The following is a 57,671-nucleotide window of genomic DNA, read 5'->3' as shown; positions in this document are numbered from 1 at the left end:
CGTGAGGCGGCGTCTTTGCGTCTGCGTCCGATTTTGATGACCAGTGTAGCGATGGTGGTTGGTATGATTCCAATGGCTTCGGGCTTGGGCGAAGGAGGAGACCAAACCTCACCTTTAGCGCGTGCTGTAATTGGGGGACTATTGGCTTCGACATTTGCGGCTTTGGTATTTTTACCATTAGTTTTTGCCTGGTTCCAAGAAACAACCACGACTGAATCGGTTTCACTCGATCCAGAAGACGAAGAAAGCAAGCATTTTATCCCGACTATCTATCAATCAAAATAAGATTCCAACATGCAACTGACAAAAGTTATGAATTATCCAACTGTTTTTAGATATACCCTTTTTGCCACGGGATTAGTATTAAGTTCTGTGATATTTACAAGTTGTGGCGAGTCTGAAGCTAAATCTGAGCATAAAGAAAAAACAGCCTCAGCACCAACGATTCCTAGCGTAGAAGGTTTTTCTTTAGCAAAAGAAAAAATGACGGCTTCACTACAATTACCAGGTGAACTAACAGCCAAGCAAGATGTAGAACTTTACGCAAAAGTCAACAGTTTTGTACGCCAAATGACTGTCGATGTAGGTTCTGAAGTACGTGCAGGACAATTATTGGCAAGCTTGGACGCACCAGAAATCACAGCGCAGTTGACAGCATCTTCTTCTCGTTTAAAATCACAAGAAGCTATTTATATTGCTAGCAAAGCCAATTATGATCGTTTGTATCATACCTCCCAAACACCTGGGACTATCTCACCAAACGAATTAGATCAAGCTTTGGCGCGTAAAAATGCTGATTTTGCTTTGTTAGAAGCAGCAAAAGCTAATTATAAGGAAATTGCAGATACCAAAAACTACTTAGAAGTTCGTGCACCATTTGATGGTACGATTTCGGTACGTAATATTAGTTTGGGCGCTTATGTAGGACCATCGGGAAAAGGGTCGGATAAACCGATGTTTTTCTTACAAAATCAAAAAGTACTTCGTTTGGCGGTAGCAATTCCAGAAATGTACACCGCCTATTTATCACCACAGAGTACGATTAGTTTCCGAGTAAGGTCTCGACCAAATGAACTATTCAAAGCGCAAATCAAACGTGTGGCAGGAGCATTGGACACCAAACTCCGAGCAGAGCGAATTGAGATGGATATTGATAATTCGAGTAAGAAACTACTCCCAGGCATGATTGCAGAAGTCAAATTGAATATGCCTTCGCAAGTTCCTACTTTTGTGGTGCCAAAATCTGCGGTAGTAAGTGCGCCAGAGAGAATTTTTGTTATCAAGATTGTCAATGGCAATGCCGAGTGGATAGACGTAGAAAAAGGTCGTGAAGCAGATGGTAAAATTGAAATTTTTGGCGACTTAAAAGAAGGTGATAAGCTTGTAAAAACCGCCAGCGAAGAAGTCAGAAATGGTTTTCCTGTTAAATTAAAATAATTGAGTGATTTGTGGTTGAGTGAATGAGTGATTAATTTTACTTGTAGAGACGCAAAGCATTGCGTCTCTACAAGTAAAATCTAGATTAAAAATAATCATTCATGCGCCCAATCACTAAATTTGAAATGACTCATGCTTGTGTTAAGAAGAACTCTTACCTAATATCATCAATGACATATCGATTATATCCTCTGTCAACTAACTCTTTAAATGCAGACCAAACATCCTCAGGAACTTGCTCTGGAATCTGAAACCCAATTTCTCCGTAAATCTTTATACGTTGCAAATCGCCTACAATCAAGTGAATAAAGGTTTCTTTATCGTCTACCAAATCTAAATATTCATGATAAGTCAGTGGTTCGGCTGCGGTCGACCATTTTACCTCAGTCCACTGTTGAGAGGCGGTATTATAAGCTCGGCGAGTCATATAAGGTTTGGCAATCAACAAACCTTCATGATGTGGTAAGTTGTATTGTTCAATAATTTTTTTAGAAAAAAGAATATTTTCACCTGTGTTAGAGGCCTCTTCTTCTAAATAAATCTTCTCGGGTGGTACGCCCAAATCTATCATGACTTTGGAAAACATTTGTGCTTCTGCCTCCGTCCAGATTTCATCGGTAATTTTTCCCAAACCACCTGAAACGATGACATAACTTACAGGATTTTGCAAAAAATACTCAGCCGCAAACTTCGGTACACGCAAATCACTGCTTCCCAATACCAATATAAAATCAGGATGTTGAGGGGCACAACGTTTATTTAGATAGTTATAAATTTTCTCTTCGGGCAACATATAAATGAGCTATTATTAATTTCTACTTGAGATACTTTTCAATCACTTTTTTCCATGCTAAATATCCCTCTCCTAACAAATGAAGTCCATCATTGGTAAATCGTGGATTCATGCGACCTGTTTCGTCTACCAAACTTGTATATACATCAACGTAAACAAATGGCATTGATTCGCTCAAACTTTTCAAAGACTGATTTACTTGAATGATTTCAGCCTTTTTGCTAGTATGCCCTCCGAATTTCTTGAAAGACTCATTCACAGGAAAAATACTTTGTACAAAAATCTGCGTTTTAGGCGATGTTTCATGCAAAATTGCCACAATCTGACGAATATTTTTGACCACGCTATCAGGTGAAATACCTCTTGCCAAATCATTTGTGCCTATTAATAAAAATACTTTTGTTGGCATTCTTTCAGCAACTTCATCGATTCTGTTCAAAACTCCTGCGCTAATATCGCCACTGATACCTCTGTTTTTAATATGAGAATTTTGAAACATTTCAGCCCATTCTCCACCGTCGGTAATACTATTGCCCAACATAATGATATCTTTTGAGGTTTTGGGCAAAACTTTAAAAAGAGCTACTCTTTGGTGGTAATAGGTTGAAAATAAGGAATCTGGAAAACGATACTTTACTTGTTGAGCCTGTGCCATAAAGGCAAAAAATAGGCCGAATACACAGCCTATTGCAAATCTGATTTTCATAGATGATATGTTAAATATGTTTTTTATCGTAAAATCCGTTTTAAAAATTTCCTTTTAATTCTATTTTAAATGGCATCAATGGTAAATTAGCCTCGTTGACGATATTACATTTTGGATTGGGTAACCATGCGTAATTGATTTGCGTAACCTGTTTATCCAAAGGCAAAGTAAGGATTATTTTATTAGAAAAAAGCGCTATTTTTTCTGGATAAAAAAAAGATGCTTCTGTTCCTCCTAGATTAAATCCTTGCAAGATAAAGCCTCTGGGATTTAATCCATCACTGGTTTGCAGTTGTCTGGCAAAGTCAAAGCTAAGTTCGATAATATTTCCTTTTTGTTGATATTCTTTAACAATAGGTCCTGAATAATCAAGGGATAACTGATAGGTTTTGGCCAAAGCTAATAAACTCAGTCGCTCGCCAATAGGCTTTTTATCAGTCGGGTGAACATCCAATGAATCCCCAGTGTCGATACTCACAACCATTCCAACGTTGTTAATTTTTTGACTCAACTCAAACTGACTTGCACGAAAAGCAGGCCAACCAGAACGATTAGCAATAGCAGGAAGCTGGACTGTATAAATAGGAAAATCACCTTGATTCCATGTTTCTCGCCAGCTTTTTACCAAAGCCTCAAACAAAGGCTTGTGAATTTCGGGATGTGTGGCATTGGATTCGCCCTGATACCAAATCACACCTTTGATGGCAAAGGGCGCTAGAGGTTTTATGCCATTATTAAACAAGAAAGAACCCGCAAAAGGATGTAATAATTTACGATTGGGCGTAGCATCCTGTAGCACAAGAGCCAAATTTTCATTACTTCGTTCCAATACCCAAGGATGAATATCTTGGGCTTTTTGTAACCAATCTTTATCCACAAACTGCTGTAACTGAGGATGCGAAGCCAAACTTGCCGAATCGATATAAGCTTGGGTAGTAGTTCCACCAACGGCATTACAAATTAACCCAATTGGGACATTGAGCTTTTGCTGTATTTGTTTACCAAAATAATAACCCACCGCCGAAAATTTAGCGGCCGTTTCGGGCGTACATAGTTGCCAGCTTGTAGGCTCATAAAACTTTCCTCCTTGTAAAGCAGACAAAAGACTATCACTAAATACCACCTTAGACAGGGGACGAGCCACAGCACGGGGTGTCATGCGAAACAATCGAATTTGAGCATTATCCGCTTGCGATATTTCTTGTTTGGCATTTTTGGTTTGTTCCAAACGAAATTCCATATTGGACTGACCAGCACAAAGCCACACTTCGCCCACTAGAATATTTTGAAAAACTAGTCGCTGTTTTTGAGAGGTAACCAGTAATTGAAAAGGTCCTCCTGCGGCATGAGCAGGCATATTGATCTTCCAATTACCATTCTTATCTGTTTTAGTTTTTAGTAAAAAACCATCAAACGAAACGTTCACCTCACAACCTCGACACGATTTTCCCCAAACAGGAATAGCCATTTTCTGCTGCAATACCATGTTATCGCTAAAAATAGCGGGTAATTCAAGCTGTGCTTGCGCCAATTGGCTCAAGCACAGCAATTTGCCTAGAAGTGTAAAAAGATATTTTTTCATAATTGCTTATTCAAAAAATGGCAAAACTGTAAACATCCATTTCACGGGGTTTTGCCAATCGCTTCCTTTGAAAGTACCTACAGGAGCTTTAACTTTTATTTCGTTCCAGCCTTTATGTAGTTGAATCCTAATCGGTTGGCGATACTCATATCCTTCGTCTGTTAGGGGCTGTTCCAATGTAGGTTTTTGCCCTGCATTCGTCCATAAAGGAGCTTGTATGAGTTGATCATTGACCCAAACTTTACTTGCACGAGTATCCCATTGAGACAAAGGCGGAACATTGGTAGCCATCGACCTAGAAATATTATTGAATCCTATCCAGCAATAGGCAGTGGTATCGGTAGGCATCCAGATTTTTTGGATAGCATACCAAGTGGTGTTTTCTTGTGGATTAGATAATACGCCTTTTACAACGGGCGACCACCAATGCCGTAAAACGACCGTACCGCCTAGTGCTTCTTGATTAGGTATTGGGTTATGATTTAGAAAATTAGTCTGTTCTGGAACAAAAGTGCTATCAAGTTTTCCTTGATTAAAAAATGGACCAAATAATTGCCAACGAATATGCCCTTGTGGGTGATAGGTGAAAGGTTTATCTCGAAAATTTTGTGCTTTTTGTGTAAGTAATCTTTTTTCAAAATTGTCAAATTTAGCAATAGCATCTACCTCTTTCACATCGATGTTAGTCACCCATTGTGTTTGTCCCCCTCCTACCCACGTTCGTTCCGAAAAAGCTAACATACTAGGATATACGGCATTCATGGTCAATAAATCTTTTTCTTGGCGAATATTTCTATCATGCCACAGACACAAAGTGGCGCCTATTACCTGCTGGTCTGATTGTAAACGATCGCCAATATTTCGTTGAAAAAGTGCTGTTACAACCTCCAGCGGGTCTATGTGATTGATATACAAATGTCGAGAATCGATATAAACTTCTCCCTCAGGAATAGACTCGTGTCCCATCCATAATTGTCTGATAGTATTTTGGGGTAAATTCCCCCCAGGCGACCAGCCAATTACTTTTTTTCCAAAACTTTTGACATATTGAGTCATTTCTGGCAAAAAGTCTTGATTGGTGATTTTTACCTCGTCGCCCCCAATATGCAAATACTTAATCGGATAAGTTTGACAAACCTCTTTGATAATTTCTTTGACGATTTGTACCCCTTCTTTGCTTTGCATCGATACTCCCATCGCTCGTTCAAATGCCTGACTATGACCTGGCATATCTATTTCAGGAACAAATTCTATATGTCGTTCTTTACAATAATCTATCAATTGAATCATGTCAGAAATACGATAAAATTTCCCTTTTTGACGCAACATCGTATTGGCATCGGTAAGTTGGGGATACTTTTTTATCTCTAATCTCCAAGCCACATCTTCGGTTAGATGAAAATGAAAAACGTTGAGCTTATAACTGGCCATCACGTCGATTTGCTCTTTCAGCTGTGACATAGATTGATAGTTACGACCAACATCTACCAAATAGCCTCGCCATGCAAAAGCTGGGCTGTCCTTGATAGAACAACCCTGAATCTCCTTGTTTTTTTGTAGCTGTAAAAAGGTTTGTATACCATTAAAAATCCCGTGCGAGGTATTAGCTTTTAGCATCACTTTTTGAGAAAATACGTCAAGTTGATAAGCTTCTTCAGGTAAATGTTCAGAAACTACTCGAATAATATTCAGACTAATACCATGCTGAGGAGCATTTTTTTGAAAAAGAACTTTTAGCTTATATCCCTTTTTTGAAAGCTGTTTTTGTAAAAAAATTGCTTCGGATTTTAAACGTCTATCATTGTAATAAATAGCCTTTGCCTGAGTCAAGTCAAATGCTTGTGATGTCCAAGTCAATTGTTTGGGCAAAGGAAGCAAACTTGGATACTGTGGTGTTTGACTCAAAGCAAAAAAATGGCTCAAAAACGTCAACAAACCTACCATTAACACTTTTACTTCCATGACACGGTATGAAAAATGATTTGTTTGTAATTGTCTTTTTCGTACAAAATTCCAATCTGGTCTTTTCCTACTTGTACAATATCCGAATAGGCGGCATTGTCACGTGTATGTCCTTCTTCTGCTTTGTCTATGACCCAACTTTTCACCCACGTTTTTCCTTCGTCATAACTAATTCTTAAAGTGAGGTTATCTCTATTTTTGGTATCTGCGGCATTACAAAAAGCAAGAATCGTCTTTTTACCTTCTGTAAAACTCAGAATACTTCCTTGACATACAGGATCTGGAAGGTTGGGGTCAAAATAGGTATCGTGCCAATGTTGTCCGCCATCGTTACTAATCGCTACAATTCGCTGACGAATATCTCCTTTTTGATTACGAGCATTAAACATCAATTTATTGCCTGACAATGGCGCTGCTGTAGCTTCATTACCTCCTGCGATGTTGATGGTTTCGCTCAAATGAAAGGTTTTTCCGTGATCATCGCTATAAAATCCGTGTGCAAAATAATCTACAAAATGAGCCTGTGGTTCGCCCTGCGAGTGATTGGCAGCCACATAGATACGCCCTTTGTATTTGCCTTTCAAAAACTGCGTAGCATGCCCAGGCGTATTGGCATACGAACGCCAATCTTCCTGAAACTGATAGGCTGGATTAATCTTCGGTTGGTTAGGTCTATGTACTTGCGTGGTGATATTCTGGGGCTTCGACCACGTATGCCCTGCGTCTACAGATGTCACATACCAAACTTCTCTAATTCCATGTCCTTTTCGAATTTCTCCTTCGTGGTTATTTCCAGTATTGTAAAACAAGAAAATACGCCCTTGCGGATACTTTGGGTCGGTAAGGTCAACGACTGGCGCTGGATTGCCCGCCTGAAGAGAATCATAATTGATAGCAACTTCGATATTGCCCCATGTTTTTCCTTGGTCTTTGCTACGTTTCAGGACAATATTAATATCGCCAAAATCGCCACTTCCGTTGACTCTTCCCTCGGCAAAAGCCAATAATTCGCCCGAAGGTAAACCGATTATGGCAGGTATTCTAAAAGACTTATGTCCCTCTTGTCCTGAGGTAAAAACAGGCACTTGTGCCCACAACTGGCTTGTCAACAAGACACTTAGAATGATTACTAGTATTTTTTTCATAGTTATATTTAAAAATCTAACGCTGATTTTCTATCCTCTTTTTTCTAAAAAGTCATTCAAAATTTTATAACAATACCATTCTTGGCGAGGTAAATGAAAAGGCCCTTTAAACAAATTACCCTTGGCAGTTTGCGCAAGACTTCCATCACGGTGTAAATACCCATACCATTCACCATTAACAGGGTCATAAAAGTGCTTATAGGCATAATCATGTACCATTTGGTGCCACTGGGCGTATTTTTCATTTCCTGTCATCAAGTAAGCCAATAAAGTAGCAATAATGGTTTCGTTATGTGGCCACCAAAACTTCATATCTTGCCAATATTCTTGTACAGGTTTGTCGTAAACATCTCTAAAATACAAAATACCACCATGTTCTTTATCCCAACCTCTTTCCCACATATAATCGAGCATTTTACAACCTAATTCAATCAGATGTGGGTCGTTGTTACGATATTGAGCTTCGTGCAAAATAAACCAAGCGCCTTCAATTGCATGTCCAGGGTTGAGAGTACGCCCGTCGATATGGTCGATAATACTGCCATCGAGCGCCACACTTTCCATCACACAGCGAATATCGTCTTTGACAAAATACTGTTCTATTTGCTGAATCCAAGTTTCAATCCAAACATCACAGCGTTCATCACCAATGGTTTCACGAAGTTGCTGGGCGGTATTCATCATAATCATCGGTACACCTATACCTCGTGTTGGACGCGTATTCGTAAACTTTGCTGGTAGTAAGGTTGGATTGGTGGCGTACTCCAAACATTTACCAAATAACTCACGAGCTTTTTGAGCCGCAGCCTCATCACCCGATGCTTTGGCATAGGCAGCGTGAGCAATTACAGCAAAAGTTTCAGAGAAATAGTAACGACGTTTTCTAATACCTTCACCTTGCCGAGTTACATGAAAAAACATCTGTCCGTCGGTATCAAAGCAATGTTTGTTCAGAAAATCTATCCCATTTTTGGCACCATTGAGCCACATTTCATTTTCGCCAAAAGTATTTACCAAAGTCGAAAGTGTCCAAGCCGCTCTTCCCTGAATCCAAACGGCTTTATCGTCATCAATGAGCGAACCATCTTGGTCTCTCATGAGCAGATAACCGCCATATTCCCAATCTATACTTCGAGGAAACCAAAAGGGTATGGTATCTTCTAGTAATTGTTTTTTATAAAAATCTCTTAATGATGTAAGTTGTTGGATGTTCATTTTGGATTGTATATTTTTTAGAAATTGAAAGAAAAGGGAGAGCCCTTACCTTGATGAAGCATGTACACATCAGGTAATCAATCGCTCTTCCCTTTGTCCATAACTATCCAATTTTCACTTTGCTATTTTGGGCTTTATTAATGCTAGAAAAATCCCTAAAGCGATAAAAACTAAGCCTCCCAAACTCGCTAAATCATATCCTAGATTTCCTTGGTCGGTAGATTTTCCTAGAATATTGGTAATCAATGCCCCTGCGAATACCCCACACATATTCATAAGTCCGTAGGCAGTACCGCGTTGTTTTTCGGAAACGATTTGACAAAGAATAGGCATATTGTTGGCATCGAACATGCCATATCCTAATCCAAAACAGATAGCAGCTCCTACCAAATGCCAAACTTCTGTACCAAAACCGAGTAAAAATAAGGCAGGAATCGTGAGCCCCAAACCAATGGTGCTCACAAAAATTCGTCCTCGAATATGTGTTTGTATCCAGCGGTCAGATAAATATCCCCCTGCAAGAACGCCAACCAAAGAGGAAAAAGCCATGGTGATGGTAGACAACGGACCAGCCTGAGCCATATCAATATGGAGACTTTGAGAAAATAGCGTAGGAAGCCAATTTTTGATACCCCAGCCTGACAAGCTAGGAATCGTAAAATAAAGTAATAACAAGATAAAAGCGGTATTCCCAAACAAGCTTTTCAAATTATTAACTATCTGATTTTCTGACAATTCAATACTACTATCTTCTACTTTTTTTCGATTTTCTTTTAATAAAACTATTAGTAAAAGGGCGTATCCCACACCGACAAAACCAAATAGTTGAAAAGTTGCCTGCCATGAAAAAGATGCCGCAATCGTTGCTCCAAATCCACCAAGCGATTGACCTATATACAAGCCCGTCATGTGAATGCCAATGGCAATTGAACGGCTTTTAGAATCATGATAATCTGCGATAAGCGACAAAGCGGCAGGAATGTACAACGATTCGCTAAAGCCCATCAATGCCCGAAGAGCCAACAATTGAGGAAAATTTTGAGCATAACCCATCAATAATGTCACAGCAGACCATACAAACAAACTACTGACAATAATCCATTTGCGATTGATACGATCGGCAGCCAATCCTGAGATAGGACTCATAAGCCCATATATCCAAAGAAAAATGGCCATTAATTGCCCAAAATTTGTAGCAGTCTGAAGCTCAACAATCGATACCTGCATACTTGCTTTCATGGTCGAAAGCATCTGTCGATCGAGGTAATTGAGCAATGCCACCACCCAAAGTAGCGCTACAACAAGCCATTTATAGTTTTTGGAATTCGATAACATTTTGATTATTGATTTTGGATTTTTGATTGCGAATATCAACCTCGGTATTATGTTTTATAAAAAACTGAACAAACGAATTAAGTATGAGTGCTGAGTTCTTTGCGTAAACTTTTGTTTACAAATATTTTATATTTTGAATGAGGTAACTGCAAGAGTTACCGCTACACCAATTTTATTTTAATGATAAAGCTCAACTCTCTTACAGTATTAATCTTAAACCCACAATTCACAACTCATCACTAACAAATACCTCTTCTAAAACCCTATTTGATTTCTCCTACTAATATTTCTACACTTCTTACTCCTGCTTTTATTTCGCCTGAAGGAATAATGACTTTGTTATCCCAAGTAATAGCCGTAGTGGTTACTGGCACAGAAAAAGGAATATTGCCAAGCTTTTTCCATGTATTTTTCTGGGAATCAAAAAGTAATATTTCGCGACTAAAACCTGGGTGATTGACCTGTAAAATATTTTTCTGCGCAATGAGTTTAGTCTTCTTCTCAGGGTCAGATTCTTGGGCGATTTGTGCCAACAAAATTTCTACCTGATGAAAAGTTTCGCCCTTATCTCCACCAAATAACATACATTGATTTTTGCCTACCACAACCCCAGTTCCTGCCGAAATAGCATAAGGCAAAGATTTTTGTGCAGTCCAAGCTTTTTTATCACTATCAAAAGAATAGCAAGAATCGTAAAAGTCGCTTATGCCATTGGCTTGCCTTTGGCGTCCGCCAACTAGATATAATTGATGGTTGAGATTAAACAGTAAAGAATGTGAAAGATGCACAGGAAGCGCTGCAACGAGTTGCCAACCAAGTGATATATGTTTCAAATCCAACTTGAGTAATTGACTCGAAACACCCGATTGGGTTTCGCCACCAGCCAAGTATATATCCGAATCATGAACAATGGTGGCTGCCGCATTACTAATGCCTTGAGGTAAATCAGGCAAAGATTCTATGGCTGGTTGTTCCTTCTGTGGATTCCATTTCAGAATAAAAACATCTTTTCGATAACCTTCTTGGTCTTCGCCACCGATACAAATCAGCCCTTGAGAAGACTGAACGGTGGTTGTATAAGCCATTTTTTGAGGCAGTCGAAAAGTTTGAGAATGCCAGAAAAGCGCCTTATTAGTATCTTTGTGTAATACATAAATGTCATCGAAATACTTCTTTTTTCCACCCTCCCAAGGCAAAGCATCTTCAAAATTAGCTCCACCAGCTATCATCAACACATTTTGAGATACACCAACGATTGGGCCAGCCAAACCCGCTTGTTTGGTATGTCCATTGGCCACTGGCAATGAATGCAATACCGACCACTGAATTTGAGGCTGTACATCATTCAACATATCATTGCTATATCCCATACAAGAAATAATCGTAGACATAAGTAAATTTTTCATAATTTAAGCGTGCATTTTTGAACAAAATACAGAGAAATTCAATGCTTCGACATCCTTCTTGAAAAGTTCGAATTGAGTATCTGTCATATTTCTAACGGGTAATCTAAACATTCCACAATCTAAATCAACCAATTTCATGTAAGCTTTTCCTGTTGCGATTCCCCCATATTTGCCCAACAAACGAATCATTTCGATAGATTGCATTTGTAAGGCTCTGGCTTTAGGTAAATCATTTTTGTCAAAAGCCTCAATCAAATCATGGTACAAAGGTGCAGCATAGTTGAAGGTACTTCCTACAGCACCTTTTGCACCTAAACTCAAAGCTGCCAGCATATTTTCATCGCGTCCCCAAAGCATATCATATTTCCTGCTTTGAAATTCTAAACACGACTGATAATCCATGAAATCCTCATGCGTATATTTGATTCCTGCAAAATTGGGTACTTTTCCATCTATGGCTTTCAACAAATCATACATGGCAAAGTTAACGCCAGTCAACACAGGAATATGGTAATAGTAAAAATGCATCTCGGGCACTACAGAAGCTACTTCTTGACAAACCTCTGCAAGCTTTTCTACAGAACTTGGTTTAAAATAAAAGGGCGAAGTAAACGAAATAGCATACAAGCCTAATTCTTGAGCATATAGCGCCAACTCTTTACAATCGGCAATACTTGTACCGCCCAAAAAAAGCATTACTTTAAAATCTGGATCACCTAAAGTTGCGTTCGCCCAAGCCTGAGCAACCGCTCGTTTTTCGGTATGCGTCAACGAAACCCCTTCGCCAGTTGAGCCACAAATGAAGGCACCTGTCACACCATTGGATTTGAGCAAATGGTAATATTCTTCAATCAATTCCAGATGCAAACTTCCATTTGAGTGCATAGGAGTAAAAGGAGCAGCAATAAGTCCTTGAAGATGAGCTATTTTCATAATATTATTTATTTTAGGGACAATGAATCAAAGGCATAGAGGTACAGTTTTACTCTAAAATCTTTTCACTTGTACCTCTATAATTGCCTTTTTTATAGTTTTCTTAATTCAAATTAAAAGCTTGGATACCCCGTTGTTTGTACCAACGAACGGTTATTTGTCAATGAGTTACGGTCGATTGGCCATAGCACTTTGTAAGCTTCGTTGCTTGATAAAGTCGTATTGGCAAAAACATAACTATTGCCAAATCTACGAAGGTCGTACCAACGTTTTCCTTCAAAAATAAACTCAAACAAACGCTCATCTAAGATAGCATTTTTAGGGTCTTTATCTCTGGCTTGATTCGGAAAGCCATATTTACTAGCCACATAATTAGCCCCAAAAGCTCTTGCACGCACCTGATTGATTTCGGTAGAAGGATCTTGACCTAACAGTATTTTCGCTTCGGCAGTAAGTAACAACAAATCAGCAAAACGATAAATCGGATAATCGTTGGTATATACACGTGAGCCTGCATTTTGCTCGCCTTGGAATTTATTGGTAAAACAGCCCACCAACTCAAAACCTGTGCTACGCTTCTCAAAAGCTGGCTGAATCGAAGACAAACGACGAGTATCAGCTTCATCAAATTTTTTGAATGTGGCAATACGCACAGGGGCACGCAATAAGCCACTCCAGTTGTCAACATTTACGTTGAACTGGCGAGAGCCATTCAAGTCATAAAAGTTTGAAATCAAGCCTGTTTGTGGAACAAAGCTACTTGATACAAAACCCATACTTGCTTCATTCAACACATAGCGAATAGCAAAAATGATTTCGTTATTACCTTTATTATTTGAGGCAAAAACATTGCTAAAACTTGGCAACAGCGTAAGGTTTGGGATATTGGTTCTGATTTCGTTCAAAGCATTCAATGCTGTTGTAGCATCGGCTACGCCACCACCTCTTTGACTATTCCATAATGATACTTCTGCTTTGAGCATCAATGAAGCGGCTTTTGACCAATAGCCTTTATTATTTCTGAAAGAATAATCGCTACCAAAACTAGCAATAGATTTATCAATATCTGATTTTATCAAATCCATCACTGCTGATTCTGGAGAAGCCTCCTTCGCCAAGTTGGCAATATCAATGGACAAAACTGGCTCAGTCTGAATCACTACGCTTCCCCATGTACGATACAAATGGAAGTAATAATAGGCACGCATTCCGTAGGCTATTCCCAAATAGTAATTCTTGTTGGTAGTACTTACAATATTGGTCGTATTTAACTTACTAATCAATAAATTCAACTGCACAATATTGGTATAAAATCCTCCAAAATTGCTCACGCCTGAATTGTCTAAATCGAGGGTATGTTGCCACATTCTTTCTAAGCCTTGTGTAGCCTCACCCGTGAAGGTACTGGCATTATTAGCTTCAGTACCAAATATATCAGAGCGCATTTCGCCCAAGGCTTGAATATTGGCATTATGACTTCTTAGTCTAGAATGAATTCCTGAAACAAAAGCATCGAATTGATCGGCTGTTTTCCAATAATTAGCATCACTGATGCTACTAATAGGCGCTAGATCGAGACTTGTATTACAAGCAGTCATTCCCAAACCTATCGCTATTCCCAAAAAGGTTATCTTAAATATCTTTTTCATAAATCGGTTTCTTTAATATTAAAATGACACTTGTACTCCCATCACAACAGTTCTTGGCGTTGGATACGTACCCGAATAGATTCCTCCTGAGGCTGGCTCTGGCGAAGGACCGCTAAACTTCGTGATATAGAAAAGATTATTGAAGTTGGCGTAAATACGAGCTTGAGAGAATAGTTTATTCACTATGGTGCTTTTCGATAAATCATAAGAAAGGGTAATTTCACGACAAGCTAAGTAATCTCCTTTTTCATAAAATCTTGAGTTGTTGCCATTCAAAACCGCTCCAGCGTTATTGGCTCTCGTATAGTTTTTCTTTCCTGCTGGTGCTCCTACTTGGTCTGCATAATACACTTTTGGAATATCAGTATCGGTATTGGTTGGTGACCAAGCATTTTTCTGCAATTCGAGATAGTTGAAAGTTCCCTGATAGTTACCCAGTGTACGAGCCACAAGGTCATTATAAATCGTATGTCCTAATGCAAAATCAAATCTGGTAAAGAGCGAAAAGCGTTTGTAAGACAAGGTTGAAGTAAATCCTCCTATGACATTAGGGTTGACATTTCCCAAATACACTTGGTCGCGAGAGTCGATGATATTGTTGTTATCTACGTCGAGCCAATTGACATCTCCTGGGGTAATTTTATTAGTCATTGTTGTCGATGGGCCGCCAATTGCTGCAACATTATCTACTCTATTACCCGCAATGCGAGCTACTTCTTCATCATTTTTGAAAATCGACACTTGTTTGTAGCCATAAATAGCTCCCAATGGCTGACCTTCTTGCAAACCTCCTACCCACACGACTTTTCCTTGTGCAGGGTCATAAACTTGTAGACCTCCTTGGCGATTATTTTCATTGCCGTTGAATGGAAGTTGTAAAATTTTGTTTGCAACAAATGAAACATTACCCCCAACATTCCAAACTAATCCGTTTGGTTTTTGTAGAATTGTTGCATTCAAAGTCAGTTCCAGACCTGTATTTTGGAATGTACCCAAATTGGTACGCACGGAGCTGTATCCTGTGTAACTTGGTAGGGTCAAGTTGGTCAACAAATCGCTGGTACGACGGTCATAATAATCCACCATTAAGCTGATACGATTTTTGAGTAAACCAACGTCTACACCAACGTCCAAAGTGGTACTTTTCTCCCATCGCAAGCCTGTGTTAATAATGCTTGTGCTCAAAAAGCCCAAATTGGTATTATAATTTCCTTGCGAACCATAAACTCCTTGCACTTCATAGTTCCCAATACCTGCTACGTTACCGTTTACTCCGTAACTAAATCTTGGTTTTACTGAACTCACGTAATCACTCAAACTACTATTTTTGAAAAACTCTTCTTTGTGCAAATTCCAACCTGCCGACATTCCCGGAAAAATACCAAATCGATTATCCGAAGCCAAACTTGAAATACCATCTCTTCTTACTACAAAATTTAATAAATAGCGCTCATCGAAATCATAGTTCAAGCGACCAAATTGTGAGAAAATTCGATATTCGTCTTTGTAAGAATAATTACTTCCAGCAGCAAATGTGGTCGAAGCATTGGCGGTTTCAATGTCATCGGTTGGTGCATTTTGACCTAAAACTTGCATTTCAAAAGTTTTTTGTTTGAAATATTCCGTACCAATCATGGCAGTCAAATGATGTTTATCTCCCAGATTTTTCTGGTAATTCAAAATCGCATTGTATTGCTGCTGAAACGAACGAGAGAACAATGATGACGCATTTCTAGTAGTATTGCTATACGACACTGGATTAGTGTACAAGTTTGTATAGTTTTGAGTAGCTAAACTAAATGAGTTGTTCAGTGACTCAAACAAATACGCATTGCCTGAAACCTTCAAATATAAATCTTTGGTAATATCATACTTCGCCGAAGCATTGACCGTAATACGATTTACCTCATTTTCACGCTTTGTTTTTTGTAACCAATACAATGGGTTTCCATCTGTAACGCCATTGCCGGGGTTTGGCTGAGTTTTCAAAGAATCCAACCAAGGATTCATCGTTGGCCAAATTGCTAAACTTCTGTACAAAGTATTGGCTTCCGAACCAAGCGTTCCGATTTGAGACGAAGTCGAAAACGTTGCTCCCGTCGAAATTTCCAAGTTAGGTCTTACTTTATAAGAACCGTTCAGATTACCTGTATAACGCTTGTAATCAGAACCAACAATTACACCTTGTTCGTTGTAATAGTCAAAACTTGCAAAATATTTCCCTTTATCATTACCCCCTTCTACACTCAGGTAATGGTCTTGCGTATAGGTATTTCTAAAAATCAGATTCTCAATTTCGCCACCATGATCTTTGTACAAAATTGAACCGCCATAAGGGTCGTCTAGCGATTGCCAGCCTTGCGCCAACAGACCCGCATTGACAGGCGTATTGGCACGAATATCAAATAAGCCTAAATTGGCAGCATCCGTCAATAAGCCATACCCACGAGTAGCATTGACTTGCGCCAATGTTCTACCTGAGTTCAAATTTCCCAAACGATTGTAATAGATATAATCACGCGCATTCATGTACTTATATCCTTCTCGGTTTTTGTTATAACCCAAGGTAAATTTGTAATTCACTCTTGCAACACCTGCTTTTCCTTGTTTGGTAGTAATCAAAATAACCCCATTGTTGGCTCTTGCACCATAAATGGCTGTTGACGCAGCATCTTTCAAAAGCTCCATCGATTCAATATCGTCTGGCGCAATATCATTGAGTGCTCTAATAACACCATCAACTACAACCAACGGCGCTCCAGGGCTGTTGATTGAGGCGCCCCCACGAAGCAAAATGGTAGGTGCCGCTCCAGGTGTACCCGAACGGTTGATGACTTGCAAACCAGCCAAAGACCCTTGTAAGGCTGTCCCAAGGTTGGCTCTTGGGGCATTAGCAAGAATGTCTTTTTCGAGTTTTCCAATCGAGCTGGTTATGTTGCGTCTCGATTGTGTTCCATACCCTACCACCACTACTTCTCCCAAAGAAGTAACATCCGAACGCAACTGAATGCTCAAATTTGTTGCAGTTCCTATTTTGATTTCCTCCTTGATATATCCCACATAGCTTATCACCAAAATATCCCCTTCAGTAGCCATCAAAGAGAACTCTCCTTTTTCGTTGGTACTGGCTCCTTGTGTTTTCCCTTTCAAGAGAATCGAAACACCGGGCAGCGCTTCGCCATTTTCTAAAGCGGTAATTTTTCCGCTCACTTTTTTGCTTTGCCCCCATGAAACAAATGTCCACAAAATGCAAATCATGAGTAAACCCACTTTCTGATAAATGTTTTTCATATTAAAGTTTAGTTAATGTATTATGTATGACATAACAAAGGTATAGACTAGCGAGTCATTTATGCAAGTTTTTAGTAACATTTTTATAAATTATTTTATTTTAGTAGTAAATACTTACTTATTTGAAATGGTAGCACTTATTTATAAGCTTTTATGCTAATAACATGTAATACTTATAATCATAATTATGAATAATCATTTATAATATATGAGTGATTTATAGAAAACATAAGCTTCATGTTAGACAAAATAATTAAATGGCGATTAAATGCCTTTTTGCTCGAATTTTCATGATTTTTGCTTTTCAAATTCGATAGATTATACTACTTTTATAAAAATAAGTAATACATAATATGACAAATGAAGATTTTAATGATAGCTTTATCACAGTAGATAATAGTTCGTTGGTAGATAAAGTTGAGGCCAATTTGGTGGAGTTGCTCCAAAGCCGCAAACTCAAAGTTGGTGATGTAATTCCCAAAGAAGTAGAATTAGTTGAGCTTTTGGGCGTGAGTAGAACAGTAATCCGTGAAGCGATTACTCGACTGCGTACTATGGGTATTATTGAATCCAAAAAGAAAAAAGGTTCGGTGATTACAAGCCCCGACATTGTAAGTATCATGAGCAAAAGCATGAATCCTTACATTCTCGATGAGGATACTTTGCGTGAAATTTTTGAATTGCGTTTGGTGTTGGAAATTGGTATGGCAGATTTAATTTTTCAAAAAATTACGCAAAAGGATATCGATGAGTTGAAGGAAATTGTCAAGAATGAACCTAGTTCTAGCGAATCTCATTTGTTCAATATCGAACACGAAATTAATTTTCATGGAAAACTCTATGAAATTACTGGAAACAAAACACTCAAGAGTTTTCAGAAAATGTTACTCCCTATTTTTGATTATGTACACAATAGTGGTCTACTGAAGAAAGATTTACCACAAAGGAAATTTGTTTCTCATAAAGGCTTGGTTGACATTCTTGAGAATGGCTCGCCAGAACTTTTCCGTAATGGCATGAGAAACCACCTAGAAAATCATTTTGCGAGACTTTTTGCTGAGTAAATGATAAAATACCTAAGTCGAGTATTTTGAGCGCTTAAAATCAAAATATGAGCGCTTTTTAAAGTTAAAAAATTCCCTCTGAAAGTTTACTTGATTTTTTTTCGTTTTTCTTTTTTCGCTGAAAAAAGAAAAACGACTTTTATGGGGTGCCGCAATAAACAATTCTTTCTAAATCACTGAATGAAAAAATCCTTATTTTTAAACTTTTAAAAAAATTAAAAAAAAATCAACGCTGTTTGTCAAATTCTTTCATTTCTTTCCTTTTCTTTCTATTCTTTCAGGCTTCGCAACTAATTGATTTTCAATGGTTTAAGTACCATAAAAACGACTTTTATGGGTCATAAAACGACTTTTATGGGATATAAAACGACTTTTATGGGTCATAAAACGACTTTTATGGGGTACAATAACGACTTTTATGGGTCAATAACGACTTTTATGGGGATTTATCCACATTTTGTAAAAACGACTGTGGATAAATTGTGTCGTTTTTACTTTTTTTTGTGACTTCAAGGTACTAATTTCGTAAAAACGACTAAAGAAATAATTAGTCGTTCTACCATCTAAATCATTGCCCAAATCATCCATGAGTAAAGAGCATAGAGAAAAAGCCATTGAAGTTATTTCGAGAGATCCTAATAGATTAGTCAAGACCAATCCGATTATTAATGCTAAGTTTGACATTACAGCAGTACAGATGAAAGTTTTTCTGAAAGTCATTGCATCTGTCGATCAGAGTAATGACGATTTGCCTGATGTTCAGATTTCTTTGAAAGAATTTCAAAACTTTGTAGGTGGGAAAACCAAAAACTTATTAAAATACTTACAAGAAGAACTGACCAAACTTCGTAAAAAAGATATTTATTACGAAGATGATAAAATCAAATTAGAAGCAAACTTCTTTAGCTCAATCGTTTATGACAAAGTTGAGGCAAAATTTATTTTTGAGTTTTCCAATAAGCTCAAACCCTTCCTTTTACAAATCAAAGAAAACTTTACGGTTTTAGATATACGTAATCTACTTTTTTTAGATAGTATTTATGCCATTCGATTTTATGAATTCTGTAAACAATACGAGCGCTTTGGTTCATTTGAGTTAGATGTTGAAGATTTGAAAGATCGTTTGGGGCTTTCGACCAGATACAAAAATTATTTTGATTTCAAACTTAAAGTATTGCAACAAGCCAGAACAGAATTAGAGAGTAGTTCGGATTTATATTTTGATTTTGAAGAAATTAAATCAGGAAAAAAAGTAATTCGTTTACGCTTTATTATTATCGAAAATCGCCAGAAGACAAAAGTGGATGAAAGTTTGCAATTCCAAATTGTAGAGATTCACACACTCGTGAAAGATTATGTTACAGAGGCAGTTGTGAATACCTGGTTTAAGAAATATCCTTATGCCCAAATTTTGGCAGGAGTAGAATATACACTCAAAGAAATAAAACAAGGAAAAGTACAAGATCCAGCTCGTTATTTACAAAAGATGGTGAGTGCCGAAGATATTGTCAAACAACAAGAAACCAAAGAACTCAAGATTAGAGCTCATCAAGAACAGTTGATTATTACGGAGAATATTAAAGTCCAAGAAAAGTCGATTACTTACCAAAAAGATTCTTTGCTTAAAGCCTATTATGATGACTGCTTGGAATATGCTATCCATTTGTTGAAGTCTGATACGTCTGTTGGAGTTGCTATTTATAATGAACTTAAAGGTAAAATTGAAAATGGCCCTAAAACTGTTACAGATGAATTGGTATGGGAGTATATTTTGGCTTCGGACGAAAGCTCTATTCCAATGAAATTTTATGGAGCTATTCAAAATCAGCAGTTTATGGTAACAAGTTTTGTTGTAACTTGGTGTAAAAATCATTTTGCTTCTAATTTTCAAAAAATCAAAGAACCCTATCTTCCAAAAGCAAAAGAATTTGGTTTGGTTTTATAAGATATAAAAAAAGACATTTATTGTTCAAATAGATTACAAATATTATATTTACGCAATAAATGTTTTTTTATGCTTACTACAGACTTACTAATTCGTTTTCTCAATAGAAATCCAGCCCTCACCATAACCGGTATTGAAAAAGAAGCTGGTATGGCGATTCGTTCGCTTACTCAAATTATCTCTCTCAAACGCGAACTTACTGACAAGCAACGTAGCAAATTGTTACCTGTTTTAATGAAATATGGTTACAACGAAGCTTTCAACCTTAAAGCTACTGTTATTGCTATAGCCAATAACAAAGGTGGTGTAGGAAAGACAACTACAACAGCCTATTTGGGTGAAGCGTTATCAAATCGTGGCTTGAAAGTACTATTAATTGACCTCGACTCGCAAGGAAACTTGAGTCAGATATTTAACGTAACTACCGAAAATGGACAAGTATTTAATTCTTTGGTGAATTATACCATTCCATTGCATATCGAAGAAGTTACTGAGTATTTGCATATTGCACCATCTGACTTAGAACTCCAAAAGGCCGAACAAATCTTACTGTCGGCTCCAGCTAGTCAACAACGTTTGCAAAGAGCTCTAGTTCCATTTCTGGATATTTACGATTTTATTTTGATTGACTGCCCCCCTTCCCTATCGGTATTGACACTCAACGCATTGAATGCCGCTAATTCGTGCATAGTGGCTATGCAACCTGAAATGAATGCAGTGAATGGTCTTAACTCGCTTTTTGGCGTAATTTACGAAACTCAGATTTTTTCAAATCCAACACTACATATTGAAGGTATTTTGTTTACGATTGTTGAGAAAAATACGGTACACACTAGTATGAAAGAGGCCGTAAGAGAGAACTATCAAAGTGTCAATATTTTTGATACTGAGATTAAGAAAGGAATCGAAATTAAAAAAGCTCAAGCTTTAAAAGCCCCAATTTTTGACTTTGATAAAAATTCTGCTGCTGCCAAATCTTATGATGAGTTGGCTCTGGAGCTCCTCAATAATATTAATTCAAAACGTAATTCGAAATAGATGGCTAAGAAGATAGATTTTAAAGCTCAAATGAAATCAAATGTTACCAAAACAGTGACTTCAGGTTTGATTTCGAATGAGAATATTAAACAACGAATCACGATTTTAGATGAACTCAAAGACTTGATTCAACCTTTACAAAAAGATGAATTTGAAGGGCTCGAAACTAATATTTTAGCAAATGGCTGTAAGGACTCTTTAGTGATTTGGCAAACCACTGAACAAAAAGTAAATCCTAATTCTGAGACTGATCTCGAGCTGTTTGTATTGGTAGATGGTCATAATAGATACTTGATTTGTCAAAAACATAATCTACCATTCAATATTGTTTTGATGTTTTTTGAGACAATTCTTGATGTTAGAAATTATATGCTTGACCTACAAATGGGTCGTCGAAATCTGAGTCCAACACAGATGGCCTATTATCGTGGTTTGAGATACAATGCTGAGAAATTGACCATTAAAGAATCTAATTTTTTGGCTGAAGGAGTGGAATTAAAAACTTCCGAAAAAATTGCGCAGCAATTTAAGGTTGATGAAAAAACTATTCGTAGAGATGGGGATTTTGCCAGTGGTCTTGAAAAGCTAGATATTGATTTTCGTAAGCAAGTACTTGCGGGTGAAGTAAAGATTCCTAAAAAAGTAATTCAACAATTGAGTAAAACGGTTATCGAACAACCTATCTCAAGTGTAGAGGCCTTAGATTTGCTTGTTGCTCAGCCAACGCCTGTGTCTAATTCTTCAAATGCGACTGCTACCGACAAAGTTTTTAAGGATATTGATACTATGCTTAAGATGATTCAATCGTCAAAATCTAAAGTGCACTTTTATCAACTAAAACAATTGGTAAATTCGCTTGAAAGTTTTATGACTGATTAGATTACAGTATCTACTTTTCTACCAATAGCCCAAGTGGACATTTTGTCCACTTGGGCTATTGGTTTTTTATAGTTTGAGTTTTGCAATATTTTATTGAAATAAAAATTGTATTTTTTATAGTTTTTGAACAATGATAAGCATTTGATTCAGTGCTCAATACCCCATAAAAGTCGTTATTAAAACTTCTTAAAATAATGATTTTATCAAGCGGACATTATGCCCGCTTGATAAAAAATACTAAAATTAGAGAGGATCTTCTTGAGGAAATTTATATACATAAACTTATGTTCTAGGTGAGAGAAAACCAAGTGGACATTTTGTCCTCTTGAGAGTTTTCAGCTACTGCTTATAGAAGTTAATTTTCTAAAATAACCCATAAAAGTCGTTTTTAAAAGATGATTTAATAGAGGCTTACAATGCTAGCGGACATTTTGTCCTTTTGGGCAATATGAAGTGTATAGGGGTTTTTATAAAGCTAAAAGACCTATAAAAGTCGTTTTTACTTTGGTATAATTTCCCTTTTTCTAGCATATTTATTATCCATTTGGAAATTTGTTTTTTTGAGTAATATCGATAAAATCACATTATAATGTGTGTTTTAGCGTCATTTTAATATCTGTATTGTGATATTTTACTAAAATCATAATATAATGTGATTTTTAGTTTATTTTTTATTAGAAATAGATATTTTTACATAAAAAATCACAATATAATGTTAGTTCAAGATTTAGGAAATATCATCAAAATAAGACGAAAAGAATTGAAGATTACCCAACCTCATTTGGCTGAGTTGGCAGGCATAAGTACAAATACACTGTATAAACTCGAACGAGGGCAAGGAAATCCTTCTTTAGATATACTTAACAAATTAGCTGAAGTTCTTGGCTTAGAATTATCAATGAATATTAGAAAAAGTGTGTAAACAATGAGAAAAGCAGCTGTTTATCGAAATGGTATTTTTGCAGGAATACTCATGGAAGAAAATCGGAAGCGATATATTTTTAAGTATGAAAAAATATATTTTGACGATATCAAAATGCCAGCCATAAGCCTTACACTTCCAAAGAACAAGCAAGAATATACAAGCGAGGTACTGTTCCCGTTCTTTTTTAATATGCTTAGCGAAGGGGTAAATCGTAAATTACAAAGTACACAACTACGCATAGACGAAGATGATAGTTTTGGCTTGTTGATGGCGACAGCACAAAGCGACACTATTGGAGCAGTAACGGTAAAACCTGTCGTATAAAATGAATCTAAATACATTAAAATATTGTCCAGGAACATTAGCAGAAGGATTTTCTACTTACAGTCCGAGTTGCTTGAAAAATATGTTTAATGGAAAAAAGGTAATCCACATTTTGCCTTATGAACAAGCCCAACAAAATGAAGAAGTAGCAGAGTTATTTATCGAGAATCGCAAACGCATTTCTATTTCAGGGGTGCAAGAGAAATTGAGTTTAGTACTCGAAAAAAATCAACTTCGCTTAACGCATCAAGGAGAACAAGGTACTTATATTTTAAAACCAATTCCGAGAGATTTAAAGAAAGTCGAGCAAGTACCCGCTAACGAGCATTTGACGATGCAAATTGCCAAACAAGTGTACGGACTCAATACCGCAGAAAATGCTTTGATATTTTTTAAAGATGGTTCGCCAGCCTATATCACCAAAAGATTTGATGTAAAAAAAGATGGAGGAAAATGGGGTAAAGAGGATTTTGCAACCTTGGCAGGAAAAACGAAAGATAATGCTGGTGCTAATTTCAAATACGAATACAGCTATGAAGAAATTGGCGCACTCATAAAACAGTACGTACCAGCGTGGCGTGTCGAGATTGAAAAGTATTTTGTACTGGTGGTGTTCAATTATTTATTTAGCAATGGCGATGCCCATTTGAAAAACTTTTCCTTGCTTGAGTCTTCTGGTGGGGATTATTTCATGAGTCCAGCCTATGATTTAATCAATACAAGACTTCATGTTGATGATACTGATTTTGCCTTAGACAGAGGGCTATTTGTGGATGATTTTCAAAGTATAGAATTCAAAAACTCAGGACATCCTTCCAAAGCCGATTTTGTGGAATTTGGCAAAAGAATAGGAGTATTGGAAAGTAGAATAGAAAAAATATTTATGCCATTACTAAAAAAACAACAATTAGTTGAAACCTTAGTCAATCATTCTTATTTGAATGACAGCAACAAACGAGGTTATTGGCAAATGTACAATACACGAAGAAATAGTCTGAACAAGTAAATAAAAAGCTTGAATTGAGTGAATGAGTGATTATTTTTTTAAATAAATATTTCACTTGTAAAGACGTAATAAAATTGTGTCACCCAGTATTGTATTATCAAAAAATTGGAATGCAATCCTAATTTGAAAATAATTACTCATTCACTCAATTAAGGGTGGTTCAGGGCTAATTTAAGCGATATTCTAATGGTGTGACACCTAGTTTCTGTTTAAAAAATCTAGTAAAATGTTGCGGGTACTTGAAACCCAATTCATACGAAATCTCACTTAACGATTTAGTAGTATCCAAAACACGTTCCTTGGCAAAATCCAATAATTTTAATTGGATATACTCTAGTGCCGTTTTTCCTGTCTCCTTCTTGATTAAATCTCCAAAATAATTAGCGGATAAATGCAGGCAATCTGCAAAATATGCTACCGATGGAAGCCCTTTCGTCGCCAAATCTTTCCCATATACATAATCGGTCAATAGTTGGTCAAATTGCAAAAGGATACCTTGATGAACTTCCTCACGAGTGATAAACTGTCGGTCATAAAATCTTGAAAAGTATTTCAATAATAGCTCAAGATTAGCAATAATAAGCTTTTTGCTATGCCTATCAATATTTTGATTTATTTCAGAAGAAATATTTTCGATACAATTCATGATAGTTTCTTTTTCTCGTTCAGATACGTGTAATGCTTCGTTTGACTGATAAGAAAAATAGCTAAACTCGTGAATTTGACGCCCCAAAGATGTTCCCTTGATTAAGTCTGGATGAAAAACCAAAGCAGTGCCAAAGGGCTGATGAATTTCTCCTTCTGGCTCAGTCGAAATAATTTGTTCAGGAGCAAAAAATACAATAGTCCCTTCATCATAATCATAGTAAGTATTACCATAGCGTAAATCACCACACTTGGATTCTTTGAGAATAATAGCATAAATCCCCATTTTGAATTTACTACGAGGTAAAGGATTCGATTTCCCCAAATCGACTAAACTAATCAGAGGATGCAACGCTGAGTTGTTGAATGTCTGACTATACTGCTTGACGGTATCATAAATAACCATGGTCTTTTCCATTTTGTTGATACTTCTAAATTATGGAAGAAAAATATTCGTGTGGCATAGACCAGTAAAAGTGGTAAGTAAAACCGTAAAATTTATAAAAAAACAAGACTTTTAAAAGTATAATTTTGAAACTGATTTACATTATCCAAAAACACAATATAAATGAACTTGATGAAATTATGTACCCTGATGGCATTTGCCCTCATGGGTAGGCTTGTTTATGGGCAACAAGACAGTACCAAAACGATTAATACCTTTAGTGGTTTTGTAGGAGTGACCAATAATGGCTTTTCAATTATTCCTACATTTTCTTTAAATAAGCCAGCGGTAGTAACCAATTTTGCGTGGAGAAAAAATCGATTTAGCTTCAATCCTGACATAAGATTAGTGTCGGATGCCAGCAAAGGAGGAATGATTTTTTGGTTGAGATACCATCTTGTCGAACAAAAAAAATTTAGCTTACGTGTAAGTGCACATCCAGCTTTTACACTTGTAAAAAGAATTGTTTCAGATAACACTGCATCGCAAGAAATTACAGAAATGTTGAGATTTTTGGCTTATGAAATTGCGCCCAATTATCAAATTACACCTAATTGGAGTGTGAGTGCTGTTTACTTGCAAGGAAATTCGTTACAATTGCACGGGCCACAAGAAACCAAAGTTTTGTTTCTGAATACCAGTATTTCTAACATAAAATTGGGTGGTGATTTGAGATTTCAGCTTGTGCCATCCTTCTATTTTTTAAATACAGATGGTTACACAGGTAAATATCTCTCATTAACAGGGATTTTATCAAAAAAAGAGAGTCCTTTTACTATACAATCAACAATAAATCAGACATTTACTTCTACTATTCCAGATAACAAGCAATTTATGTGGAATGTAATGTTAAGTTATAATTTTAGTAAAAACTTTAATCAGAAATAAGAGATGAAAACTTACACATTATCTGTCAACAACAAAACGATTAAAGTCGAAGCCGAACCTGAAACGCCTATGCTTTGGGTACTTCGTGACTATGTTGGTTTAAAAGGTACTAAGTTTGGTTGTGGTATGGGCTTGTGCGGGGCGTGTACAATTCACGTAGATGGACAGGCGATTCGTTCTTGTCAAACGCCAATTTCTACCATAAAAACGAATAGTAAGATTATTACCATCGAAGGTGTTTCGGAGGGACTCCACGCCGCCAAAATCGACCAAGTAGTTCAAAAGGCATGGATTGATGAACAAGTGCCTCAATGTGGCTATTGTCAGTCAGGTCAGATAATGTCGGCTGTGGCTTTGTTAAAAGCCAATCCTAATCCATCGGATGAAGATATTGATACTTATATGGCTGGGAATATTTGTCGTTGTGGTACTTACGTGCGTATTCGTAAGGCTATTCATTCAGCTGCTAAGGAGTTGAAAACAGAAAAAGGTACTACTAAACGCCCTTCAAACACTCGCTAAACTTTACAACTATGTCATCTAAACAGATTCAGCGCCGTGATTTTTTACGATATGCAGGTTTATCGGGAGCGGCAATTATTTTGGGTGTTTCTAATTCTTCAGCAAAAGCTCAAGAATTAGAGGTAGTGATATCTCTGGATGTAGGATCGACACCCTACAATTTCACGCCATACATTATTATCGAGGATACAGGAAAAATTACCATTTTTAATTCTAAACCAGAAATTGGACAAGGTACCTATCAGTCAATTACAGCCTTGGTTGCAGAAGAATTGGAAGTTTCTCCAGAGCAATATATTGTACAACAAACAGGAGGAGAAAGTAAGTTTGGTCCTGCTCAGTTTTCGGGAGGTAGCTTTTCGGTGCGTTCGAGTTATTTTGATATGCGCAAAGCGGGAGCTGCTGCACGCGAAATGCTGATTACCGCCGCAAGTCAGCAATGGAATGTACCTATTACGGAATGTTATGCCGAAAAAGCTCAGGTTTTTCATAAACCAACAGGTAAAAAAATAGCCTATGGAGCATTGGTAGAAACAGCATCAAAATTGGAAGTTCCTAAAAATCCAACTTTGAAAGATGCTAAAGATTTTAAGATACTTGGCAAATCCATCAAGCGTCAGGATGTTCCCTTGAAAGTAACAGGAAAAGCAGTGTTCGGCATAGACGCAGAAGTGCCAAATATGGTATATGCCTCGGTAGAACGTTGTCCTGTTTTTGGAGGAAGTCTAAAAAGTTTTGATAAAACCGCAACGCTCAACATAGCTGGAGTGGAGCAGGTAATAGAAGTAGAACGTATATTTGGCGTTTACAAATCTATAGGTGTTGCTGTTGTCGCCAAAAACTATTGGGCAGCTTTACAAGGAAGAAAAGCCCTAAAAATTTCTTGGGATTATCAGGGAAAAGAAACATTTAGTTCGAAAGATTATACTAACTCTTTGCATCAATTAGCCCAAAAAGAGGGAGTAGAGGACGCAAATGTGGGAAAGTTTGATGAGACCTATCAAAACACTTCTAAAAAACTAGAGGCTTTCTACGAAACCCCTTTTGTATCGCACTCACCGATGGAGGCAATGAATTGTACGGCACATTGGAAAGAGAACAATACCTTGGAAATTTGGGTATCAACGCAAGTGCCTTCTGATATTATACGAGATTTGACAGGTAGATATGGGTTAAAAGAAGAGCAAGTTACCTTGCATAGCCAACTGAGCGGTGGTGGTTTTGGACGTAGATTAGCTATCGATTTTATTATTGAGGCGGTCAATTTATCTAAATCTATTCAAAAGCCTGTCAAGCTCATTTGGACAAGAGAAGATGATACACAGTTTGGCCCTTACCGTCCGCCTACCTTCTCGGCCATGAAAGGAGCAATTTCGGAAGATGGTAAATTGGTGGCTTTTCAGCATAAAGTTATTTCACCAACCATTATGTCATTTTTAGACCCAAATCATGACAAAACGAAACTTGACCAAAATATGACTGAAGGCATTAGTCATCAGCAATATGAAATTCCGAATATGAAAAACACTTTCGTGTATTCAGATATTCATGTTCCTATTTTTTGGTGGCGTTCGGTAACTAGCTCAACGTTGGCTTTTTCACATGAGTGCTTTATTGACGAACTGGCACACACAGCTGGTAAAGATCCTTTGGCATTTAGGTTAGAAATGTTGACCAAAGAGTCAGATACTAAACGTTTATTACTCAAATTAAAAGAAGTATCCAAATGGGAAAAACCTCTTCCTAAAGGAAAAGGACGCGGTATAGCTCAATGGGAGTTTTTTGCAGGTTTGGGCGGGCATGTTGTAGAGGTAACAAAACTGTCAAACAAGGCTGTAAAGATTGATAAAGTCTATGTTGTGATAGATTTAGGAACTGTAGTAAATCCAGATACCGTAAAAGCCCAAATGGAAGGAGCTGTGATAATGGGTATTACTGCCGCTATCAAAAACGGAATATCCTTTGCAGAAGGGAAAACAGAACAAAGCAATTTTCATGATAACCCTGTACTAAGAATCAACGAAGTTCCCCAAATAGAGGTACATATCTTGGCAGAAGGTGGCAAAACAATCAAAGGTGTTGGAGAACCGGGTCTGCCTCCTGTAGCACCAGCACTGGCTAATGCGATTTTTGCGGCAACAGGTATCCGTGTGCGTAAAATGCCTTTTGACATAGATAATCTAAGCTAGTGCGAAATAGTGGTAAGTTGTTAGGCATTAGTTTAGGAGCTGTTATTCGTCAAGCTATTACAATATACTAATGATAAATTGGGGGTTAGGGTTGTACGAAGGATTATAAAAACTGTTTATATCGGATGTTGGATTTTGGAAGTGTAAGCTTCCATATTTTATAAAAAATAAAAGTATTTTGCTTCATTTCCGAAATCAGAAATCCCAAATCCGCAATAGTTTGAAATCCTTCGTACAGTCCTAACTCACGATTCATCATTGATACTTACAGCCTATCTCTTATTAACAAACTCTTCTAAAAATGAATACACCCTCAAACGATATTTTCACAAGAATGCTCGCAGGCGAGACAATTTTTTTTCATGATCCAGAATATCCTAAAATCATGGAGAAAGTATCGCAAACGATGCAATTGTCTGCAAAACTAAATACCGCCACTGATATACAACAAGCAAGAGAAATACTTTCTCAAATTATAGGAACAAACATAGATGAGAGCACCACTGCGTTTGTTCCTTTTCATACCAATTTTGGAGGGTTTATCCAGCTAGGGAAAAATGTTTTTATCAATCACGATTGTACTTTTCTGGATTTAGGAGGTATTATTATCGAAGATGACGTCATGATTGCTCCTAAAGTAAGCCTTATTTCAGAAAGCCATCCACTACATCCGAGTGAACGAAAAGCATTGGTATTAGGAAAGGTACATATCAAGAAAAATGCTTGGATTGGGGCTGCGGCAACTATTTTACCTGGCGTAACGGTTGGCGAAAACGCTGTTGTTGCTGCTGGAGCAGTCGTGAGTAAAGACGTTCCCGACAATACCGTGGTAGCAGGAGTTCCTGCGAGGGTAATTAAAAGCTTTGAACAATAATTTTACGATTAATTTGCTAGTCAATAAGGAGAAAATATTTCGGTAAAATTGGTGATGAAAACCGTATTTTTTATAAAATAGTTGGGTGCTTCTCAACCTACCTTTGCAAATATCTTTCACGAAAACATCTACAAAAATGTCAGCAGAAAATAGCCTCTTTCCCTTGGGACAACCATTACCACAGGACTGGTTTACAGGGGAAGCATTTTTAACTCTATTGGTTGGGCAAGACCATAACAACGAATTTTCGGCAGGGAGTGTAACTTTCAAAGTTGGCGCTAGGACCAACTGGCATACGCATCCCAAAGGACAAGTGCTTATAGTTATCGAAGGAGAAGGATTTTATCAAGAAAAGGGAAATCCTGCTCGTAAAATTACCAAAGGAGATGTTGTGAATATCCCTGAAAATATTGAACACTGGCATGGTGCTTCAAACAGTTCAGCAATGACGCATATTGCTATTACCAACTTTAAAGAAGGTGTACAAGTAACATGGCTTCAGCCAGTAACAACAGAGGAGTATGCTGTGGTAAATCAGGAGGTTTCTTAGTCGTACTTATCATGATAAAGCAAATTGTACTGATAGGAGGCATCTTGGCAGGTAGTATTGCGTGTGAGAAAAGTGCTACACTACCAAATAAGAGTATCGTTTTAGAAGAAGCTCCCAAAGATTCAATTAGTATGAAAGAAGATAGTATTGTGGTGAAGATTGGTAATCAATCATTTACAGCTGTTCTTTTGAATAATGAAACAGCAAAAGTATTTAGAGCGCTATTGCCTTTGACCTTGAAGATGACAGAGCTTAATACCAATGAAAAATATGCTAGTCTTCCTAAAAGCCTGCCTATTACTCCAACGGTTCCCTCTCGCATTTATACAGGTGATTTGATGCTGTATGGTGCCAACACATTAGTACTTTTTTACAAACCTTTATCAACTACCTACAGCTATACCAAACTCGGTAGTATCATTGATACCTCTGGACTTACTTCAGCTCTGGGAAATAGTGATGTAACAATTCATTTTGACATAAAATAAAAATAACAAACATGAGTACAACTATTGAACTGATAGGTGTATCGCAAATCAATGAGGCTTTTGAGCGTCTTGAAAAAGGAGACATCAAATATCGCTTTGTCGTGGATATGAAGTCTTTTTAACAAGGCTCATGAACCAACTCTTCGATACAATATGGTTGATTTGCTATAATGAGAAGTTTGGCATCATTAGAAAAATAATCAATAGAAAACCAATCTTCTGGTCCTAAAAGAAGACACTTTTGAGCTGTATCTAACACGAACTCTTCCTGAACAGAGCTGTTTTTGCAATTGACACGACAGTTTCCAGAAAGGCAAACCAACGCTAGTTTGGTGGATTTATGACGATATCCCCCATAAGTGATATTGTCATTTCCTTGAATAAAACACACTCTTTTGATGTGTTCGGGAAAGATTTTTTCAAAAACGGTTAAATCACCAGTATCTGAGCTATAACTATCCAATAACAACAATTGACTCATTTATAATAAGGCTAAATAAGATATTAATAATGTGGTTAATTGGAAGAGAAGTATATGTTTATCTAACGAGAAAAGGTAAATATTTCTTAAATCTATTACCTTTTATTGGAAATATAATAATAAAGGAAATAGATAGGGTATTTATACTTAGTTTTTGATGAACATTTGTTAAGCCAACAAAAATATTGCTCGAAAGAAGAATTGTTCACATTGATTCTTTATTCGAGCAATATTTTTTTGAGATAAACAGTGTCAACGATTAGCCATTTTATGAATAGTCTCAACAAAATTCTTTTTAATAGATTCTGCATGTTGGTGCTTTCCTTGCTTTACAATCCATTTTCCTGCCGAAATGGTCCCGTAAATCATACTTTGGTTTTGAGCATAAAGTACAGTATTACAAAGATGCTTCAAAGAGGTAGTAGCAACTAAAGGCTCAGAGGTATCTATCACGACGGCATCGAAATAATCCCCTATTTCAAAAAAATGTGCTGAAGATAAACCCATCGCATTTCTTCCGCCTTTCCAGCTACTTATTAAAGCATTTTGTGCACCATCTGGCTGAACTTGATGAATAAAGGAAGTGCGTTGGTGATGGATAAGTCTTTGTCCGTAATCGAGCCAACGTAATTCTTCTAAATGATTGAGCCCAATATGGCTATCAGTACCGATGCTCCAATTCCCATTTTTAGCATAAAAAGCATTAAAAGGAAAAATGCCATCTCCTAAATTGGCTTCTGTAGAGGGACAAATCACGACGTTGGCACGTGAGGTCAAAATCATCTCCATTTCTTTTGCTGTAATATGGGTAGCATGTACTAAATGAAAATGCTGGTCTATTTCGATATTTGAAAAAAGCCATTCTACGGGTCGCTGCTTTAGGTTTCTTTGTGCATCTTCTACTTCTTTGAGCTGTTCGGCAATATGAATATGAAATGCTTGATTAGGCAAACGATAGGCGACAAGCCTTCTTAAATTTTCTAGATTAACCGCCCGAATTGAGTGGGCACCAATGCCAATATTCACTCTTTCGAATGTTGATGATGCTTGTTTGGAAGATTCGATTAGGGTAAAAAAATCTTCTATCTCTGCATGAATAAACCGCCTTTGTTTTTCATTTGGAGGCTGATGAATACCGCCTTGTTGATACAGAATCGGTATTAAAGTCAAATGAAGTCCCGCTCGCTGAGCTGCTCGCATAAGACTTTGCCCCATTTCTGAAGTGTTTTCAAAAGGTTTCCCGTTGTGTTGATGATGTAAATAATGAAACTCGGCTACAGCGGTATAGCCCATGCAAGCCATTTGAGCATATAGTTGTGTCGCAATGGCTTCGAGTTGTTCTGGCGAAACACGCAGAGCCAAATCATACATGGCATTGCGCCAACTCCAAAAATCATCTGTTTGCCCTTCATGATACTCTGCCAAACCCGCCATGGCATATTGAAAAGCATGAGAATGTGCATTTTGGAAACTAGGTAAAGCATATCCTTCTACACGTTCATCAATGGTTTCATCAGCGATATATTCTTTGATTGATTCTATTTTTCCTAACGAATCAACTGTTACGACTGCCTGTTCTAACCAACCTTCTGGAGTGAGAAGGGCTTTGAATAGATATTTTTGGATTTTCATAAATGATTCATTATTTCAATTGTTCCAAAAGTTGTTCACAAAGGGTTTTTAAAAGTACTTTGATTTTGTCTGCACGAGCTTCGTCATATATTGTTTCGGAGTCATCCATATAATTTGTTTTGGCCATTTCTAATTGAAGAGCATAAAAGCCTTGCACTGGTTTTCCAAAACTTCTTGTAATGTAACCACCTTTAAAAGGATGATTATAAGAAAAACAATAATCGCTGCTCGACAAAATGGTTTGTGCCGACACATCCAAAGCCAAAGTAGAAGTTAGAGAATCGTTATTTCCCAAAATTAAATCGGGAAATGGCGAAGACTGAATACCTAATACTTGTTTTCGGATAGAATGGGCATCAAGCAATAGAACATGACCAAATTGGTTTTTTAGTTGCTGTAAAAGCGCCTCTAATTTCTGATGATAAGGGATAAAGTATTGTTCTATTCGTTTTTGTATTTCGTTATTATTAGGCTCTTGATTAGCTTGGTATAAACGATTTCCATTAAAATCTGTGGTAGGAGCTACGCCCGTTATGACTCGACCATCGTTATACAAAGCCTGATTGTTAGGGTCACGGTTGAGGTCTACGACCCATCGATGATGTGTAGCAACAACTGTTGTGATGCCCAACGCTGGCGCAAAATCATATAATTGATGCACAAACCAATCGGTATCATCCAAATGAGATAATACTTCAGGGTTTAGCTTTGTTTGAATAGAATCAGGAATATAAGCTCCCACATGCGGACAGCTTATGATCATTGGTACGACTGGTGCTGTGGGGTTTATGATATGAAAAATGTCCATAATCTATGGGAAAGAGTAAATAAAAAATGGTAGGAAATGTCAAGTCGCTACTCGAAAAGGTGATTGATTACCTCATCATCTACCAAATTGGCTCTTGTTACTTTGAGTGAAGAAGTACGAGCAAGCTCTGTTTCAAGGGCTTGCATGGCTTCTTTATTGCGTGCCCATGCTCTGCGAGCAATACCATTATTAACATCGAAGAATAGCATCTTTCGTAGATTTTCAGCAGACTTTTCTGAGCCATCCAACAGCATTCCAAAACCTCCATTGATAACTTCGCCCCAACCAACGCCACCACCGTTGTGAATAGAAACCCAAGTAGCACCCCGAAAGCTGTCTCCAATCACATTATGAATCGCCATATCTGCTGTAAATCTACTACCATCATAAATATTGCTGGTCTCTCTGTAGGGCGAATCGGTTCCACTTACATCATGATGGTCGCGACCTAATACCACTGGTGCGCTCAGAATACCATCTTTTACAGCTTGGTTAAATGCTTGGGCAATAGAGATTCGACCTATGGCATCGGCATACAAAATTCTGGCTTGCGAGCCGACCACTAATTTGTTTTTGGCAGCTTCAGTAATCCATTTGATATTATCATCCATTTGTTGGGTGATTTCTTCAGGAGCTTCTTTACGCAACTGGGTCAATACTTGTAGCGCAATCTGGTCTGTTGTTAGTAAATCTTCTTCTTTTCCAGAGGTACATACCCATCTGAAAGGACCAAAGCCATAATCAAAGCACATGGGGCCTAAAATGTCTTGTACATAGGAAGGATATTTAAAACTAATATCATCTGTTGCCCAAATGTCAGCTTCAGCTCGACTACTTTCTAACAAAAAAGCATTACCATAATCAAAGAAATAGGTTCCTCGCTCTGTGTGTTTATTAATAGCTTTTACGTGTCTAACAAGTGACTCTTTTACTTTTTTAACAAAAATATCAGGACTTTCAGCAATCATTTTGTTTGCTGCTTCAAATGATAATCCTGCTGGATAATAACCGCCCGACCAAGGATTGTGTAAAGAAGTTTGGTCAGAACCGAGGGTAATAAAAATATCGTTTTCGTAGAAAGATTCCCATACTTCTACAATATTTCCAACATAGGCAATGGATACAACTTCTTGTTGTTCAATGGCTTGTTTGGTACGAGATAGGAGGGAGGGCATATTGTCGATGAGTTCATCTACCCAACCTTGTTGATGTCTTTTATGGGCTGCAACTGCATTTACCTCAGCACAAACAGTAATGCACCCCGCAATATTGCCAGCCTTGGGTTGTGCGCCACTCATACCGCCTAAACCTGAAGTTACAAAAACTTTTCCTCGGGGATGTTCCCCTTTGGGAAGTGTTTTACGAAACGCATTCATGACCGTAATCGTTGTGCCGTGAACAATTCCCTGCGGACCGATATACATATACGAACCAGCGGTCATTTGCCCATATTGCGTTACACCCAAGGCATTAAACCTTTCCCAATCGTCAGGTTTTGAGTAATTGGGAATCATCATGCCATTGGTTACTACAACTCTAGGGGCATTTTGAGATGAAGGGAAAAGACCCATTGGGTGCCCGCTGTAAATATGTAGGGTTTGTTCGTCGGTCATGGTGGACAGATACTGCATGGTCAGTAAATATTGCGCCCAGTTTTGAAAAACAGCCCCATTGCCACCATAAGTAATAAGCTCATGCGGATGTTGTGCTACCGCAGGGTTGAGATTATTTTGAATCATCAACATGATAGCCGCTGCTTGCTGAGATTGAGCAGGATATTCTTCTATCGGACGAGCATACATGGAATATTGAGGACGAAATCGATACATATAAATTCGTCCATAGCTACGTAATTCTTCCAAAAATTCTGTGGCTAGTTCGATATGCCAATCTTTCGGAAAATAACGAAGTGCATTGCGAATAGCCAGTTTTTCTTCCTCCTTTGTCAAAATACTTTTACGCTTAGGCGCATGACTCACTGAAGGGTCATAAACTGCCTTGGGAGGTAATGTAGATGGAATACCTTGAAGAATATGTCTTTGAAAATCAGTCATTTGAAAAAGTATTTTATTAGTATATCAGAAAAAACTACTTTATTTATTGAAAATTCTTTGACCATTTTTCCATACCTCAGAAGGCTGTAAACGCCCTTGTTGGTAGATAATTTGTTGATAGTGATTGGTTTGATACAAGACAAAATCAGCGAGATACCCTTTTTGTAATCTACCTCTATCCGCCAATCCTAATGCTTTGGCTGCACGAAAAGTAATTCCTGCCAAAATTTCAGCATTGCTAAGTTTTTGCATCGTTGCGAAAATACTTGCCGAAGTTATTAGCTGCCCCATTGGTGCCGAACCAGGATTCCAGTCTGTCGCAATGGCTAGCGACGCACCTGCGTCAAGTAGTTTTCTAGCAGGGGTAAAATCACAGCCTAATCCCAACGACGCTGCGGGCAATGCAACTGCTACGACATTGGAGTTGGCAAGGTTTTGTATTTCAATGTATCCTGAGGCTTCAAGATGGTCGGCTGACAATGCTCCTAGGTTGATGGCAACTTGCGAACCAGAGGTTGTAAACTGGTCGGCATGAATGGTTATGTCAAAACCAAGTGCTTGGGCTTTTTGTAAATAGGGTAAAATCTCTTGAGCCGAAAAGGCGCTTTTTTCTACAAAAGCATCTATTCTATGACAAAGATTTTCAGCTTGTAAAATGGGAAACAACTCGTGAGCGATTTTCTGTAAATACTGCTCAGAAGTACCATCAAAATCTTTAGGCTTAATGTGTGCCGACAAACAAGTAGCTATCAGATCGACACTAGAATGTTGATGGGCTTTTTGAATAGCCCGTAGCGTTTTGAGTTCTTCTTCGATACTTAATCCATAACCACTTTTTACCTCGATGGTGGTAATTCCTTGTTGTAATAGCTGGTACGCTCTTTCAAGAATTAATTCTTCTTGTTCTTCTTGCGAACAAGCACGTGTATGCTGAACGGTACTCCAAATACCACCTCCCGATTCGGCAATTTCTAAATAAGAACGACCTGCATTGCGCATGGCAAAATCATTGGCTCGATTTCCTCCAAAAGCAATATGTGTATGACAGTCGATATAAGACGGTAAGCAAATGCTATTTTCATCAATATCAACTCTTTGAATATCTGGAGAAAGCATTTGATTTAATACACCCCAATTACCTACTTCTTCAATCAAACCATTTTTTATATACAAACCTCCGTTATCTAGTATTTCCAAATCATCATCCCTCAACGCTCCTTTGATCGGGAGGTTTTGCAAAGTCAATAATTGCTTGAAAGATCCTATTAAAAAAGTATTATCCATTTGCTTAGAAGTTTTCAAAATGTTCAACCCCTGTACCCCAAAACTCGATTTGCTGTTTTTGTGCGGTTTGTTTTGCCACTTCAACCAAAACGCCTGATTTTATCAATACTAAAGCCTTGTCTAAAAGCTCCTGCATAGGTTGGTCTTCTTCAATATGTGGAATGGACTGGCGAATATGCCCATGAATAGCTTCGATGATAGGGGTGGAAGTCAGAGGCGTATGAAAATCTTTGGCTTGTGCTGCACAGAGTAACTCTATACCTATGATTTTATCGACGTTGTCAATAACTTGCAAAAGTTTTCTACCAGAAATAGAGCCCATACTCACATGGTCTTCTTGTCCCATCGATGTAGGAATACTATCTGCACTGGCAGGGAAACACAGACTTTTATTTTCGCTTGCCAACGCAGCGGTTGTATATTGCAAAATCATAAAACCCGAATTGAGCCCTGTATCTTTCATCAATAGTCTAGGTACGCCATTGGTTGCGCCCTCCAGAGATAGATATACGCGTCGATCAGAGACATTTCCTAATTCAGAACTTGCTAGCGTAGCGTAGTCCATTGGCATAGCAATAGGTTGACCATGAAAATTGCCCCCACTGATGGTCAGTTCATCATTAATGACAATAGGATTATCAGTTACCGAATTAATCTCTATTTCAATAACTTCCTTGAGATGCAACCACGCATTTCGTGATGCGCCATGAATTTGCGGAATACAGCGCAAAGAATAAGGGTCTTGTACACGAGAGCAATGGGCATGCGAAGCCACAATAGAAGAGCCTTGGAGGAGATTATAGACCGTACTGGCTACAAAAATATTTCCTTTGTAAGGTCGTAATTGATGAATTTCTTGGAAAAAAGGTTTCATCGAACCGTTTAGACCTTCCACCATAAGCGTTGCAATCAAATCGGCGTTATCCATCAAGCGATTCATTTCAACAACTGCTTTTATACCATGAGCTGCCATAAATTGAGTGCCATTAATCAGCGCTAAACCCTCCTTGGCATGCAGTGTTATTCGTTCTATTCCAAATTGTTGAAGGACAGACGCTGTATCTTGAATTTTTCCGTTAAAAAATACTTTTCCCAGACCAATTAAAGGCAAAAACAAGTGTGATAAAGGCGCCAAATCACCCGAAGCTCCGACAGACCCTTGTTTGGGTACGACAGGAATTACGTCGTTTTCGATATGCCAAATAATCCGCTCAATGGTGCTAAGTTGTACTCCTGAAAAGCCTTTACTTAGGGCATGAACTTTTAAAATCAGCATCAATTTGGACAAGGATTCTTCGATGGGCTCGCCAACGCCTACAGCATGACTTTTTAAGATATTTTCTTGTAACTGACATGTATCTTTGGGATTGATAATTGTGGTACATAAGGAGCCAAACCCTGTGTTGATTCCGTAAACAACCTTTCCTGATTCGACAATAGTTGCCACATAATCAGCGCTTTGAATGATTCGTTCTTTTGTAGAATCATTCAAAATACCCTTTACTTTACCTTGGGCAATATGTAATGCGGTGGAGCTCTTCAAAAAATCGTCTCCGTAGTGAAAATGTTCCATAGATTTTAGTCTTTCACAAATGTATATTCTATCTTTAATAATTAGAAATACCAATTTTGTCAATAATTGATAACTATGAATTATCAAATAGAACTTCGTCATCTTCTTTATTTTAAGATATTAGCAGAGGAATTACATTTTCGGAAAGCCGCTGAACGACTGTGTATTTCACAGCCAGGACTTACTCGACAAATCAAGCAAATGGAAGAAATCTATCACGCCACTTTGTTTGAAAGAGGCAAGCGATTTGTAGAATTAACACCCGCTGGAGCGTATCTGAAACAAGAAGTAGATTTGCTTTTTACACAAATAGATAATATTCAATCGCAGGTTGAAAAAATTGCAGAGGGGAAAATAACTTCTTTAAAACTTGGTTTTATCGGTTCGGCTGTACAAACAATATTGCCACAATTATTGGTTGAACTAAAGCACAAGCAACCTTTGATAGATATTACACTCAACGAGCTGAGTAATGAAATACAAATAGAAATGCTACAGCGAAAAGAACTTGATTTTGGCTTTGTTCGCATCGGCGAATCACATGAGCATATCAATTCCTTAGCGATTTCGAAGGAGCATTTTTCGCTAGTTGTTCCCAAAAATCACCCACTCAAAAGTAAGGTACCCATTGATTTAATGGATTTCAAAAATGAGTCATTTATTCTTTTTTCTAGGCAATACAGCACTTCCTACTATGACTTAGTGATGAGTATTTTCAAGGACTATGATTTTATTCCAAATGTAACATTAAGAACCGTCAATGCGCTGAGTATCTTTAATTTAGTATCTGAAGGATTAGGTGTAGCAATTGTACCATCATCACTAAAAAAAGGATATAATCTCAATGTTGAATTTTTAGATTTAATTAATATTCCTCAGCGCACGACATTATCGTTAGTCTGGAACAAGGATAATCGAAACCCGGGGATTCCACTCTTATTGGAAGTAATAAAAAGGATGTTACAGCCAGTGGAATAACATTAGAAGTTTTATCAAGTATATAATTATCTATTGTTTTGTCATGTATATGACAAAAATATTCTCATGAATAAATTGTATTATTCAAATAAAGGTACAAACATATTATGTGTATGTTTGTACCTTTACGCTATGATTGAGAAAAAAATCAAATATCTAATTCAACTTACTCCGCCTTGAGTCATCCCTTGACCAAATTTTCTTATTTTGATATATTCTACTGTACACCTTCAGGGATTTATATTGATCTAAACTTTTCTAAACAGCTTTTATTAAACACATCATCTATTCTTCGGTGGTGAAAGACTATTCTCTAACAATGACACGATTATTTAATTTTAAACAAAAGATAGACTACAAAACTGAGATTCTGGCTGGTTTGACAGTTGCCATGACTATGATTCCAGAATCGCTTTCATTCGCTATCTTGGCCAAACTTCCGCCTTTGGTTGGTTTGTATGGTGCTTTTATTATGGGTATTGTTACTTCTATTTTTGGAGGTAGACCTGGCCTTATTTCTGGAGGAGCTGGCGCAACAGTCGTTGTCTTGATTGCCTTAATGAACTCTCACGGGCTTGATTATGTATTTGCTGCTATTATCTTGGGGGGAGTTTTTCAATTACTTGTTGGAATATTTCGTTTAGGAAAATTTATTCGACTTGTTCCCCAACCCGTTATGTTTGGATTTGTGAATGGTTTGGCAGTTATTATTTTCATGGCTCAGTTAGAGCAATTCAAAATAGTCATTGACGGGCATTTGGTATGGCTAACAGGTTCTGAACTTTATACAATGGTAGGTTTGGTTGCTTTAACCATTATCATTGTACTAGGATTTCCTCGTCTTACCAAGGCTGTTCCTTCGTCCTTAGTAGCTATTATTACTGTGGGCTTTATTGTATTTTTCTTTCATATAGATACCAAAACGGTAAAAGATATTGCCTCAGTAAGTGGCGGATTACCTCCTTTTCATATTCCTCAAGTTCCGTTTACGTATGAAACACTACAAATCATTTTTCCCTATGGTTTGGTTATGGGTGGCGTCGGTCTGACAGAGGGTTTATTAACTCTAAACGTTGTAGATGAAATCACCGAAACTAAAGGCGATGGTAATCGGGAGTCATTGGCACAAGGCGCTGCAAATATTCTCAACGGCTTTTTCTTTGGTATGGGAGGCTGTCCTATGATTGCTCAAACATTAGTGAATATTTCTGCAGGAGCGCGTGCACGACTTTCAGGTATTGTAGCATCTTTTACTATTTTATCTATCATTCTTTTTGCATCACCTATTATCGAAGCTCTACCAATGGCAGCATTAACTGGTGTTATGATGATGGTAGCAATTGGTACATTTGAATGGATGAGTTTAAAAATCATCAACAAAATGCCCAAAGCAGATATCGTTGTAGGAATATTAGTGGCACTTATTACTATTTGGCTTCACAATTTGGCATTAGCAGTGCTTATTGGCGTAATTATCTCGGCTTTGGTATTTGCTTGGGAAAGCGCCAAGCGTATTCGTGCTCGTAAGTATATAGACAATAATGGCGTAAAACACTATGAGATTTACGGTCCATTATTTTTTGGCTCGACTGCTGCTTTTATGGAAAAGTTTGATATTCAAAACGATCCACAAGAAATCATTATTGATTTTAAGGAAAGTCGTATATCGGATATGAGTGCTATAGATGCCGTAAATAAATTGACTGAAAGATATCTGAAATTAAATAAGATTGTTCGCCTGCGTCATTTGAGTGCAGATTGTCGTCAACTACTTCATAATGCCAATAATGTGATAGATGTAAATATCATCGAAGACCCTACTTACTCTGTAATGGAATAGGTATAATTTTGAAGAATAACTCATATCCGAATCTATAAAACTGGCAACGTTGCCGGTAACGATTGCACTAAAAAAGACAGTTTTTTATTTGTTAAGTTCAATATAGAAGCCCAATTTCGAAATACAAAAGCATTGATTTTACTTCAATTGCCTTTAAACCCTTTTCATTTGAGGATTCTCTGGAGTAATTTTTAAGAAGAAATTTTTCTAATACACTCCAGATTGAACTATGACATTTAATAATTAGACGGTTTATGAAAACTTATTTTCTTTGTTGGATCACAGTTTTAGTTGTAATTACTCCACTAACTAGTTTGGCACAAAAAACTCAAGCATATAATTGGGACAATTTGCCAAAAATTACTCAACCAAATTTCAAAAAGGATACCCTCAATATTCAGAAATTAGGTGGCAAGCCAGATGGGGTTACACTCAATACACAAATTATCAATGATGCTATTAATTCTATCAGCCAAAAAGGAGGCGGTGTCGTGCTTATACCTAAAGGCATCTGGCTGACAGGACCAATAGAGTTGAAAAGTAATGTAAATTTACATATTCAGAAGGCAGCTATTGTGCTTTTTACAGGTGATAAAAGCCAGTATGCTTTACTAGAAGGTTCTTATGAAGGGAAAAAAGCTGCTCGTAATCAATCGCCTATTTCAGCAACAGGAGTTGAAAATGTTGCTATAACAGGCAAAGGAATTATTGATGGGAACGGTGACGTATGGCGTGCTGTAAATAAAGCACAGCTGACCGAAGGACAATGGAAGGAGAAGCTTGCGTCTGGCGGAGTCGTAAGAGCCGACGGTAAAGCTTGGTATCCAAGCGAACAATTTTTGAAAGCTAGTGTTGAAGGTAAAAGTATGTTGCTTACAGAGGGCAAAAAACCTTCTGATTTTGCAGATATGAAGGATTTTCTTCGTCCTAACTTATTGGTTTTGACACAGTGTAAGAAAGTTTTAATAGAAGGAGTCACGTTTCAAAACTCTCCGGCATGGTGTTTACATCCTTTAATGACTGAAAATCTAACAATTAGGAATGTGGTAGTCAAAAATCCAGAATATGCTCAAAATGGCGATGGAATGGATATTGAATCATGTAAAAATTTCTTGATTGAAGGCTGTACATTAGACGTAGGAGACGATGCTATTTGTATTAAATCAGGAAAAGATGAAGAAGGTCGTAAACGTGGTATGCCAACCGAAAATGGTATCATTCGTAACAATGTCGTATATAATGGTCATGGTGGATTTGTCATTGGAAGTGAAATGAGTGGTGGTGCACGTAATATTTTTATTTATGATTGTACGTTTATGGGTACCGACAAAGGTCTTCGTTTTAAATCCGTGCGTGGCCGTGGCGGAATTGTAGAAAATATTTATGCTAAAAATATTTATATGAAAGATATTGCTCAAGAGGCTATTTTCTTTGATATGTACTACTTTGTGAAATTTGCCACTGATTCGCCAAGAGATGAGCGCCCGATTGTAAATGAAGGAACACCTATTTTCAGGAATATGAAATTTGAGAATATTGTTTGTCATGGTGCTAAAAAAGGCATCTTTGTTCGTGGCTTACCCGAAATGCCAATTCAGAATATTGCTATCGAAAATGCAACGCTTCAAGCAGAAGAAGGGGCTATATTGATAGATGCAAGTGGGATTTCATGTAAAAATGTGGCTTTACTTTCTGAAAAAACAGAGCCTATTATTTCGTTAGAAAATAGCCAAAAAATCACTTTCGATAATATAAAGGTAAGCAAAGGAGCCAAACGTTTTTTTACAATTAGTGGAGCACGTACACAAAACATCTCTGTATTAAAGACAAAATTAGATCAAGCTAGTGAAAAGATAGACTGGAAAGATGGCGCAATAGAGTCTGTTCTATCTATAATACCATAATCTTGTAAATTTTAACGAAAACAATTTGCAAATGCCAACATTTGTTCCGTTCTTTGTGAAAAATTAAAACAAATGCAAACAGGAACAGTAAAATTTTTCAATGAGTCAAAAGGTTTTGGCTTCATTTCTCCAGAAAATGGTGGAGAAGACATTTTTGTCCACATTTCAGGATTAGTAGATTCAGTTCGTCAAGATGACAAAGTTCTTTTTGATGTAGCACAAGGAAAAAGAGGATTAAACGCCGTTAATGTAAAGTTGGCTTAATATATAAGATATAACTGATCATTTCTTTTAAGCATGCCTTTCGAGGTGTGCTTTTTTTTGTAGTACATTATCATCTAATAAGATGATTCTCAATAAATTTGTTTCGTAACATATTACTATTAACTTTGATTTAATTAGTAAGCAATAATAATAGATGAATTTCTCTCTAAAGATATTTTATTTACACTGTCTCCCGACCGACTTCCCTTCTTATTTTGCTCCTCTAAGATTTTATTCATCATTTTTCAAGCTCAAATAAGAGCCATCTGCTATGATAAAAAAAGATAAGAAAGTAAAAGAGAAAAAAGATTTGAGTACATATATCACTTGTCTTATTCAAGATCCAGTGAAAGACTTTACCATTTCTTTTGATCGTACTCTTTTGGAGAAAAAAAGAGAAAAATATGGGGATAAACTGATTTTTAATCCTGCTTAAAAAATATTATTCTAGATGTTTGACTCACTGATTATGAATCAGCTTCCAATAGCATCTATAAGTAGCTTGAGAGAAGGTCAGACGGAAATGTATAGGAAAAGTCAAAGAGTGTTTACTATAAACACTCTTCATAGAATATGATTAGTTTGCCAATTTAGCAATTTGAACAGCTTTGGGACCTTTACTTGAAGGTTCAACCAAAAACTCAACTTGATCTTGCTCTTTTACTGGCTCTTTCAAATCATTTGCGTGAAAGAATATCTTTTTCTTAGATTTTGTATCAATGATAAAACCAAATCTCTTCTGAGTATTAAAAAACTCAACTATACCTTGGTGAGCAGTTTTATCTGCTTGACTTCTTTCGTATCTATCTGATTTTTTTCCCGAAGCGGCATTATCCTCACTTCCCGCAGGTTTTGGAGGCGTTGTTGTAAGATTACCATATTCATCAACATAAGCTAACATCTCTGAAAAATCTTTCCCTTTATTAGAGTTAGTTTTTCTGTCCTCTCTCTTGTCATCTTTTTCTTGACGTTTTTTACGTTTTTTGGATTCTCTGTCTTTTTTGTTTGCCGTTATTTGGGAACTGCTCATATTGAAGGGGTTAAAATGTGATGTCAATTAATATTGACTATATCTGAAGATAGAGAACCAGTGTTGCATAAGGGGTCATATTAAAATATTACATTCCAAAAGCGATTGTGTTACGTCTATCCAACAAAGATAAAGGAATAATATGGGATTATATCGTATTGAAAGTGAAACCTATTCTCTATTGAAAGAATAAATTCCCTTTTATAAATATAACACCCCCTTTTTAATTTAGCATATAATTAACTAGAATATTAGCTAATTATTATTTTTTTAAGAAAAATAATAATTAAAAAAAGTTGCTAAATCAGGATAAAAGGACATCTTAATTCGTTTATATTGGTACAATTTTAACTATCCTCAATTTTACTATGTCAGAAAACTTACAAAATTCAAGAAGGGATTTCCTTAAAAAGGGGGCTGTTGCCGCTGTGGGAAGTTTCTTCATTGTTCCTCGCCATGTATTAGGCAAGGGTTTTATTGCTCCTAGTGACAAACTAAATATTGCTGCTATCGGTGCTGGTGGCAAGGGTCAATCGGATATCATTAATGCCTATAACAATGGTGCTTCAAATGTAGTGGCACTTTGTGATGTAGATTGGTCAAGAGCAAAAACAGCAATCGAAAAATTTCCTAATGCCAAAAAGTTTAGAGATTTTAGAGTAATGTTAGACCAAATGAAGTCTGATATAGATGCTGTAACAATCTCTACTCCTGATCACTTTCATGCCTATGCTGCCATGGCGTGTATGCAAATGGGGAAGCACGTATATGTCCAAAAACCTTTGACACATAACATTGCTGAAGCTCGTATGTTGACCAAAGCAGCCCGTAAATACAAGGTTGTTACGCAAATGGGTAATCAAGGTTCCTCAAACCCACTTCAACAAGTGGCTGGCAAGTGGTTTGATGATGGTAAAATTGGTACTGTTCATACGGTAAATATTTGGACTAATCGCCCAGTTTGGCCACAAGGAATCCCTGTACCAACAGATAAGCCAGCATTGGTTGAATCAATGTCTCCAGCAGATTGGGATGTTTGGGTAGGTCCTGCACAATGGGTTGACTATCATCCACTTTACCATCCGTTCAAATGGAGAGGCTGGTGGAACTTTGGTACTGGTGCTTTAGGAGATATTGGTTGCCACACCATAGATTCAGCGTTCCGTATTTTGGGACTAAGTTATCCTACAGAAGTAGAGTGTAGTGTGGGGGCAGTATTTATCAAAGATTGGACTCCTGAGTATATTCCTGAAGGTTGCCCTCCGTCTTCACACGTAGAAATCAAATTTCCTGCTACTAAAAAAAATAAATCCGCAGTAAAAATGATTTGGATGGATGGCGGTATTCGCCCAATGCACCCAGATTTAATTCCTGCTAATACGCCAATTAGTGATGATGGTGGTGCTAATGGTATTATTTTGACAGGAACTAAAGGTATTATGACGATTGGTATGTATGGAAACAACCCTAAAATCTACTTGAATAGTGGTGAGGTTATAGATACACCTAAATTGTCTAACGAAATCAAATTGCCAGAATATGGACATCAAGTAAGTTGGACAAATGCTTGTAAAGCAGGCTTTGCAAGTAAAGAACATAAAGAATTATCATCGTCATTTGATTATTCTGGACCGCTTACTGAAACAGTGTTGATGGGTAATTTGGCCATTCGTAGCTATATGTTACGCAAGAAAAACGAAAAAGGTGGATTTGACTTCTATGGTCGCAATAAACTATTGTGGAATGGGGAAGATATGAAGATTACTAACTTCGACGATGCAAACCAATTTGTTGGTCGTACTTACCGTGAAGGTTGGAAAGTGGTAGACGCATAAAAACCCTCCATTTCAGGTACAAGTTTTTTATTTTATTTATAGGCTATTAGAGTGAGTAAACAAAGTATAAAAACTTGTACCAACTACAAAGTACCTTTTTCTTAATTTATCAAGAAAAAAGTTGCTTTTAGTTATTAGAATTTACCGCATTCTTTAATTCAAATCATATTCAAAGTTAATCTTACATTCTAAAGTAAAAACGCCTAATTTTCTGCTTCTTGTTTTCGACAAATCAACTTATCATTCCTACAGATGTATATGTTGATTATCCAGTGAATTAATAGCCTTTTATAAAAATATGAGAAAATCAATCATGACTATTGCATCTTAATTTTATGTTACACATGAAGTATTTGTTGTAGAATTATAAGAGGACAACTTTATGATAGACATTTAATATCTCCAATACAAAACTGTAGGCATCCCCTAACTTAGATTACGTTGAAAGGTAATTTTTAAAATTACGTATATCCAAAAAGGTTAATTAGATTTCCTAATCTAAAGCGCTGGTTATGCAAAGCATGAGTAAGTGATTTGTTGATTTGAAAAAACATTTTGTTTTATTCCAAGATAAATTTAGCTTATTTTGCATCACTTATTCAACCATTAACGATATACCTTTGTCTGTAGTAAAACAACATATTATCAATGAGGTAACATTGTGGGATTCCATCAAAAATGGAAATCATCAATCTTTCTCTGTATTTTACGACACTCACATTCAGGCATTAGATCGCTATGCGCAACGTATGACAAAGGATAATCAGCTTATTGCTGATGCCATTCAAGATGTATTTTTAGAGGTTTGGAAAAACCGCCAAACGCTTAACCAGCCAACTTCTTGGCGTTATTACTTATTGGCAATGGTACGCAATCGCATTATTAAATTGGCCAAAAATGAGACAGGAGTATATACCAATGAGGGCTGGGAAAATTACGAAGACGATACCGAAACCCCTGAAGAACTGCTCATTATTTCGGAATTATTAGAGTCACAAAAAAATAGATTACAACTTTATTTCGAACAATTACCCAATAACCAGCAGCAAGTGCTTACGCTTCGCTTCTTTGAGGAGCTTTCTTATCCTGAAATTGCTGATTTTTTACAAATTAGAGAACAATCAGTTCGTAATTTGATTCAAAGAGCTATTCAAAAACTTCGAGAGTTGATGAGAGTATTTTAAAAATACATTCCCAAATCATCTTTTTTGTACTTTTTATTTCTTCAAATGATAAAATTATTTATTGCTATAGTTACATGAAAATCAGACAGATATAGATTTTTATGCTTTTTTTTGAAAAAATTAGAAAAAAGTGAGTTAAAACAAAGAGTTCGTAACTCTTCCGAATAAATACCGAGTTATGCATTTACAAGAAGACATACATAAATTTCTTGAAGATGATATTTTTTTGGATTGGATAAAAAATCCTACACCCGAAAAGAATAGTTATTGGAAAGAATATTTTGAGAGGCATCCAGCAGCGCAAATAGCGGCGTTGCAAGCACGGAGGCTGATAGAGATGACATTGGCAAGTGATAGCGATAGACGTGATTTTCATGCTGAAATAAAAACTAGTTTATTTCAGACAATAAATCAGTTAGACCAAGAATCGATAGATGAGCCTGAAGAGCAAGATAATATTCGCCAGATTTGGCATTCAAATTGGTTGAAAGTTGCGGCGGTTGCTGCTATGCTAATTGGAGTTTTTTGGTTTTATCAAAAAATGAATGACATTGATAATGCCTACGCCACCAATGTAAAAGAGATGAAGAAAAAGGCATGGCAAGAAGTTGCCAATACCACAACTCAACCTTTATTGGTGGTATTGCCGGATCAAAGTACTGTTGTGTTGAGCCCTAAAAGTAAGATTAGTTATGCTACAGCATTTGAGGGCGAGCGTCGTGAGGTTGTGTTATCTGGAGAGGCTGCTTTTGAGATTGAGCCTAACCCTGCAAAGCCCTTTTTAGTTCATGCCAATGAATTGATTACAAAGGTATTAGGAACAAGTTTTGTTGTTAAAGCTTTTCCTTTAGATAAAAAAGTTATCGTAAAAGTTCGTTCAGGAAAAGTGGGTGTATGTACTAAATCAAGCCAAGAGGCCAAACAATTTAGCAAAGACAAACATTTGGAAGGCTTAGTGTTAGTCAAAAATGAATCTGCTGAGTTTAATCGTGAAGAATCAGTTTTACAAAAAATCGTTCCGCAGGTCGCAGCCAGCTATGACGAGGAAGCTATTTTCGAATTTGAGGATATGCCAGTTAGTAAAGCATTCGATTTAATTGAGAAAAACTATGAAATAGATATTGTTGTCGACAAAGAGCTTATCCAAAATTGTACTATTACTGCTTCTCTGGGAGGGCGTCATTTATTTGATAAACTCGATATTATCTGTCGGGTGATTCAAGCTCGTTATGAGATTATAGATGGTAAAATTATTGTCTATGCCCAAAAATGTAAACAGTAAACCTTTGCATATATGACTAGATTTCAAATAAAAACCTTCAACAATTATGAATAAAAAAAGTCGATGATATTCGCAGTATCATCGACTCCTATCAATCCCTTTACAAGTTTTTGCACACGAGTAGCACCTTTCGCAGAGGTGGTTGGGATTGTTTTGTCTCCATTTTTCAATTTAGAAAACTTTTCAAAAGTATGAAAAAAAATGTATTATCCAACAAAACACTTGTAAAAATCATGCAAGTAAGCTTTTTGCAATTCCTTCTGACGATAGTCTTTGTGGGGAATACCTTTGCTGGAGGGCTTAATGCACAGGCTATCTTAAAAAAGCGCCTTTCGCTACAAATGCAAAATAAGGCTGTGAAAGAGGTAATCGGTGAGATTAGACGTCAAACCAATGCAGACTTTGCCTTTAGCAAAGAAATTATCAATGCGGATCGTAAAGTGAGTATTTCGGTAAATAATAAGCCTTTGGGCGATGTGCTCAACGATATCCTAACGCCATTAGAGTTGAGCTATCAGGTTTCAGAAGAATTAATCATTATTACAAAAGGACAAAAAATTGTTCAAACATATCCTTTAAAAGGAAAAATTACCAGTACTAAAGGCGAGATACTCCCAGGTGCAAGTGTGTTGTTGAAGGGCACTACGCGCGGTGCTGTATCCAACGCTGAAGGCGAATTTGTGATGGACAATTTGGCTGAAGGTAATTACAAATTAATCGTTACCTATGTGGGATACACTTCTAAGGAGATAAATGTTAGTATTCCATATTCAGGAACTTTTACCATTACCCTTGCTGAAGAATTATCTGCTTTGGAAGAAGTAATTGTGGTAGGGTATGGTAGTCAAATCAAAAAAGAGTTAACTGGTTCTGTGGAGTCTGTTAACAGTAAAGAGCTTAAAGATATTCCCGTACCGCAAGTGACGCAAAAGCTTCAAGGTAAGTTGGCTGGTGTGCAAATCAATCAAACTACTGGTAAGCCTGGACAAGGTATGAGCATTCGTATTCGTGGTCAAGCCTCTATTTTGGCAGGGAGCGACCCCCTATATGTGGTTGATGGATTTCCAATTGTTGGCGACATTGCGAGTGTCAACCCAGATGAAATCGATAATATTTCAGTGCTAAAAGATGCCGCTTCGACATCCTTATATGGCTCACGTGCAGCCAATGGTGTTGTGTTGATTACAACCAAACAAGCCAAAAAGAATCAGACGACTATAAGCGTAAATGCTTTTACAGGTTGGCAGTCTGTTCCGGAAAAAGGTCGCCCACAATTGATGAATGCACAAGAGTTTGCGCAATTTCAAAAAGAATCTTATCAAGATAAAGGCTTGCCTGTACCTGCCAAGTTTCAAAACCCAGAACAATATGCTGGCAAATATACCGATTGGTATGGTGCTTTGTTACGTACAGCACCTATGCAAAGCTACAACCTAACTCTGACCTCAAGTAAAGACCGTTTGAGTACTTCGGTTGTGGCGGGTATTTTCAACCAAGACGGTGTAATGATTAATTCTAACTACAAGCGTTTTTCATTACGTATCAATACAGACTACGATTTGTCTGACAAAATTAAGGTTGGTTTTAACTTAGCTCCAAGCTATTCAATCAATAACACACCAAGTTCGGATGGAGCTTTTTATGCCACCAACCTCAACTCTGCGGTACCAGGAGGTTTGTTTAGCAATGCGATTTTGACTTGGCCACTTGCTTCATACCAAAATGCTGATGGTTCATTGCCTTTATCTGTGGATGGCGCTTTTCCAACGCCAAACTGGTATAGAGCAGCGCAGGAAATTACTAACGAAACAAAAACGTCTCGTTTATTGTCGAATGCTAAACTGCAATATGAACCAATCAAAGGTTTGATACTAAAAACTACAATGAATTTGGATTTGGGAAGTAGCGCTTTTGTCAACTTTAATCCTTCTACAGCCTCAACAGTGTTTGCGTCTTTGCCACCAGTAGCTGCTAGTGCAGTAAACCAAGATACAAAATATACCTCTTGGTTGAACGAAAACACTGCTACTTACAGCAAGAGCTTTGGCAATCATAGTATCGAAGCGTTGGTAGGTTATACCAGTCAAAAGTATCGTGCAGAAGTTTCACAAATTAGAGCAACTAATTTTCCCGATGACCGTATTCACTCGATTCAATCAGCCTTGAATATTGACCGTGTAAATACCTACAATGACATACAAGAATGGTCGTTAGTCTCGTATTTATCTCGTATAAATTATAGTTATAAAGGAAGATATTTGGCTACAGCAGCGATTCGCCGTGATGGTTCGTCACGGTTTGGTACTGATAACCGCTGGGGTAATTTTCCTTCTATTGGTTTGGGTTGGGTAGTTTCGGAAGAAAATTTTGCTAAAAATATTCAAGCCTTATCTTTTGCCAAAGTACGTGCTAGTTATGGCGTAATTGGTAATAATAACATCGGAAATTACACGCAGTATGCTTTGATTAACAATGCCGCAAATGCTGTTTTTGGCAATACTATTGCGAGTGGTTCAGCCGTTTCGAGTTTGGGTAATAGCCGTTTGGGTTGGGAAACTACCAAGCAAATCGACCTTGGTTTTGATATAGGCTTATTTAATGACCGTGTTACTTTGGCGTATGATTTTTATACAAAAAATACTACCAATTTATTATACAACGTAGCAGTGGCGCAAGAATCTGGCTTTACCAATTTCAATGATAACGTTGGCGAAATCAAGTTTTGGGGACATGAGTTTAGCGTAAATACCAAAAACATGGTTGGAGATTTTAAATGGAATACCAATTTCAATATTTCCTTCAACCGTAATAAAGTATTGGCTTTAGCAGATGGCGTTGAGCGCATTTATGGAGGTTTTGGTAACTACCAAACTATCACAAAAGTAGGTTTGCCATTAGGTCAATTTTATGGAATGATTCAAGAAGGTGTTTATAAAAATGCTGCTGACTTCAATAATTCTCCTAAAGCTACTGATTCTCAAATTGGTACAGTTAAATATAAAGATGTAAATGGTGACGGAAAAATCACTTACGGTGGCGATAATGATGACCGTACTGTAATCGGAAATCCATTTCCAACGGCACTTTTTGGTATTACCAATACATTCAATTATAAAAACTTCGACTTGTCGATTGTTGGTTCTGGTTCGTTTGGCAATGATTTGATGGTATTGACCGACCAAGGTGCTACCAACCTTGATGGAGTATTTAATGTGTTAAAAAATGTGGCAAATCGTTGGCGTTCAGAAGCAAACCCTGGAGATGGACTTTATGGAAAATCAACAGCTGCTACCTATATGGAACGTGACTGGGCTAGTACTCGCTTCATTAGTAACGGTACATATTTTACCATCAAAAACATCACATTAGGATACAACGTACCGACCAAGCATAAGCATTTTAAATCAGCACGTGTATATGCTTCAGTACAACAAGCTCTCGTGTTTACCAATTATCGTGGCGTAAACCCAGAAGCTAGTTCTTCAGCAAATGGTACAGGTGGTAGCACTTTGAGCCTTGGAATGGACTGGGGAACCTACCCTGTTCCTAGAACTTTCACAGTTGGTGTAAACATTGGATTTTAATCAAAGTCATTCGCTCAAAAGCTATCGAGATAGGGAAAAGAGAAAAAGAACTATAGCTTTTGAGTTTACAAACACGACAATCACATGAAAAAGACGCTTATTTCTATATTATCACTCGCTATATTGTTAAGTTCTTGTAGCGATAGTTTCTTGGATTTACCATCGGAAACCTCTTTGAGTACTACAACTTTTTACAAGACCGAATCAGATTTTCAGCAGGGAGTCAACGCTGCTTATGCGCCTTTACGAAGCGTATATAATGGTACGACAGGTGTCAATATCTCAGGCGCTTGGGCTATGGGCGAAATGCACTCAGACAATACTTACTATATTCATAATCCAGGATATCGTGCCTTGGTCGATGGCGAGGCAATTGCCAATTTTACGGTTCAGGCTTCAAATAGTATTTCTACTGCTAAATATGTATCAGATTATCAGGTAATTGCTAGAGCTAACCAAGTGCTAGCACCTATTGATGGTGTTACTTTTGGAACTAGCTCTAAGAATAATATTAAAGGACAAGCATTTTTCTTGCGTGCATTAGCTTACTTCGATTTGGTTCAGTATTACGGAAAAGTACCTTTGCACCTCAATCCAGTAACTGATCGTAATGGCGCAGCATTACCACTCTCGGAAGTGGATGCTATCTACAATCAAATCATTCAAGATGCTACGCAAGCAGCGAGTTTATTGCCTGCCAAATCTGCGCAGGAAGCAGGTCGTGCTACTTCGGGAGCAGCCAAAACTCTATTAGCTAATGTATATGCCGTTCAGAAAAAATGGTCTCAAGCAGAAACACTTCTAAAAGAAATCATTGATTCAGGTGAATATGCTCTTTTGAGTGACTATGCTTCTGTTTTTTCGGTTTCTAATAAAAACAATAAAGAGTCCGTTTTTGAAGTCCAATTTAAAGAAGGAACGGAAGGATATGCCAGTAGATTTTTCTATGATTTCTTACCGATGCCTATCTCTGCTGCTCAAATTACAGATATTACAGGCGCAGCTAATGCACAAGCTCGTACAGAAGAGGGGATGAATATTCCAACCCCTGACATTATGGGAGCTTACGAAACGGGAGACAAACGTAAAGCGGCTTCGGTGGCTACAGTTACGATTGATGGCGTAACCTATCCATACATCAAAAAGCTGTTACAGCCTCATGCTCAATTCAATATCACAGGGACTAACTGGCCTGTGTACCGCTATGCTGAGGTAATTTTGTTGTATGCAGAAGCACTAAATGAGAACGGAAAATCGGGGCATGCAGTCACTTATTTGAACCAAGTTCGTAACCGTGCAGGTTTGAGTAACACTTTAGCTAGTTCACAAACTGATTTGCGTAATGCCATTCTTGCTGAACGTCGTGTGGAATTGGCATTTGAAAATAAACGTTGGCTAGATTTAGTAAGAACAGGCAATGCTGAGAAAATACTATTAGAAAAAGGCGTTAAAATCAAAGCAAATCCTGCCGCATATTATTATCCTGCGGGTGCAGCACCTGCGCCAGCAGCGTTTACCAAAATTGATTTAACGTTCCCTCTTCCTGCTAGTGAATCATTGTTGAGTCCTTATTTTTAAGGAGTATTTGAGTTAAAGTTGAATTTATTTTTTAAGAATTTTCTTGAAAATACGATTTTATATTATGATAAATAAGTAAACGGGCGGGGCTTTGCTCTGCTCGTTTTTTCTAAAGTAAAATACCTCAAAATTACTTGGCAGTTAATATTTCAAAGTCACGATTTATAACGTACAATACTGCATTGACCCTTATCGCCGTCACAGCTTCTTTTACTGAATACAACTTAAGATTTTAAATTGAATTTTATCATGAAAAAACTCCTTCTTTTTATCGCTATTTTCTTTTATCATTTGATGGGATTTGCGCAAAAAGTAGATTTCTATCAAAAAGAAAGAGCACAATGGCTCAAAATTGCCGAACAGACTACCCCCAAACTTGTTGAAACCATCAAAAAGCCTCTAAGCATAGTTCGTCTTGAAAAAAATGAAAAGAAATTTCAACATTGGGATACCAAACCTCAAACAGAAGCCAAAAATCTTTTTAAAGATTCGTTCAAAAAACAAGCTGGTGTGATACTCGATTTTGGAGAACACCTCACGGGATTTGTTACTTTCAGTGTAGAGGACTTTGGGCGTGCAGCCGACGCTCCGATTCGACTAAAGTTCACATTTGGGGAAGTTCCTGCCGAAGTAGCAGAGCCTTTTGATCCATTCAAAGGCGGTTTGAGTAGAGCTTGGCTACAAGATGAAATTATAACTATTTCGGAAGTTCCCAAGACTATCACTATTCCACGTAGAGTCGCATTCAGATACGTCAAAATCGAGCTATTGGGCAGTTCGGTATATTCTGATTTCAAGATTTCTGATTTATTTGTAAAAGCCACTACTTCGGTCAAGCAGTCGGCTGTTCCTTTGGCAAAAGGTACACCTGAAATGATTCAGAAAATCGACCAAATAGGACTAAATACATTGAAAGAATGTATGCAAACAGTATATGAAGATGGTCCCAAACGCGACCGTCGCCTTTGGATTGGCGATTTATATCTAGAATCATTAGCCAATATTTATTCTTTCAAAAACCATGAATTGACCAAACACTGTCTATATCTGTTGGCAGGATTAAGTTATGAAGATGGCGTAGCACCCTCAAACGTATTTGAGCGCCCCAAACCCCATCCTCAGATCAACCCTTTGTTTGACTATGCCTTAATTTACAATGTTGCCTTAAAAGAATATTTGCAAGCCACAGGCGACAAAAAAACGGCATTGGATTTATGGAAAGTAGCTAAAAAGCAAATCGAAATTCCCAAGAAATATTTGGGCGAAGATGGGATGTTAGACTATCAAAAAGCAGGAAAAGAATGGTGGTTGTTTTTTGACTGGAGAAATGGTTTAGACAAACAAGCGGCCTTGCAAGGCGTGGTCATTTGGGCATATAAAAATACGTATGAATTGGCTAAAATGCTAGGGAAAGAACAAGAGGTAAAGGAATTACCTGCTCTTATTCAAAAGATGACCGAAGCTACACACCGTACTTTGTATGACACTCAAAAAGGCGTATTTGTCAGTGGAAAAGACCAACAAATCTCCTATTGTTCACAAGCTTGGATGATTTTGAGTGGCGTTGCTTCGCAAACAGAAGGGAAAAAAGCCTTAGAAAACGTCATAGCTCATACCGATGCCGTAAAACCTGGAGCACCTTACTTGTACCATTATGTAATTGAGGCTATGATTCAGGTAGGTTTGAAAGAAGAAGCCAAAGGGTTGCTTATAAACTATTGGGGAGATATGGTCAACAAAGGCGCTGATACTTTTTGGGAAGTTTATGACCCTCAAGACGATTTTTTGTCTCCATACAACGCATATTTGATTAATAGCTATTGTCATGCGTGGAGCTGTACGCCTGTGTACTTTATCAGAAAATACCCCGATATTTTTCAACATTAGTTAGCCTACTTTTGATACAATACGATTGATTATGGATACACTTCTTGGCATTATTTTGCACTTCGGTGGGGGCTTCGCTGCTGGAAGCTATTATTTGCCATTTACCAAACTTAGAGGAAAAGCATGGGAAGACGCATGGATTTTCTACGGGTTTTGTACATGGATAATATTGCCAATAGTAGCAACAATGCTGACAGTACCTTCATTGATAGGTATTTTCCAAAGAATACCTATCTCATTAATTATCAAAGTACTAGCTTCTGGTATGATATGGGGAGTGGGAGCATTAAATTTTGGTCTGGCACTTCGACACTTAGGTATGGCTCTAGGTACAGTCCTTGCTTTAGGGGTTTGTGTTCTTACAACCAACTTCCTATTTCCTTCCATTCTTGAGCACCAAATAATTGGATTTTGTCGATTATTTGAAAATACCACAGCGCTTATCAGACTTGTAGGCATCATCTTAGCAATGCTAGGGCTGTCGATATATGGTTATATGGGTGTCAATAAAGCATGGGCGTTCTATTCAAGAACTTCGTATTTCCCAACACCAGAGTTTTCTTTGAAAAAAGGCTTGATAAGTGCTCTGATTTTTGGATTTTTTATGCCTTTTATGTTGGTCGGAGTGGAACTTTCCAAGCCGATTTCGGATATGGCTTTGTTGGCACATTCCAATAAGTTTTTTGCTCACAATATTGGCTTTATGCTGCTATGTATGGGAGGGTTTATGACTAACTTTTGTTGGTATCTAGTCAAAAATAGAAAGTCTATCAAAAGAATCGTACCTATTGCAATAGACAGTAGATATGTGATTACTTATGGCTTGGCAGGTTTGTGTGGGTATCTTCAATTCTTTTTTTATGGTATGGGAGAAGTCTATTTACAGCACCTGTATCAGTCTTGGATGCTCAATCTTATTTTTATCATGCTTACTGTCAATTTTTGGTCGTATTTGCTAGGAGAATGGGTTTCTATTTCTCAATCTATCTTTTCATGGTATGTCATAGGTCTACTCATTACTCTCACAGCGGTTGTAATCTTGAGTACGGTATTGATGATTTAAGGAAATCTTATTGATTGATTACTCATTTACTTTTCATCAAACATGAGTCATCCCTAATTTAGTGATGAACTGTATTAAAAATCAAACTTTCAGGCAAATATTATTTTGTGAGCGCAATTTTATTTGCCTGAAAATCATTCTGAAACACAGTATTGTTTTTGACGATAGCGAAAG

Annotated in this window: 46 protein-coding genes (1 of these 46 running past the window's edge); 27 read left to right on the top strand and 19 right to left on the bottom strand. The window is 37.3% G+C overall.

The genetic code is table 11. The annotated features are described in order from the left end of the window. On the top strand, nt 1-285 hold the 3' end of the coding sequence (locus QM491_RS22485) for an efflux RND transporter permease subunit (protein ID WP_283329779.1). It extends 2,997 nt beyond the left edge of the window; 285 of the gene's 3,282 nt are visible here — the last part of the coding sequence; the start codon falls outside the window, past its left edge; its stop codon occupies nt 283-285. A gap of 9 nt (nt 286-294) precedes the next feature. Then, on the top strand, nt 295-1,437 hold the full coding sequence (locus tag QM491_RS22480; RefSeq protein ID WP_283329778.1) for an efflux RND transporter periplasmic adaptor subunit: 1,143 nt from the start codon (nt 295-297) through the stop codon (nt 1,435-1,437). 154 nt (nt 1,438-1,591) lie between these two features. Here the strand turns inward: QM491_RS22480 and QM491_RS22475 are convergent, their stop codons facing one another. From QM491_RS22475 to QM491_RS22425, 11 genes are all read right to left on the bottom strand, one after another. Next, nucleotides 1,592-2,230, bottom strand: coding sequence for a YdcF family protein (locus QM491_RS22475; protein WP_283329777.1), 639 nt, complete (start codon nt 2,228-2,230; stop codon nt 1,592-1,594). A 22-nt stretch (nt 2,231-2,252) separates the two neighbouring features. Beyond that, nucleotides 2,253-2,936: a GDSL-type esterase/lipase family protein gene (locus tag QM491_RS22470; RefSeq protein ID WP_283329776.1), complete on the bottom strand. Its 684-nt coding sequence runs from the start codon at nt 2,934-2,936 to the stop codon at nt 2,253-2,255. Between the two features lie 40 nt (nt 2,937-2,976). Beyond that, nucleotides 2,977-4,518, bottom strand: a complete 1,542-nt coding sequence (locus tag QM491_RS22465) for a sialate O-acetylesterase (RefSeq protein ID WP_283329775.1) — start codon at nt 4,516-4,518, stop codon at nt 2,977-2,979. A 6-nt stretch (nt 4,519-4,524) separates the two neighbouring features. Then, nucleotides 4,525-6,480 (bottom strand): family 20 glycosylhydrolase, encoded by a 1,956-nt coding sequence (locus QM491_RS22460; protein WP_283329774.1) that lies wholly within the window; start codon nt 6,478-6,480, stop codon nt 4,525-4,527. Further along, on the bottom strand, nt 6,471-7,625 hold the full coding sequence (locus QM491_RS22455) for a sialidase family protein (protein WP_283329773.1): 1,155 nt from the start codon (nt 7,623-7,625) through the stop codon (nt 6,471-6,473). The genes QM491_RS22460 and QM491_RS22455 overlap by 10 nt, the downstream gene beginning before the upstream one ends. A 30-nt stretch (nt 7,626-7,655) precedes the next feature. After that, nucleotides 7,656-8,840 (bottom strand): AGE family epimerase/isomerase, encoded by a 1,185-nt coding sequence (locus tag QM491_RS22450; protein ID WP_283329772.1) that lies wholly within the window; start codon nt 8,838-8,840, stop codon nt 7,656-7,658. Between the two features lie 114 nt (nt 8,841-8,954). After that, on the bottom strand, nt 8,955-10,175 hold the full coding sequence (locus tag QM491_RS22445) for an MFS transporter (protein ID WP_283329771.1): 1,221 nt from the start codon (nt 10,173-10,175) through the stop codon (nt 8,955-8,957). Between the two features lie 263 nt (nt 10,176-10,438). Then, nucleotides 10,439-11,581, bottom strand: coding sequence for a Kelch repeat-containing protein (locus tag QM491_RS22440; RefSeq protein WP_283329770.1), 1,143 nt, complete (start codon nt 11,579-11,581; stop codon nt 10,439-10,441). Nucleotides 11,582-11,584: 3 nt separating this feature from the next. After that, nucleotides 11,585-12,514: a dihydrodipicolinate synthase family protein gene (locus QM491_RS22435; RefSeq protein ID WP_283329769.1), complete on the bottom strand. Its 930-nt coding sequence runs from the start codon at nt 12,512-12,514 to the stop codon at nt 11,585-11,587. Between the two features lie 113 nt (nt 12,515-12,627). After that, complete coding sequence (gene nanU, locus QM491_RS22430; protein WP_283329768.1) at nt 12,628-14,163, bottom strand: SusD family outer membrane lipoprotein NanU; 1,536 nt, start codon at nt 14,161-14,163, stop codon at nt 12,628-12,630. 18 nt (nt 14,164-14,181) lie between these two features. Then, nucleotides 14,182-17,454: a SusC/RagA family TonB-linked outer membrane protein gene (locus QM491_RS22425; RefSeq protein WP_283329767.1), complete on the bottom strand. Its 3,273-nt coding sequence runs from the start codon at nt 17,452-17,454 to the stop codon at nt 14,182-14,184. Nucleotides 17,455-17,807: 353 nt separating this feature from the next. Here QM491_RS22425 and QM491_RS22420 point away from each other — a divergent pair, with 353 nt between their 5' ends. The 7 genes from QM491_RS22420 to QM491_RS22390 all read left to right on the top strand — a co-directional run bounded on the left by QM491_RS22420 (nt 17,808) and on the right by QM491_RS22390 (nt 24,635). Then, nucleotides 17,808-18,518: a FadR/GntR family transcriptional regulator gene (locus tag QM491_RS22420; protein ID WP_283329766.1), complete on the top strand. Its 711-nt coding sequence runs from the start codon at nt 17,808-17,810 to the stop codon at nt 18,516-18,518. A 586-nt stretch (nt 18,519-19,104) separates the two neighbouring features. After that, complete coding sequence (locus tag QM491_RS22415; protein WP_283329765.1) at nt 19,105-20,463, top strand: replication initiation protein; 1,359 nt, start codon at nt 19,105-19,107, stop codon at nt 20,461-20,463. 69 nt (nt 20,464-20,532) lie between these two features. Beyond that, nucleotides 20,533-21,501 carry a ParA family protein gene (locus QM491_RS22410; protein ID WP_283329764.1) on the top strand — a complete coding sequence of 323 codons (969 nt, stop codon included), beginning with the start codon at nt 20,533-20,535 and terminating at the stop codon, nt 21,499-21,501. Continuing rightward, nucleotides 21,502-22,380, top strand: a complete 879-nt coding sequence (locus QM491_RS22405) for a ParB N-terminal domain-containing protein (protein WP_283329763.1) — start codon at nt 21,502-21,504, stop codon at nt 22,378-22,380. A 712-nt stretch (nt 22,381-23,092) separates the two neighbouring features. Continuing rightward, nucleotides 23,093-23,302 carry a helix-turn-helix domain-containing protein gene (locus tag QM491_RS22400; protein ID WP_283329762.1) on the top strand — a complete coding sequence of 70 codons (210 nt, stop codon included), beginning with the start codon at nt 23,093-23,095 and terminating at the stop codon, nt 23,300-23,302. Between the two features lie 3 nt (nt 23,303-23,305). After that, the gene (locus tag QM491_RS22395) at nt 23,306-23,629 is read left to right on the top strand and encodes a HipA N-terminal domain-containing protein (RefSeq protein WP_283329761.1); all 324 of its coding nucleotides are present in this window, start codon (nt 23,306-23,308) and stop codon (nt 23,627-23,629) included. 1 nt (nt 23,630) lies between these two features. Continuing rightward, the gene (locus QM491_RS22390; protein ID WP_283329760.1) at nt 23,631-24,635 is read left to right on the top strand and encodes a type II toxin-antitoxin system HipA family toxin; all 1,005 of its coding nucleotides are present in this window, start codon (nt 23,631-23,633) and stop codon (nt 24,633-24,635) included. A 166-nt stretch (nt 24,636-24,801) separates the two neighbouring features. Here the strand turns inward: QM491_RS22390 and QM491_RS22385 are convergent, their stop codons facing one another. After that, complete coding sequence (locus tag QM491_RS22385) at nt 24,802-25,698, bottom strand: helix-turn-helix domain-containing protein (protein ID WP_283329759.1); 897 nt, start codon at nt 25,696-25,698, stop codon at nt 24,802-24,804. A 150-nt stretch (nt 25,699-25,848) separates the two neighbouring features. Between QM491_RS22385 and QM491_RS22380 the strand changes: the two genes are divergently transcribed. The 6 genes from QM491_RS22380 (at nt 25,849) to QM491_RS22355 (ending at nt 31,236) form a co-directional block, all read left to right on the top strand. After that, nucleotides 25,849-26,613 (top strand): hypothetical protein, encoded by a 765-nt coding sequence (locus QM491_RS22380; protein ID WP_283329758.1) that lies wholly within the window; start codon nt 25,849-25,851, stop codon nt 26,611-26,613. Between the two features lie 3 nt (nt 26,614-26,616). Further along, a complete protein-coding gene (locus QM491_RS22375; protein ID WP_283329757.1) occupies nt 26,617-27,135 on the top strand; it encodes a (2Fe-2S)-binding protein in 519 nt (172 codons plus the stop codon). A gap of 11 nt (nt 27,136-27,146) precedes the next feature. Beyond that, nucleotides 27,147-29,324, top strand: coding sequence for a xanthine dehydrogenase family protein molybdopterin-binding subunit (locus QM491_RS22370; RefSeq protein ID WP_283329756.1), 2,178 nt, complete (start codon nt 27,147-27,149; stop codon nt 29,322-29,324). Nucleotides 29,325-29,625: 301 nt separating this feature from the next. Further along, nucleotides 29,626-30,198: a DapH/DapD/GlmU-related protein gene (locus QM491_RS22365; protein WP_283329755.1), complete on the top strand. Its 573-nt coding sequence runs from the start codon at nt 29,626-29,628 to the stop codon at nt 30,196-30,198. Between the two features lie 136 nt (nt 30,199-30,334). Beyond that, complete coding sequence (locus tag QM491_RS22360) at nt 30,335-30,748, top strand: (R)-mandelonitrile lyase (protein WP_283329754.1); 414 nt, start codon at nt 30,335-30,337, stop codon at nt 30,746-30,748. Further along, nucleotides 30,691-31,236 (top strand): cyclophilin-like fold protein, encoded by a 546-nt coding sequence (locus QM491_RS22355; RefSeq protein WP_283329753.1) that lies wholly within the window; start codon nt 30,691-30,693, stop codon nt 31,234-31,236. Before QM491_RS22360 ends, QM491_RS22355 begins: the two co-directional genes overlap by 58 nt. Nucleotides 31,237-31,354: 118 nt before the next feature. Here the strand turns inward: QM491_RS22355 and QM491_RS22350 are convergent, their stop codons facing one another. The 6 genes from QM491_RS22350 to hutH all read right to left on the bottom strand — a co-directional run bounded on the left by QM491_RS22350 (nt 31,355) and on the right by hutH (nt 39,068). Further along, nucleotides 31,355-31,717 (bottom strand): sugar 3,4-ketoisomerase, encoded by a 363-nt coding sequence (locus QM491_RS22350; protein WP_283329752.1) that lies wholly within the window; start codon nt 31,715-31,717, stop codon nt 31,355-31,357. Nucleotides 31,718-31,969: 252 nt separating this feature from the next. Continuing rightward, the gene (gene hutF, locus QM491_RS22345; protein ID WP_283329751.1) at nt 31,970-33,349 is read right to left on the bottom strand and encodes a formimidoylglutamate deiminase; all 1,380 of its coding nucleotides are present in this window, start codon (nt 33,347-33,349) and stop codon (nt 31,970-31,972) included. 10 nt (nt 33,350-33,359) lie between these two features. After that, nucleotides 33,360-34,157: an N-formylglutamate amidohydrolase gene (locus QM491_RS22340; RefSeq protein WP_283329750.1), complete on the bottom strand. Its 798-nt coding sequence runs from the start codon at nt 34,155-34,157 to the stop codon at nt 33,360-33,362. Between the two features lie 47 nt (nt 34,158-34,204). Next, nucleotides 34,205-36,211 (bottom strand): urocanate hydratase, encoded by a 2,007-nt coding sequence (hutU, locus tag QM491_RS22335; RefSeq protein WP_283329749.1) that lies wholly within the window; start codon nt 36,209-36,211, stop codon nt 34,205-34,207. Between the two features lie 39 nt (nt 36,212-36,250). Next, on the bottom strand, nt 36,251-37,495 hold the full coding sequence (gene hutI, locus QM491_RS22330) for an imidazolonepropionase (protein ID WP_283329748.1): 1,245 nt from the start codon (nt 37,493-37,495) through the stop codon (nt 36,251-36,253). Between the two features lie 4 nt (nt 37,496-37,499). After that, nucleotides 37,500-39,068: a histidine ammonia-lyase gene (hutH, locus tag QM491_RS22325; RefSeq protein ID WP_283329747.1), complete on the bottom strand. Its 1,569-nt coding sequence runs from the start codon at nt 39,066-39,068 to the stop codon at nt 37,500-37,502. 75 nt (nt 39,069-39,143) lie between these two features. Here hutH and QM491_RS22320 point away from each other — a divergent pair, with 75 nt between their 5' ends. The 5 genes from QM491_RS22320 to QM491_RS22300 all read left to right on the top strand — a co-directional run bounded on the left by QM491_RS22320 (nt 39,144) and on the right by QM491_RS22300 (nt 44,490). Further along, nucleotides 39,144-40,046 carry a LysR family transcriptional regulator gene (locus QM491_RS22320; RefSeq protein ID WP_283329746.1) on the top strand — a complete coding sequence of 301 codons (903 nt, stop codon included), beginning with the start codon at nt 39,144-39,146 and terminating at the stop codon, nt 40,044-40,046. Nucleotides 40,047-40,365: 319 nt separating this feature from the next. After that, entirely contained in the window at nt 40,366-41,886 is a 1,521-nt protein-coding gene (locus QM491_RS22315) for a SulP family inorganic anion transporter (protein ID WP_283329745.1), read from the top strand. 254 nt (nt 41,887-42,140) lie between these two features. Continuing rightward, nucleotides 42,141-43,790 (top strand): glycoside hydrolase family 28 protein, encoded by a 1,650-nt coding sequence (locus QM491_RS22310; protein ID WP_283329744.1) that lies wholly within the window; start codon nt 42,141-42,143, stop codon nt 43,788-43,790. A gap of 72 nt (nt 43,791-43,862) precedes the next feature. Continuing rightward, nucleotides 43,863-44,054, top strand: a complete 192-nt coding sequence (locus QM491_RS22305; RefSeq protein ID WP_095163821.1) for a cold-shock protein — start codon at nt 43,863-43,865, stop codon at nt 44,052-44,054. Between the two features lie 271 nt (nt 44,055-44,325). After that, on the top strand, nt 44,326-44,490 hold the full coding sequence (locus tag QM491_RS22300) for a hypothetical protein (protein ID WP_283329743.1): 165 nt from the start codon (nt 44,326-44,328) through the stop codon (nt 44,488-44,490). Nucleotides 44,491-44,631: 141 nt separating this feature from the next. Here the strand turns inward: QM491_RS22300 and QM491_RS22295 are convergent, their stop codons facing one another. Continuing rightward, the gene (locus tag QM491_RS22295) at nt 44,632-45,084 is read right to left on the bottom strand and encodes a cold shock domain-containing protein (protein WP_283329742.1); all 453 of its coding nucleotides are present in this window, start codon (nt 45,082-45,084) and stop codon (nt 44,632-44,634) included. A 368-nt stretch (nt 45,085-45,452) separates the two neighbouring features. Here QM491_RS22295 and QM491_RS22290 point away from each other — a divergent pair, with 368 nt between their 5' ends. The 7 genes from QM491_RS22290 to QM491_RS22260 all read left to right on the top strand — a co-directional run bounded on the left by QM491_RS22290 (nt 45,453) and on the right by QM491_RS22260 (nt 57,497). After that, nucleotides 45,453-46,919, top strand: coding sequence for a Gfo/Idh/MocA family protein (locus tag QM491_RS22290; protein ID WP_283329741.1), 1,467 nt, complete (start codon nt 45,453-45,455; stop codon nt 46,917-46,919). Nucleotides 46,920-47,539: 620 nt separating this feature from the next. Further along, complete coding sequence (locus QM491_RS22285) at nt 47,540-48,103, top strand: RNA polymerase sigma factor (RefSeq protein ID WP_283329740.1); 564 nt, start codon at nt 47,540-47,542, stop codon at nt 48,101-48,103. Nucleotides 48,104-48,281: 178 nt separating this feature from the next. Then, complete coding sequence (locus QM491_RS22280; RefSeq protein ID WP_283329739.1) at nt 48,282-49,385, top strand: FecR family protein; 1,104 nt, start codon at nt 48,282-48,284, stop codon at nt 49,383-49,385. Nucleotides 49,386-49,576: 191 nt separating this feature from the next. Beyond that, nucleotides 49,577-52,969, top strand: a complete 3,393-nt coding sequence (locus QM491_RS22275) for a TonB-dependent receptor (protein WP_283329738.1) — start codon at nt 49,577-49,579, stop codon at nt 52,967-52,969. A gap of 84 nt (nt 52,970-53,053) precedes the next feature. Continuing rightward, a complete protein-coding gene (locus tag QM491_RS22270; RefSeq protein WP_283329737.1) occupies nt 53,054-54,547 on the top strand; it encodes a RagB/SusD family nutrient uptake outer membrane protein in 1,494 nt (497 codons plus the stop codon). A gap of 249 nt (nt 54,548-54,796) precedes the next feature. Continuing rightward, nucleotides 54,797-56,434, top strand: a complete 1,638-nt coding sequence (locus tag QM491_RS22265) for an alpha-L-rhamnosidase-related protein (protein WP_283329736.1) — start codon at nt 54,797-54,799, stop codon at nt 56,432-56,434. A gap of 31 nt (nt 56,435-56,465) precedes the next feature. Next, nucleotides 56,466-57,497 carry an L-rhamnose/proton symporter RhaT gene (locus QM491_RS22260; RefSeq protein ID WP_283329735.1) on the top strand — a complete coding sequence of 344 codons (1,032 nt, stop codon included), beginning with the start codon at nt 56,466-56,468 and terminating at the stop codon, nt 57,495-57,497. Nucleotides 57,498-57,671: the final 174 nt, after the last annotated feature.

The sequence above is a fragment of the Flectobacillus longus genome (assembly GCF_030056705.1).
Taxonomy (GTDB): domain Bacteria; phylum Bacteroidota; class Bacteroidia; order Cytophagales; family Spirosomataceae; genus Flectobacillus; species Flectobacillus longus.
The sequence above is the reverse complement of the archived record's forward strand: the minus strand, read 5'-3'. Positions and strand labels throughout refer to the sequence as shown.

Bases quoted from the DNA above. Each gene is read 5' to 3' on its own strand.
- QM491_RS22480 (WP_283329778.1), top strand. From the start codon at position 295: ATGCAACTGACAAAAGTTATGAATTATCCAACTGTTTTTAGATATACC.
- QM491_RS22475 (WP_283329777.1), bottom strand. From the start codon at position 2,230: ATGTTGCCCGAAGAGAAAATTTATAACTATCTAAATAAACGTTGTGCC.
- QM491_RS22470 (WP_283329776.1), bottom strand. From the start codon at position 2,936: ATGAAAATCAGATTTGCAATAGGCTGTGTATTCGGCCTATTTTTTGCC.
- QM491_RS22465 (WP_283329775.1), bottom strand. From the start codon at position 4,518: ATGAAAAAATATCTTTTTACACTTCTAGGCAAATTGCTGTGCTTGAGC.
- QM491_RS22460 (WP_283329774.1), bottom strand. From the start codon at position 6,480: ATGGAAGTAAAAGTGTTAATGGTAGGTTTGTTGACGTTTTTGAGCCAT.
- QM491_RS22455 (WP_283329773.1), bottom strand. From the start codon at position 7,625: ATGAAAAAAATACTAGTAATCATTCTAAGTGTCTTGTTGACAAGCCAG.
- QM491_RS22450 (WP_283329772.1), bottom strand. From the start codon at position 8,840: ATGAACATCCAACAACTTACATCATTAAGAGATTTTTATAAAAAACAA.
- QM491_RS22445 (WP_283329771.1), bottom strand. From the start codon at position 10,175: ATGTTATCGAATTCCAAAAACTATAAATGGCTTGTTGTAGCGCTACTT.
- QM491_RS22440 (WP_283329770.1), bottom strand. From the start codon at position 11,581: ATGAAAAATTTACTTATGTCTACGATTATTTCTTGTATGGGATATAGC.
- QM491_RS22435 (WP_283329769.1), bottom strand. From the start codon at position 12,514: ATGAAAATAGCTCATCTTCAAGGACTTATTGCTGCTCCTTTTACTCCT.
- nanU (WP_283329768.1), bottom strand. From the start codon at position 14,163: ATGAAAAAGATATTTAAGATAACCTTTTTGGGAATAGCGATAGGTTTG.
- QM491_RS22425 (WP_283329767.1), bottom strand. From the start codon at position 17,454: ATGAAAAACATTTATCAGAAAGTGGGTTTACTCATGATTTGCATTTTG.
- QM491_RS22420 (WP_283329766.1), top strand. From the start codon at position 17,808: ATGACAAATGAAGATTTTAATGATAGCTTTATCACAGTAGATAATAGT.
- QM491_RS22415 (WP_283329765.1), top strand. From the start codon at position 19,105: ATGAGTAAAGAGCATAGAGAAAAAGCCATTGAAGTTATTTCGAGAGAT.
- QM491_RS22410 (WP_283329764.1), top strand. From the start codon at position 20,533: ATGCTTACTACAGACTTACTAATTCGTTTTCTCAATAGAAATCCAGCC.
- QM491_RS22405 (WP_283329763.1), top strand. From the start codon at position 21,502: ATGGCTAAGAAGATAGATTTTAAAGCTCAAATGAAATCAAATGTTACC.
- QM491_RS22400 (WP_283329762.1), top strand. From the start codon at position 23,093: ATGTTAGTTCAAGATTTAGGAAATATCATCAAAATAAGACGAAAAGAA.
- QM491_RS22395 (WP_283329761.1), top strand. From the start codon at position 23,306: ATGAGAAAAGCAGCTGTTTATCGAAATGGTATTTTTGCAGGAATACTC.
- QM491_RS22390 (WP_283329760.1), top strand. From the start codon at position 23,631: ATGAATCTAAATACATTAAAATATTGTCCAGGAACATTAGCAGAAGGA.
- QM491_RS22385 (WP_283329759.1), bottom strand. From the start codon at position 25,698: ATGGAAAAGACCATGGTTATTTATGATACCGTCAAGCAGTATAGTCAG.
- QM491_RS22380 (WP_283329758.1), top strand. From the start codon at position 25,849: ATGAACTTGATGAAATTATGTACCCTGATGGCATTTGCCCTCATGGGT.
- QM491_RS22375 (WP_283329757.1), top strand. From the start codon at position 26,617: ATGAAAACTTACACATTATCTGTCAACAACAAAACGATTAAAGTCGAA.
- QM491_RS22370 (WP_283329756.1), top strand. From the start codon at position 27,147: ATGTCATCTAAACAGATTCAGCGCCGTGATTTTTTACGATATGCAGGT.
- QM491_RS22365 (WP_283329755.1), top strand. From the start codon at position 29,626: ATGAATACACCCTCAAACGATATTTTCACAAGAATGCTCGCAGGCGAG.
- QM491_RS22360 (WP_283329754.1), top strand. From the start codon at position 30,335: ATGTCAGCAGAAAATAGCCTCTTTCCCTTGGGACAACCATTACCACAG.
- QM491_RS22355 (WP_283329753.1), top strand. From the start codon at position 30,691: ATGGCTTCAGCCAGTAACAACAGAGGAGTATGCTGTGGTAAATCAGGA.
- QM491_RS22350 (WP_283329752.1), bottom strand. From the start codon at position 31,717: ATGAGTCAATTGTTGTTATTGGATAGTTATAGCTCAGATACTGGTGAT.
- hutF (WP_283329751.1), bottom strand. From the start codon at position 33,349: ATGAAAATCCAAAAATATCTATTCAAAGCCCTTCTCACTCCAGAAGGT.
- QM491_RS22340 (WP_283329750.1), bottom strand. From the start codon at position 34,157: ATGGACATTTTTCATATCATAAACCCCACAGCACCAGTCGTACCAATG.
- hutU (WP_283329749.1), bottom strand. From the start codon at position 36,211: ATGACTGATTTTCAAAGACATATTCTTCAAGGTATTCCATCTACATTA.
- hutI (WP_283329748.1), bottom strand. From the start codon at position 37,495: ATGGATAATACTTTTTTAATAGGATCTTTCAAGCAATTATTGACTTTG.
- hutH (WP_283329747.1), bottom strand. From the start codon at position 39,068: ATGGAACATTTTCACTACGGAGACGATTTTTTGAAGAGCTCCACCGCA.
- QM491_RS22320 (WP_283329746.1), top strand. From the start codon at position 39,144: ATGAATTATCAAATAGAACTTCGTCATCTTCTTTATTTTAAGATATTA.
- QM491_RS22315 (WP_283329745.1), top strand. From the start codon at position 40,366: ATGACACGATTATTTAATTTTAAACAAAAGATAGACTACAAAACTGAG.
- QM491_RS22310 (WP_283329744.1), top strand. From the start codon at position 42,141: ATGAAAACTTATTTTCTTTGTTGGATCACAGTTTTAGTTGTAATTACT.
- QM491_RS22305 (WP_095163821.1), top strand. From the start codon at position 43,863: ATGCAAACAGGAACAGTAAAATTTTTCAATGAGTCAAAAGGTTTTGGC.
- QM491_RS22300 (WP_283329743.1), top strand. From the start codon at position 44,326: ATGATAAAAAAAGATAAGAAAGTAAAAGAGAAAAAAGATTTGAGTACA.
- QM491_RS22295 (WP_283329742.1), bottom strand. From the start codon at position 45,084: ATGAGCAGTTCCCAAATAACGGCAAACAAAAAAGACAGAGAATCCAAA.
- QM491_RS22290 (WP_283329741.1), top strand. From the start codon at position 45,453: ATGTCAGAAAACTTACAAAATTCAAGAAGGGATTTCCTTAAAAAGGGG.
- QM491_RS22280 (WP_283329739.1), top strand. From the start codon at position 48,282: ATGCATTTACAAGAAGACATACATAAATTTCTTGAAGATGATATTTTT.
- QM491_RS22275 (WP_283329738.1), top strand. From the start codon at position 49,577: ATGAAAAAAAATGTATTATCCAACAAAACACTTGTAAAAATCATGCAA.
- QM491_RS22270 (WP_283329737.1), top strand. From the start codon at position 53,054: ATGAAAAAGACGCTTATTTCTATATTATCACTCGCTATATTGTTAAGT.
- QM491_RS22265 (WP_283329736.1), top strand. From the start codon at position 54,797: ATGAAAAAACTCCTTCTTTTTATCGCTATTTTCTTTTATCATTTGATG.
- QM491_RS22260 (WP_283329735.1), top strand. From the start codon at position 56,466: ATGGATACACTTCTTGGCATTATTTTGCACTTCGGTGGGGGCTTCGCT.